We start from the raw sequence: 56,679 nt of genomic DNA on the forward strand, positions 1-56,679 counted from the left end.
AAACGGGTTCTTATGCCTTAGTTGTAAGTGTCTACCATGTCCCCGAACAAGTGTTCACTATGTCCCCGGACTGTACAAGGGAGAGGGCTGGGGGGAGGGGGAACAGACAACCGGGATAGACTTGAATTAACGTGGTTATCCGCACATGATCCCCCTCATGAAAATAGAAACCGCACTTCCCTCACACTTCGAACGTCTGGTCGCAATCTGGGGATCTTCCGTTCGTGCCACGCACCACTTTTTACAGGAAAGCGATATTGCGGCACTGCGTCCGTTATTGCTCAACGTGTATCTGCCAAACCTCAACGTCGTCATTGCCCGCGATGAAACCGGCGTTATTCATGGCTTTTTGGGCGTTGATGAAAACCGCATTGAAATGCTGTTTGTCGACGACGTAAGCCGGGGTAAGGGCGTCGGCAAATTACTGCTGAAATACGCCATCGCAGAGTTCAGTGCGAATGAAGTGGATGTGAACGAGCAAAACCCGCAGGGCGTGGCGTTTTATCGCCATATGGGGTTTGAGCAGGTTGGGCGATCGGCGCTGGACGGGCAGGGTAATCCGTTTCCGTTGCTGCATATGCGGTTGAGTGGAAATACCGAGGTTAGCGCTTAGCCTGCTTATCCCATTTTAATAAGCCGACGATATCTTTTTCTCCTTCGGCTTCTTTAAGCAGGCGCTGTTTTTTTTCAAACTGACTGTATTCCGAACACGCCTTTTCATCAGCCGCTTTCTTGCTGATTTTACCTGCCCCGTCTAAAACGTCCCGGTCGTTAAATTGCAGGAACTGATCGAGTCTGGTTTGCCAGTCTCGTAAAAATACCTGCTGGCGACGTCTGGCCTGATCTTCGGCAAAATCCAGCCACATATTAACGACGCGATTAAGCTCGTTCACTTCATCCTGGGACAGATAATTTTTGGCGGTGGTGACATCGCTTTTACGGACTTCTTCGCCTTTATAGTGGGTCAGCCCCATATGCGGTTGACTGGCGTCTGCGCGTTGGTGAATCAACTCCGCAGCGGTGTGGCCCGTGCAGGCAAAATGCAGTTTATTCTGGATGGTCTGGAAGAATTGCGTGGTTTCTTTAAGCGAGGGCTGATAGTCAGCCGCTAATGCAAAAATCTCCCTGACCCGTAGATAAACCCGGCGTTCGCTGGCCCGAATGTCGCGAATGCGTTCCAGCATGTCATCGAAATAATCGGGTACGGCGGAGGAACCAACGGGCGGATTCCTCAGCCGCTCATCGTCCATGACGAAGCCTTTTACCAGGTATTCCTGCAGCGTCTGGGTGGCCCACTGGCGGAACTGTGTGCCTCGCGTGGAGCGGACACGGTAGCCGATGGCGAGAATGACGGGCAGGCTAAGGTATTGAACATTGTAGGTTTTACCATCGCTGGCAGTTGTTCGGTAAAACCGAACAACTGAATTTTCGACCAGTTCTCCCTCATCAAAGATATTCTTGATATGCCCGCTGATCGTTGCTTTGGCCTTGCCGTATAAGTCGCAGATCATGGCCTGTGAAAGCCACAAAGTATCGCTTTCAAATCGGCATTCGATACGTACTTTTCCATCCCCGCTGGCAAACATGACAAATTCACCTGCTGGCGAATTTATTAATTCTTCATATGTCATGCTGCCTCCACGTTTTAAGGTGTATGTTTTTAAGTTCGTAGTATGCCAGAAATAGCCGCTAAGCCCGGGGAGTTGTTACTGATTTTGCGAGAAGCTTTCCAGGAAGTTGAGTTTGAATCGCTGCAAGCGCTTCTTCTATCTGAATGAGCTTTGCCTTCGTCCGTTTGTATTCGTCCAGCAACCTCTGCTCATTCTCGCTATACGCCACCAGAACGATGCACCCTTTCATCACCTTCACCGTCACCTGATGTCCGGTATCAAACCCCGCCGCGCGTAACCACTTACCGGAAAGAATAATATTCGGCGTGGATTTGTCGAAAACATTCGGGCGGTATCCCACAATTAACGAACGCTCGGTTCCGGATTGGTCGGTGTCTGGGGTAGAATGCGAATCAGCCATAATCAACTCCTTGATAGTTGGTGAGGTTAGACGCTCCGGTTGTGTTCCCACACATCGGGGCGTTGCAAGTAAAGGAGGTTTAGGTGGCCTCCTATGTGTGTCAGAGTAGATGGATAGGTGGCCTCATGTCAATCATATCGCGCGAAAAAAAACCAAAAGGCGGCGGACAATCTCCGCAGTTTAAGATGCGAATTGATCCGGCATTGAAGGAGCAGTTGGATGCAGTGGCGGCTGAGGAAGGGGTGAGTCTCGCCAGCTGGTTGAAGGAGCTGGCGAGGGAGGCGTTAAGGACCAAGGGAATTGAACCCAACGGCTAAATTTTTTATGAGATCAGTCATCATTGAGTCCAATAATATGAAATTCTGCACCAGAGGATTTGATCGCATTATCCGAACTAACTAATAATACATCTAGCTGCCTTTTAATATTATTATCTTGTGTTTTTGTATAATAATTTTTAGTCGTATGGGGCTGAATAACAATTACTCGTGTTTTTATCTTATTAGGATTGGTATTTAATAATGACAATTTATTTATAAATTCAGAAGGCTGTATTAGTTTGTTTTCATACCAACACATTTTATTTTTAGAATTTAATGTTCTTTCGGTAAGATCTTGAACGAGGTTTTTACGAATAGAATATCTCAGGTTTTTTACTGCCTGGCTCAAAACTATATCATGGGCCCCAACTGATACCCTCCTGTTGCTACTTTTGCTATTGGCTGCTTTAATATGAATTAAAGATATTATAGTTTTATCATTGTAATCATCAATATGAATAAAATCTGCTTTTTCTCCCGAACCATCGTCACAATATAACCATCCTGTGGGTTTTTCAGTTGTATTAAAATCTTCGACTGAATTCCACCGGCTATTCCAACGGTTTTTTACCCAACAAAAGAGAGAGTTTTGCATTCCAATTTTAGTTAAATCAAGTTTTCCAGATACTAATGGTTTCTCTTGACATATATTAAAATTTTCGAAATCCGCCCAAATGAATCCATTATAAGTTACATCTTTATAGTCAGTTTTAAAAATCCACGAATTGACTACGGCATGCCCAGATTCATACCAGCATTTAATTAGTTCAGGATGTTTAAATATTCTTGCATACTTATTAAGTATCTCCTTTTTTTGTGTAGTCAAGTGTTGGCTGTGAATTTCAAAGGATACTTCATATTCTTTAATAATTAGCCTTATGCTAATATCTCCGCAATGAATATTTTCATAAAAAACTTTTAGTGAGAAAGATGAGTTCATGGTAGATGAAACTTCTACTTTGTATTTATCCGAGATCGTTCTAAGTAAATCGGCTTTGGTAATACTCATTTCGTAAGGAACGAAATCAGGATCGATTACGGAAAAATCGTAGGCATCTTTCACGCTACTAAGATCGTTAATTGGACTGGCTAAAATACCAATAGGAGTTGGATTGTTTTGGTTATTAGAATTTAACATGTCCAATATTTCTATAACATTTTTTTCAAAGGTATCCCAATCTTTACATGGACCTTTCCAGATAGAAGATTTGAAGGGGTTTAAACCTATAGTTTTATTTCCATTCCCGATTTCGGTTCTTACCGCAGACATCATATATGATTGATCTTCAAGAGGATCTAAAGATTCTGCTACACTATTTCCCCCTAGGACTTTTGAATCAGCTTTGAAAGTGCTTTTGCCATGTATACCAAGAAGCCAAAGCATCTTAATATTATCTTCATTAATGAATAGGTGATTTAAATGTGATATTTCAACTGGATGTAAATTTGGTAATGATGGACTTTTGAAATATTCTCTTATTGAGTCTTTCATACCTTTTTCAGAAAAATAAAATGCCGCATACTTCCCTTGTGTCACTGTAAGTACAATATGATTCTCGATGTCATGGATATCATTTCTTTTAGTCCAGCTAGGGGTTTTATTAATTGAGTAAGGTGAAATTAACACTGAAGCTTCATTAATTATTTCAGTTGTGATTGGGTATTTTATTATTTCCCCTTCGTTATTAATTTCAGTATCTATAATTTTCATTACTGATTCATGAAGGATTTTAGCTGTGTAGTCTAATTTATTAAATCCGACTAATATAGAAAAAAAAGGCGAGAGATGCTCTTTTTGAATATCGTGCATAACGATCTCATTTATTAATATACATTAAAATGAGATGATTATATTAATTTTAGAACAGATAAAGTGATAGTGATCACAAAGGTGGTATATGAATGATTAAAAAGGAAAAATAAAATAACATTTTTGGCGGAAGATCACAGGAGTCGAACCTGCCCGGGAACGCTGGCGTCCCCAACTGGATTTGAAGTCCAGCCACCTCACCGGAGATGACGATCTTCCGCGCCTGCATTGCTACATGGAGGCGGGGCGCATTATAGCTACTTTCAGGCATTTACCACATACCAAAACACACTTTTTTCACCTCTCTTTTGACCTGCACACGGTCATTTCAGTTAATTCCTAAGAAAATCCTCAAGTTAGACCTTCGTGCTGAGTGACTTTTACCGCGATCACAAAAAACAAGAAACGTAATCGGCTAACCAGAAAACGCAATACCCGCTCCTGAAACAATGGTTTAAAAACGAGAAACCGGTTTCAGCGCCTCCTACAGCGTGAGGGATAAAAAAGATGAGCGACGTATTGTCCGTAAAAGAGAAGATTGGCTACGGTATGGGTGATGCCGCCAGCCACATCATTTTTGATAACGTCATGTTGTACATGATGTTTTTCTATACTGATATCTTCGGCATTCCCGCCGGATTTGTCGGTACCATGTTCCTGCTGGCGCGTGCGCTGGATGCCATTTCCGACCCGTGCATGGGTCTGATTGCCGACCGCACCCGCAGCCGCTGGGGCAAGTTCCGCCCGTGGATTTTGTTCGGGGCCATCCCGTTCGGCATCGTCTGCGTGCTGGCGTACACCACGCCAGACCTCAGCCACAACGGCAAACTGATTTACGCCGCGGTGACCTACACGCTGCTGACCCTGCTTTATACCGTGGTCAACATCCCTTACTGCGCGCTGGGTGGCGTCATTACCAACGACCCGACGCAGCGTATCTCCCTGCAGTCCTGGCGCTTTGTGCTGGCAACGGCAGGCGGCATGCTCTCCACGGTGCTGATGATGCCGCTGGTGAACCTGATTGGCGGCGAAGATAAAGCCTTTGGCTTCCAGGGCGGGATTGCCGTGCTGTCGGTGGTGGCGTTCCTGATGCTGGCCTTCTGCTTCTTTACCACTAAAGAGCGTATCCAGGTGCCGCCGAGCACCACCTCCATGCGGGAAGATCTGCGCGACATCTGGTGCAACGACCAGTGGCGCATCGTGGGTGTGCTCACCATCCTCAATATCCTCGCCGTCTGCGTGCGCGGTGGGGCGATGATGTACTACTGCACCTGGATCATGGGCTCGCCGGAAATCTTCGTCGCGTTCCTTACCACCTACTGTGTCGGCAACCTGATCGGCTCCGCGCTGGCAAAACCGCTTACCGACTGGAAATGCAAAGTCAGCATCTTCTGGTGGACTAATGCCGCTCTGGCAGTGGTCAGCGTGGCGATGTTCTTCGTGCCAATGCATGCCAGCGTGGTGATGTTCGCCTTTATCTTCGTCATTGGCGTGCTGCACCAGCTGGTGACGCCAATCCAGTGGGTGATGATGTCCGACACCGTCGATTACGGCGAATGGACCAACGGCAAACGCCTGACCGGCATCAGCTTTGCAGGCACCTTGTTCGTGCTGAAGCTGGGCCTGGCACTGGGCGGCGCGTTGATTGGCTGGATGCTGGCAGGTGGCGGTTATGACGCCGCAGCCAAAACCCAGAACAGTGCCACCATCAGCATCATTATCGGTCTGTTCACGCTGGTTCCGGCGGCCTGCTACGTGCTGAGCGCCATCATCGCCAAACGTTATTACACGCTGAAAACCCCCTTCCTGACCAGAGTCATGGGCGAGCTGGCGCAGGGCGCGCACCGCAATCAGCAGGAATTTGAAAACCTGTCGATCAGCAAAGAATTACAGAACTAAGAGGATGAGAGCATGAAAATCAGTGATGGAAACTGGCTTATTCAACCGGGTCTGGAGGTAACCTGCCCGGTGCAGGTGTTCGACGTGGAGCAACAGGGTAATGACCTGGTGGTCTGGGTTGCACCGCGAGACGTGCGCGAACGGACCTGGCAGCTCGATACATTGATGTTCACGGTTCGTCTGTTTGCCCCGCAGGAAGGGATTGTTGGAGTGCGCATTGAGCACTTCCAGGGCGCACTGAATAACGGCCCACACTATCCACTGAATGTCCTGAAAGACGTGAAGGTTGAGATTGAAAATAACGCGGAATTTGCCGAGCTGAAAAGTGGCAATATCAGCGTGCGCGTCACCAAAGGTGAGTTCTGGGCGCTGGATTTCCTGCGCGACGGCCAGCGTATTACCGGCAGCCAGCTGAAAAACAACGGCTACGTGCAGGACGGCAACACCGATCGTAACTATATGTTTGAGCGTCTGGATCTGGGCGTGGGCGAAACGGTCTACGGCCTGGGCGAACGCTTTACCGCGCTGGTGCGCAACGGTCAGACGGTCGAAACCTGGAACCGCGATGGTGGTACCAGTACCGAACAGTCGTACAAAAACATCCCGTTCTACCTCACCAACCGTGGCTACGGCGTGCTGGTCAACCACCCGGAAAACGTGTCGTTTGAAATCGGCTCCGAGAAAGTCTCCAAAGTGCAGTTCAGCGTGGAAGGCGAGTATCTCGAATATTTCGTGATCGACGGCCCGACGCCGAAAGCGGTGCTGAACCGCTATACGCAGTTCACCGGGCGTCCGGCGCTGCCGCCTGCGTGGTCGTTCGGCCTGTGGCTGACCACCTCGTTCACCACCAACTACGACGAAGCCACGGTGAACAGCTTTATCGACGGCATGGCCGGGCGCAACCTGCCGCTGCACGTCTTCCACTTCGACTGCTTCTGGATGAAGGCGTTCCAGTGGTGCGATTTTGAATGGGACCCGGTGACCTTCCCGGATCCGGAAGGCATGATCCGTCGCCTGAAAGCGAAAGGGCTGAAGATCTGCGTGTGGATCAACCCGTACATCGGCCAGAAATCGCCAATATTTAAGGCGCTGAAAGAGAAGGGCTACCTGCTCAAGCGCCCGGACGGCTCCCTGTGGCAGTGGGATAAGTGGCAGCCGGGGCTGGCGATCTATGACTTCACCAACCCGGAAGCGTGCCAGTGGTATGCCAGCAAGCTGAAAGGCCTGGTGGATATCGGTGTCGACTGCTTCAAGACCGATTTCGGTGAGCGCATCCCGACGGATGTCCGGTGGTTTGACGGCGCTGACCCGCAGAAGATGCACAACCACTACGCCTACATCTATAACGCGCTGGTGTGGAACGTGCTGAAAGAGACGGTGGGCGAAGATGAAGCGGTGCTGTTTGCCCGCTCGGCGTCCGTCGGGGCGCAACAGTTCCCGGTTCACTGGGGCGGCGACTGCTATGCCAACTACGAATCAATGGCTGAAAGCCTGCGCGGCGGGCTGTCGATTGGCCTGTCCGGCTTTGGTTTCTGGAGCCACGATATCGGCGGGTTCGAAAACACTGCCCCGGCGCACGTTTACAAACGCTGGTGTGCGTTCGGGCTGCTCTCCAGCCACAGCCGCCTGCACGGCAGCAAATCCTACCGTGTGCCGTGGGCGTATGATGACGAGTCATGCGACGTCGTACGTCACTTCACCCAGCTGAAATGCCAGATGATGCCGTACCTGTACCGTCAGGCGGCGCTGGCGCGCGAGTGCGGCACGCCGATGCTGCGTGCGATGATACTGGAGTTCCCGGACGATCCAGCGTGCGATTACCTCGACCGCCAGTACATGCTGGGGGATTCAGTGCTGGTTGCGCCGGTATTCTCCGAAGCGGGTGACGTGCAGTTCTACCTGCCGGAAGGACGCTGGACGCACCTGTGGCACAACGATGAAATCCAGGGCAGCCGCTGGCATAAACAGCAGCATGGTTTCCAGAGCCTGCCGGTCTACGTGCGTGACAACACCCTGCTGGCGCTGGGCAATAATAACCAGAAACCGGACTATGCGTGGAACGAGGGCACAACCTTCCAGCTGTTTAACCTGAGCGATGGCGCAACGGCAATCAGCGAAGTGCCTGCGGCGGACGGTTCGGTGGTATTTACGCTGAAAGCGACACGCCAGGGCGACACGGTGATCCTCCAGGGCGAAGGCGAGGCGCAAAACTGGTCGGTCTGTTTGCGTAACGTGCAGCAGGTCAGCGAAGTGAAAGGTGGTTCCCATGCCGGTAGCGAGTGGGGCGTGGTGGTGAAAGCGCAGGGGAATGAGATTGTGATCCATCTCTGAGCCCCCTCATCTTCTCCCCAAAGGGGCGAGGGAATGGTTTACTCCCTCTCCCTGTTAGGGAGAGGGCTGGGGTGAGGGCGGAGCCGCCGGAACGGTTGTCACCACGCCACCGGTCATCACCTGCTGCACCTGCTGTTTATCCATATTCGCCGCGTTCAGCTTGCCGTTCACCGTTGGCTTCAGTGGTGCGTTTGCCTGCACGCTGCCAGTCGCGGTCAGCTGAATATTGCCATCTCCCGTAACAGGCAATGCTGGCCAGCCCCACTGGTTAATGATATTCAGCGGCACACCGCGCCCGTTCAGGCTCACGGTGGTTTGTCGTTGTGGCAGTTGCGAAACCGTCGCGGTAGCTTCCAGGATCCCTTTCTCGGTAAAAGCGCTGAGCTCGGTAATATTGACCGTCGACGCGTTGGCATTCAACGACAGCGACGGGCGACGCACGTCCACGCGGTTAAACGTCGCCGCCGCGCCGTTCAATGTGGCGTTGCCACCCCAAACGCCCCACTGCCGGTCTTTTACCACCTGCAGGTTCGCGCCGTAACCATCAAGAGAGGTAATTTGCCACGGGAAGGCCGGGTCGATATCAATCACCAGGTTACGACTCAGGCCGAATTTTTTCAGCGTCACGCTGTTTAGCCATTCGGGTAGCGGATCCATCCACAGCGTTTTCCAGTTCTGTGGCAGGGTGTATTCCAGACCCGCGATGGCGGCATCGTCCAGCTCCAGCGCTTTACCGTCGCGCAGCCAGTTGCCGGAGGTGCGCACCATACCGCCTTCCCAGCGTGAGGTGAACTGGCGCAGCGCCACGCCCTGCGGGGAGAATTCCGCATTCAGGATCGGGTCGAAAAGATGCACTGAGCCATAGATAAATTCGCTGGCATTCATGGACAAACGTCCCTCCTGACTCTGCCAGTCGCCTTTGCTCAGCGTCATGTTACGCAGGCTTAAATCGAGGTCGGTAACCGCCCAGTCCGGCCCCTGGAGGCTGGCATCGGTGACTTCCAGCCGCCCAATCTGCAGGGAGGGCAGTGTGGTAATGGGAGTGAAGAAATCCATCAGCGACTTATCGCTCTGCAGGCGGGTCTCATTCAGGCGCAGGGTGTCGATGATCCAGCTACCATCCGCATTGCGCAGGGCAGAGCCCGTGAGCGAGCCGCGCGCCATATCGGCCCCGATGGTATTCAGCACCACCTCTTTGCCGTTGATCTGGCCCTGAATCAGCACATTACTGGCCGGAACACCGTTGAGGGTGAGTGAGCCTGCGCTCATCTGGATTTGTGCGTTTTGACCCAGCACGTTACCTGCTTCAGGCTGCCACGGGCTGACGCCACCCGTGACTTTTTGGGCGCTTAAATCCCACTCTGTATTGGGGCTGTTAAAGGCCATGTTGTCCAGTTGCAGACGGTCTGCCTGGAAGGGCAGCGGTGCGGTTTGCGGAGAGAGGTTCAGCGTGCCATCAGACAGGGTGATGGTGTCCATATGCAGCGGGTCGGTAAACTGGCGGCTGCTTAAACCAATATCGACCTTTTTCGCAACCAGCGTGGCGGGTTTGCCATCACGGCCAAAGGTGACGTTTTCCAGAATGATGTGGGAAGGCGATGAAAAGCGGTGATCCATCAGGTCAAAATTGAGTTCGTAATCGGTATTCACCGTTACCCAACTGCTGACCTGTGACGCGCCCCAGCGGGTCTGGAGCAGGATATAGAGCGCCAGCACCACAATGAGCAGGGCTACCAGAAGATAGACGAGTAGCTTTCCAATAAATTTCATGGTCTTCCATCCCGCAAAACGCACATAAAGGAGTTATGCACGATTTATGCGCAATCCTCAAGGCGGGAATGGCGTAATAAGATGTCACGGCAGGCATTGACAGCCTGCCGTGATGACGATCAATTTTTTTCAGGCGGGAAAACGAGGTTCAGTACGATAGCGGTGATACCCCCTGCCGCGATGCCGGAAGAGAGCAGGTTTTTCACCCAGTCCGGAGCAAACTGCAGGATCAGCGGTTGCTGGGAAACGCCCAGACCAACGGCCAGTGACAGCGCAATAATCATAATTGCGCGACGGTTCAGCGGCTCGCGGGAGACGATACGCACGCCTGAGGCCGCAATCGTCCCGAACATCACCAGCGTCGCGCCGCCCAGTACCGGTTCAGGGATGTGCTGGACAAAGCCGCTCACCGCCGGGAACAGGCCGAGGACGATCAGCATCAGCGCAACCACAAAACCGACGTAACGGCTGGCAACGCCGGTCAACTGGATCACCCCGTTGTTCTGGCCGAAGCAGGAGTTCGGGAAGGTGTTGAAGACCGCAGAGACAAACGAGTTTAGCCCGTTCGCCAGCACGCCGCCCTTCAGGCGCTTCATGTATAGCGGGCCGGAAACCGGCTGCTCAGAAACGTCAGAGGTGGCCGTGATATCCCCGATGGTTTCAAGCGAGGTGATCATAAAGACCAGCATCAGTGGCAGCAGCAGACCCCAGTCAATGCCCAGGCCGTAGTAGAGCGGAGTGGGGACGGTGATCAGTGCCGTGTTTGTGGATGCCGTGTGTTCCGGCAGCATACCCAGTGCCCATGCCAGCAGATAACCGGCCGCCATTGCGATCACCAGCGAGGCCACGCGCAGGTAAGGGTTACGCTGACGGTTAAGCAGAATAATGATAGCCAGCACCACACCCGCCAGCAGCAGATTTTTCGGTGCGCCGAACGTGTGGTCGCTCATGGCCGCATAACCCCCGCCGATGGAGGTCAGGCCGACCTGAATCAGCGACAGGCCGATAATCATCACCACCACGCCGGATACCAGCGGGGTGATCACGCGGCGTGCCAGGTGAAGAACGCGGGAGATAACCATTTCCGTGCAGCTTGCCAGCATCAGCGTGCCAAAGAGCGCAGCCATCATGGTCGGGACATCCGCACCACCGGTTTTCAGTGCCGTACCGCCCATGATCAGCGGTGCCACAAAGTTAAAACTGGTGCCCTGAATTGATAACAATCCAGATCCCACCGGGCCCCACGCTTTAATTTGAATAATCGAGGCCACGCCGGAGGCAAAGAGAGACATGCTGATGATGTGCTGTGTGTCCTGAGCCGGTAAACCGAGTGCCTGGCAAATCAGCAGCGCGGGGGTGATTACCGCAACGAACATAGCCAGAAGGTGCTGGCAGGCGGCGAATAGCGTCTGCGGCAGCGGTGGTCGATCTTCAAGGCGGTAAATCAGTTCGCTATTTTGCTTCTGCGCAATCGGTTGCGCATCAGGAGACTCTATGGTGTTAACGGACATCGACGACAATCCCACGGTGGAAAAGCGGGCATTTTATCTGACCATCTGGTAAAAGCAAACGATTGCCAACAAAAAATGACAAGAAAATCTGCTACTGCGGACAGCTTTTCTACAACCCATGAGGAAAAAAAATTACACTTTTTCCGCCGGTGGCTCATGACGAGCGCAAACCGGCCAGGATAACGCCGCGTGTGTAAGGAACACGCGCACAAAAGGAGCCTTTTATGATTCATCTTGATACGTTGTCGACCCTTGTTGCCGCAACGCTGGTTTTACTGCTTGGTCGCAAGCTGGTACACAGCGTTTCCCTTCTCAAGAAGTACACTATTCCTGAACCCGTCGCCGGTGGATTGCTGGTGGCACTGGCTCTGCTGGTGCTGAAAAAAAGCATGGGCTGGGAAATCGATTTTGATATGTCCCTGAAAGACCCGCTGATGCTGGCCTTCTTTGCCACCATCGGCCTGAATGCCAACCTGGCGAGCCTGCGTGCGGGCGGTAAAGTGCTCGGCGTGTTTTTGATTGTGGTGGTCGGGTTGCTGCTGATGCAAAACGCCATTGGTATCGGCATGGCGACGCTGCTGGGGCTGGATCCGCTGATGGGCCTGCTGGCTGGGTCAATTACTCTGTCCGGTGGACACGGTACCGGAGCGGCGTGGAGTAAGCTGTTTATCGAGCGTTATGGTTTTGAAAACGCAACGGAAGTGGCGATGGCCTGCGCAACCTTCGGCCTGGTGCTGGGCGGGTTGATTGGCGGCCCGGTGGCGCGTTATCTGGTGAAGCATTCTGCTACGCCAGACGGCAGACCAGACGATGAGCTGGTCCCCACAGCGTTTGAAAAGCCGGATGTCGGGCGCAATATCACGTCGCTGGTGTTGATTGAAACCATCGCCATGATTGCCATCTGCCTGACCGTGGGCAAAGTGGTTGCGCAATGGCTGGCGGGCTCCATGTTTGAACTGCCAACGTTTGTTTGTGTGCTGTTTATCGGGGTGATCCTCAGTAACGGTCTGGCGGTGATGGGCTTCTACCGCGTGTTTGAACGCGCCGTGTCGGTGCTTGGCAACGTTTGCCTGTCGCTGTTCCTGGCGATGGCGCTGATGAGCCTCAAACTCTGGGAGCTGGCGTCCCTGGCGCTGCCAATGGTGGCGATTCTGGCGGTTCAGGCTCTGTTTATGGCGTTGTATGCCATATTCGTGACCTGGCGCATGATGGGTAAAAACTATGATGCGGCGGTACTGGCGGCAGGGCACTGCGGGTTTGGCCTGGGGGCAACGCCAACGGCTATCGCGAACATGCAGGCGATCACCGAGCGGTTTGGGCCATCTCATATGGCGTTTCTGGTGGTACCGATGGTCGGTGCGTTCTTCATTGATATCGTCAACGCACTGGTGATCAAACTTTACCTGATGCTACCGATGTTTGCCTGATATCAGGCGTTGGAATAGCGCTCGGTTTCCGGCATCCAGCGCTCAATTAACGCTGCCGCCTGTTCGGGGTAGCGTTCATGAATATGGCGTGCGAGGCGCTGAACTTCGGGGATCATGGCCTGATCGCGCAGTAAGTCTGCCACTTTGAATTCGGCGTTACCCGTCTGGCGTGTGCCCAGCAGTTCACCCGGGCCACGGATCTCCAGGTCTTTTTGCGCAATCACGAAGCCGTCGTTGCTGTCGCGTAACACCTGCAGGCGCATTTGCGCGGTTTTAGAGAGTGGGGCTTTGTAGAGCAGCACACAGTGCGATGCCACCGCGCCACGTCCCACGCGGCCACGGAGCTGGTGGAGTTGTGCAAGCCCCAGACGCTCCGGGTTTTCAATGATCATCAGGCTGGCGTTCGGCACGTCCACGCCCACTTCGATAACCGTTGTGGCAACCAGCAGATGAAGCTCACCCTGTTTGAATGACTGCATCACCGCCTGTTTTTCGGCGGGCTTCATGCGTCCGTGAACCAGCCCAACGTTCAGCTCTGGCAGCGCCAGCTTTAACTCTTCCCACGTTGCTTCTGCAGCCTGTGCTTCCAGCAGTTCAGACTCTTCAATCAGCGTACAAACCCAGTACGCCTGACGCCCTTCGTGTGTGCAGGCATTGCGCACGCGGTCAATGATATCGCTGCGCCGCGTGTCCGGAATGGCGACGGTCGTGACTGGCGTACGGCCTGGCGGCAGTTCGTCGATGGTGGAGGTATCCAGATCGGCATAGGCGGTCATCGCCAGGGTGCGTGGAATTGGCGTGGCGGTCATGATCAGCTGATGCGGATGAAAGCCCTGCTGCAGACCTTTTTCCCACAACGCCAGACGCTGGTGCACACCGAAACGGTGCTGTTCGTCGATAATCACCAGCGCAAGGCCGTTAAACTGCACCTGTTCCTGGAAAATAGCATGCGTGCCGACAATCATCTGCACATCACCGCGGGCGATGGCATCCTGTTGCGCAAGGCGCGCTTTGCCCTTTTGCTTACCGGCGAGCCAGCCCACTTCCACGCCAAGCGGGGCGAACCAGTTGCGGAAATTGTTTGCGTGCTGTTCGGCCAGCAGTTCGGTCGGTGCCATCAGTGCCACCTGCTTACCGTGAGCAATCGCGCGCAGGGCGGCCAGGGCGGCAACCAGTGTTTTACCGGAGCCTACATCACCCTGTACCAGGCGCATCATCGGCACATCAAGCGCCATATCACGTTCAATCTCAGCGGTCACACGTGCCTGTGCGCCGGTCGGCTTAAACGGCAGCGAGGCCAGCAGCTTATCTTTGAGCTCATCACGCTGGCTGAGCGGCTGGGCATGAAAACGCTGCGCGCCCGCGCGAAGTGCCAGCATGCTCAGGTTATGAGCCAGTAATTCCTCAAGGATAAGACGCCGTTGGGCGGGGTGTTTACCGCTTTCTAAATCGCTAAGCTGCAGTGACGGTGGTGGGCGGTGCAGGGTGCGCATCGCTTCCGGCAGGCTCATCATCCCCTGTGCCAGCTCAGGCGGTAACAGTTCGGTAATGGCGCAGGTATCGAGCAGCTCCAGTGCCTGGTCAGTGAGCTTACGCAGTGTCGCCTGCTTGATCCCTTCGGTCGTCGGGTAGACCGGGGTGAGCGTCTCCTGCAACTCTGGCGTGCTGAGATCGCCCTGCACGCGGTACTCCGGGTGGATCATCTCTGCGCCATATTTGCCGCGTTTGGCTTCGCCATAAGCCAGTACCCTGCGGCCCGTGGCGAGGCTGTTTTTCATCGCCGCGCTGAAGTTGAAAAAGCGCATGGTGAGAATGCCGGTGCCGTCGCTGATCTGGCAGGTCATCATCCGGCGTCCGCCGAAGGTGATGTTGCAGTTCAGCACTTCGCCTTCAACGGTGGCGTAGAGTGCAGGAAGGAGATCGCCAATCTTATACAGCTGGGTGCGGTCTTCGTAACGCAGGGGGAGGTGAAGCAGGAGATCCTGTAGGGTGTGCAGGCCAATTTTGGCCAGTTTACTGCTTTGCGCCGCACCCACGCCCGTCAGCGTATTGAGCGGTATGGCATCCAGCAGGCGGCCTTTCATGTTTTATCCTGCGTACTGCATGGTAGACCACCACTCTGCATCGGCTTCGATTTCGCCCTGCGCATTGACGTGGGGGTAAGGTAATTTTTTCTGCTTCGCGACGCGAGCCAGTACGGGATAACCGCCTTCAAACAGCAGGCGCTGTTGTTCGTCTTCCGGCAGCATACTGTTGCTGCGCTCGTACATCCCGGCGTTCTGACGCTGGCGCTGCGCTTCATACAAGATGAGCGCAGAGGCGACGGATACGTTCAGGGATTGCACCATACCGATCATCGGGATGATGATGTCCTGATCTGCCAGCTCCAGCGCTTCCTGAGTGATCCCGGTTTTTTCCTGACCCATCAAAATGCAGGTCGGGCGGGTATAGTCGATCTCACGGAAATCCACGGCTTTGTCGGAAAGGTGGGTTGCAAGAACCTGCATACCGCGATCTTTCAGATGTGATACCGCTTCACCGATGGTTTGATGGCTTTTGACAGAAACCCAGCTGTTACTGCCCGCAGCGGCGGACACCATCGTACGCATGCGAGTGCCCGTCCAGACGGCGTGGACTTCATGCACGCCGACGGCGTCTGCGGTACGGACAATAGCAGAGACGTTATGAGGTTTATGGACCTGCTCCATGCAGACTGTCAGGTCAGGCTGACGCCTGGCGAGCATTTCGCAGATCCGCTCGTAACGTTTTGAATTCATTAATCTAGTTTCGGTTTCGGGTGACTTTGATAACATCCGGCATGACGCGGATCTTGCGCATAATGTTCGCCAGATGCACGCGGTCACGGGCGGTCAGACGAATAAAGGCGCTGTACACGCGGCCATCTTTTTCTTCCGTGTTCAGGCTCTGAATATTGGAAGACGCCGTATTGATTGCCGCCGTCAGGTTCGCCAGCGCACCCTGGTGGTTGAACATATCCACCTTAATTTCGGCGATAAATTCCTGCGCTGTCTCTTTATCCCACTCGACCGCCATAAACTTCTCAGGCTCTTTCTGGTAGCCACGGATGTTACGACAGGACTCGTGGTGAATAACCAGACCTTTGCCTGGGCTGACGTGCGCAATAATTGGGTCACCAGGAATTGGACGGCAACATTTTGCGAAGGTGATAAGCACCCCGTCCGCGCCTTTTATCGGCAGGTGGCCGTGGCCTGGTGTTGTTGTCGGAACCGCAGAGGTATCGCCCTGTTGCAGGTTCTTCGCCACCACCACGCTCATGGCGTTGCCGAGGCCAATCTCTGCCAGCAGATCATCAAGCGAAGCGAGCTTCATACGCTCCAGCTCACGCTGGATGTTTTCTTTCGGGATTTCAGCCAGCTTACGGCTACCACCCAACGCGTGGTTGAGCAGGCGGCGTCCCAGACTGACGGAGTCATCACGCTTGAGGTTTTTCAGCAACTGACGGATTTTAGCGCGCGCTTTGGAGCTCACGACAAAGTTCAGCCAGGCCGCGTTCGGACGTGCGCCCGGTGCGGTAATAATTTCCACCGTCTGACCGCTGGAGAGCGGCTGAGACAACGGATAAGGCTGTCTGTCGACGCGCGCACCCACGCAGGCATGGCCGATATCGGTATGCACGGCGTAAGCGAAGTCGACCGGTGTAGCACCCGCAGGCAGTTCGACAATGCGCCCTTCTGGGGTGAAAACGTAAATCTCATCCGGGAAGAGATCGGATTTAACGCTCTCGATAAATTCAAACGAGCTACCCGCACTCTGCTGCAGCTCCAGCAGGCTTTGCATCCAGCGCTGGGCGCGGATTTGTGCAGTAGTGCTGCTTTCGCTACCGTGCTCTTTATAAGCCCAGTGCGCTGCGACACCCATCTCTGCCATCTGGTCCATGTCTTCGGTGCGGATTTGCACCTCAACAGGCACGCCGTGTGGCCCGATCATCGAGGTATGCAAAGATTGATAGCCGTTCGCTTTTGGAATGGCGATGTAATCTTTAACGCGCCCCGGACGCGGTTTATACAGGCTGTGCATCTGGCCCAACACGCGATAACAGGTATCGGCGTCATGAACAACCACGCGGAATGCGTAGATATCCATAATCGAATGGAAACGCTGCTCTTTGAGCACCATTTTGCAGTAGATGGAGTACAGATGTTTTTCGCGACCGCTGACGCGGCACGGAATTCCCGCTTCCTGTAAACGCCCTTCGATTTCAGAGAGGATCTTTTGAATCATCTCTTTGCGGTTACCACGTGCGGCTTTCACCACCTCTTTAATCACGCGATAGCGGTTCGGGTACAACGCTTCAAAACCCAGCTCTTCCAGCTCGGTTTTAATGTGATGGATACCTAAACGGTGCGCCAGCGGACTGTAGATTTCGAGGGTTTCACGGGCAATGCGGCGACGTTTATCCGGGCGAAGTGAGCCCAGCGTGCGCATGTTGTGGGTACGGTCAGCGAGTTTGATGAGAATGACGCGGATATCCTGCACCATCGCCATAATCATCTTGCGGAAGTTTTCGGCTTGCGCCTCTTTCTTGTCGCGGAAATTCAGCTTATCAAGCTTAGAGACCCCTTCCACCAGTTCGGCAACGCTTTTGCCAAACAGCTGTTCCATGTCCTGATAGGTGGCGGGGGTATCTTCAATCACGTCATGCAGCAGGGCAGCCATCAGCGTTTCGTAGTCGAGTTTCATCTCGGCCAGAATACAGGCCACCGCTACCGGGTGCGTGATATAGGGTTCACCGCTTGAACGTGTCTGGCCCTCGTGAGCGTCACGTGCAACGAGATACGCCTGCTGGAGACGCTTAATCTGGTCTTCCGGCAGGTAGTGTTGAATCAGTTGATTCAGGCTTTCAAACAGATACAAGGGCGACCCGCAGGTTTAATTAACGACGACCTTCAGCAATGGCGGTTACGGCCTGCAGTTCTGCGGCTTCCTGCTCTTGCTGCTCCTGGCGCTCACGCACGTCGAGGATCTGGTTGTTGATCAGACCTTCTTCGATTTCGCGAAGTGCAATAACGGTGGTTTTATCGTTTTCTTCCGGTACCAGCGGATCTTTACCGCCTACCTGCATCTGACGAGCGCGACGCGCGGCGACCAGCACCAGGTCAAAACGGTTACCAATTTTCTCTACAGCGTCCTGAACAGTTACGCGTGCCATACTTAAAATGCTCCACAGGTGAAGAAATGACTGGGCATGATACTGAAAGTGGGTTCAGTCTGCCAACAGTTTGGTGATTAATGCGTCATGTCGCTGCTTCTGGCGGCTCATACGCAGGCGTTCTGCGCGAAGAATGGTTTTGAGATCGCTCAGCGCGGCATCAAAATCATCATTCACAATAAGGTAATCATATTCCGCGTAATGGCTCATTTCTGCAACTGCCTGTTCCATACGCTTCGCGATCACTTCTTCGCTGTCCTGGCCACGGCCACGCAGACGGCGATCCAGCTCGTCTTTCGATGGCGGTAAAATAAAGATACTGCGCGAATCAGGCATTTTCTTGCGAATCTGCTGTGCGCCCTGCCAGTCGATATCCAGGAACACATTCACGCCTGTTGCCAGAACCTGCTCAATGGTTTCACGCGAGGTACCGTAGTAGTTACCGAAAACTTCCGCGTGTTCAAGAAACGCATCTCTGCTAATCATCGCCCTGAATTCGTCGTGATTCACAAAGAAATAGTGTTCACCGTGCACTTCACCCGGACGCGGCTGACGCGTGGTGTGAGAAACAGAAACCTGTGTGTCGTACAACGGTTGGGTTTTTAACAGTGCCTGAATAAGGCTGGATTTACCCGCGCCACTAGGGGCAGAAACAATATAAAGCGTGCCTTGAGCCATGAGAGTCTTTTGTATGTGTTAGCGAAGAAGTCCTACATACGGGCTTATTATACACGTCGCCGCTGTGTGACGTAGCCTTTGTCACACTTTTTCCCCTGGATTATTGAATTTTGCGTACCGTTTTCAGGTTTTACCTGCGCTTTGCAGCAACAAAAATAAACCCTGGATAGCGTCTCGCAGAGTGAAATGTTGCCGTTAGCGTTGTTTCGGGCGTCGGGGTATACCTCCTGCAACGTAAAGGAGGGGTAGCAATGTGGCGATGGATAAGCGGGTTACTGCTGTTGTGGTGTGGCTATGGTGTGGCGGTGTGCCCGGTGTGGTCACAGGCAAAAGCAGAGAAAGAAATTTCGGCGTTAAGCGCGCAAATCAAACGCTGGGATGATGTCTACTGGAAACAGGGCGTGAGCGAGGTTAATGACGAGGTTTATGATCAGCTTAACGCACGGTTAAAACAATGGCAGCACTGTTTTGGCAGTGAGCTTTCCGGGGAAACACTTCCCGCACTGGCGGGAAGCGTAAAACATCCTGTCGCCCATACGGGGGTGCATAAAGTGGCGAGTAAAGATGAGCTTCGCCAGTGGATGCATACCCGGCGCAACCTCTGGATGCAGCCCAAAGTGGATGGCGTGGCAGTGACGCTGGTGTACCGCAACGGAAAGCTCATCCAGGCCATCAGTCGTGGTGATGGGCTAAAAGGTGAAGACTGGACGGCGCAGGTTCATTTAATACCTTCAATACCACAAACCCTGGCCGGAACGCTGGCGAATAGCGTGCTTCAGGGCGAGCTTTTTTGGTTGCGCGACAACCACATCCAGCGCCAGATGGGCGGGATGAATGCACGCGCAAAAGTGGCGGGTGCGATGATGCGGCAAACGGATAATTCGCTTCTGAGCCAGATCGGCGTGTTTATCTGGGCCTGGCCGGATGGGCCGGAAGAGATGCAGAACGCGCTGGCTGAGTTAGCAAAAGCAGGATTTACCCTGACGGCACGTTATACCCAACCTGTAGTGTCTGTTGATGCTGTGGAGATGCAGCGTTTAGCGTGGCAAACCACCGCGTTACCCTTTGCCACGGATGGCATTGTGGTGCGTTCTACTGATGAACCACCGGGTGAAGGCTGGTTACCCGGGGAGGGAGGCTGGGTCGTTGCGTGGAAATATTCACCTGTCGCACAGGTGGCTGAGGTGAAAGGGATCCAGTTTACTGTGGGGCGAACGGGAAAGGTGTCCGTTGTGGCAACGCTGGAACCGGTGCAACTGGATGATAAGCATGTGCAGCGGGTGAGTCTGGGGTCGGTGGGGCGTTGGCAACAGCTGGATATTGCTCCTGGCGATCAGGTGCTGGTGAGCCTGGCCGGACAGGGGATTCCCCGGTTTGACAAGGTGGTCTGGCGTGGGTCGGACAGACAAAAACCGCAGCCTCCGGCCTCTGATTATCATTCGCTGACCTGCTTTTATGCCTCGCCGGACTGTATGGCGCAGTTCTTTGCCCGGCTGACGTGGCTCAGTTCAAAACAAGGGCTGGATATTGAAGGGTTGGGGGAGTCAGGCTGGCGAACACTTCACCAGGTACACCATTTTGAGCATATCTTTTCATGGTTGTTATTAACGCAGGCGCAGCTTCAGGCCACGCCGGGTTTTTCTGCCGCACGCGGGTTAGCGCTCTGGCATCGTTTTAATCTGGTGCGTGAGCAGCCCTTTATCCGCTGGATCACGGCGATGGGGGTTCCGCTAACCAAAGCGACGCTGAATGCTGCAGGAGGGCTGTCGTGGCAAGCGATGAGTCAGCGTAATGCCGCTGACTGGCGTGCTTTACCGGGAACGGGAGAGGAGAAGGCGCGGCAAATCGTGAACTGGATCCACGCGCCCCAGGTTGATGTGCTGGCTAAGTGGCTGGCTGAGCAGCACATCAACGGGTTCTGACATCAGTGCGCGCTGTGTTTGTAGTGAAAAACGGGCAGCCCGAGCTTCAGGCGCAGCGCCAGCATACGGGCCGTAAAGCCGAACAGCAGCGTGGAGATGACCACCACATCGTGGTTAGAAACATAATGCTGCAGGGCGATATAGAGCACGGCAGCGGCAAAGGAGATACCAGCATACAGTTCCTTCTGGAAAACCAGTGGAATACGTTTGCAGAACATATCGCGCAGCACGCCGCCAAACACCCCCGTTACTACCGCTGCAATAGTGGCGATAACCGGGCCTTCACCCATATCGAGCGCGATTTGTGCGCCAATAATAGAAAAGACAATAAGACCAAGTGCATCAAGCACCAGGAACAGACGACGCAGGTGCGGCATAACGGGAGCAACAATGGTGGTTAATACAGCGGCAGTTGCCACGATAATGACGTATTCAGGGTTTTTAACCCAACCGAGCGGGTAATGACCAAGCAGGATATCGCGCACGGAACCGCCGCCCAGTGCGGTCGCTGTGGCAATAATAATCACGCCGAAGGTGTCCATACGGCGACGTCCGGCTGCGAGTGCGCCGGTCATGGCTTCTGCGGTGATACCAATGAGATAAAGAATGTGAAGCAGCATATAACCTCCGGTGTGAAGGCGTGGAGGTTAGCGATTTGTGCGCACGATCACGATTGAGTTTTTCTAAGGTAAACGATTAAGGATTAATATTTATAATGTGTTTGTTTTATTTTTATTTGTCTTATTTCTATGTTTTATAAAGATTAAATGACATTAAATAATGTCATTTCGACAAGTGTTTGTTTTGAGTTTTACTTATAAAAACTAATCTTTTAATGCAATGCGTTGTGGGAGTTGCTCACGTAAGCGATCGACAGCCATGCGAACCTTCAGCGGCAGCCAGCGCGTTTTTGGCCAGACGGCATGAATAGGAAGCCGGACACCGGCGGTGTCAGGAAGGATCTGAACTAAGCGTCCACTGTGCAGGCGTTCGTTAATGAGCCAGTAAGGAAGCCAGGCAATGCCGTCCCCGGCTTCTGCGGCGTCGGCAATGGCGTCCAGATCGTCCATGTAGAACCGCCCTTCAGGTTTGAAACGTTCGATTTGACCATTGATGGTGAGCTGCCATTCCAGCGGTCTGGTTTTGTTCAGGTAAAAAATAGCCTGATGCTGCATAAGTTCATCTGGTGAAGCCGGGGTGCCATATCGGGCGAGATATGACGGTGCTGCACACAGGCGCATGTCGTGCCAGGAAAGTGGGCGGGCAATGAGGTCGGTGCTGTCTTCCAGCTGGCCGTTACGCACCGCGAAATCAAACCCTTCATCCACCAGATTAATCACGCGATCGCTGAAAGAAAGCTCCAGTACCAGCTTGGGGTGCTCTCGTGCCAGTTCCAGTAAAACCGGGGCGACGCAGCGACGTCCGAACAGTACGGGCAAGGAGACGCGTAATTTACCGCGCAGGATCTGTTTGCCGCTTTCCAGAAGTGCTTGTGCTGCCTCCATTTCGCTGTGCGCGCGGTGGGCATGTTCAAGCAATAGCGAGCCTTCAGCCGTTAGCGTCTGGCTGCGTGTGGTGCGCAGGAATAACCTGACACCCAGCCTGCTTTCAAGCCGCGCGATGCTCTTACCTACGGCAGAACGCGACAGGTGCAACCGCTCCGCTGCCCGGGCAAAACTACCGCTTTCAACAACTTGCAGGAAAAGGTCAATACCATCAAACCGGTTAAGCATTGTCGCTCCTGAGACACCAATATGAGGAAAAAGTATCAGCACTGGTGAGTAAATTGCAACGCTATCCTTGTGTCATCTGTCAGACGACACAGGAAGAAAAAGATGAAGTACTGGACAATGCAGTCAGCCGGGCGCGACAACCTTATTCTGGATACACAAGCTCAGCCAGAACCGGGGCCGTTTGACGTCCGGGTTCGTGTTAACGCGGTTGCACTGAACTACCGTGATAAGTTGATTGTTGAGGGGGCAATGCCTGCCGTTTTTCCGCTAACGCCTGCGTCAGATATGGCAGGTGTTGTTGAGGCTGTTGGTGAACAGGTGAGCCGCTTTCAGCCTGGCGACAGGGTCATTTCCTCTTTTTCGCCCGACTGGATAGACGGTAAACGTCCCGGCAGCGCAGTCGAACCCCACGGGGCTGCGCTCGGTGGTGCCTATCCTGGTATGCTGGCTCAGCAAATTGTGGTGAACGAAAACTGGCTGGTGGCTTCCCCGGAGAGTCTCAGCGATATCGAGGCCAGTACGCTGCCCTGCGCAGGATTAACCGCCTGGTTTGCCCTGGTTGAACAGGGGCAGTTAAAAGCCGGAGATTCCGTTCTGGTTCAGGGGACAGGCGGTGTGGCTCTGTTCGCCCTGCAAATTGCCAAAGCGCAGGGGGCAACGGTTTATGTCACCTCTTCCAGTGACGCTAAACTGGACCGCGCGAAAGCGCTGGGGGCTGATTTCGTCATAAATCGTCATCAGGGTGACTGGGTGGAACAGGCGTTATCGCTGAGCCGTGGTCGGGGCATCGACCATGTTGTGGATACGGTTGGTGGCGGTAACGTTGCACACTCTGTCGCCGCCGTTGCTCCCGGAGGAAGGGTTTCATTGATTGGAGTGTTAGAAGGAACAGAGATTGGTGTTCCTGCCGTAGCGATGTTAATGAAATCTGCCGTGATTCAGGGCATTGGTGTTGGGCATCGCCGGGCATTAACCGATCTCGTCCGGGCGGTAGATGCGACACATCTGAAGCCTGTTATCGACAGTACCTGGACGCTGGAACAGCTACCCGAAGCGCTGGCTCACCTGGAGAGTGGCCCATTCGGTAAGATTGTGATTACGCTATAAAAAAGCCCCGTCAGGGGCTTTCAGAGATTTACTCGATATTCTGGATCTGCTCGCGCATCTGCTCAATAAGCACCTTCAGCTCAATGGCGGAATTGGTGACGTCGGCATTGATCGATTTCGAGGCCAGGGTGTTCGACTCCCGGTTGAACTCCTGCATCATAAAGTCGAGGCGACGGCCTACCGCTTCTTTCTTCTTCAGAATGTTGTAGGTCTCTTTAACGTGCGCTTCCAGACGATCCAGCTCTTCGGCCACGTCCACACGCTGCGCCATCAGTACCAGTTCTTGTTCCAGACGGTTGTTTTCCAGCTGAACTTCAGCTTCTTCCAGTTTCGCGACCAGGCGTTCGCGCTGCCATTGCAGCACTTCTGGCATATGGGTGCGAACTTTAGCCACTTCGGTGCTAACGCCTTCAAGACGCTGCTCAATCAGCGCTTTCAGCGCCTGACCTTCGGTTTCGCGGGCAACAATAAAGTCATCCAGCGTGCCGTCGAGAGCTGCAAGAATTTCCGCAGTAATTGCATCCAGATCCTGCTCGCCAGCGGCCATCACGCCAGGCCAGCGCAGAATATCAACCGGGTTGATTTCACCTTCATCGCTCTGCATTTTGACCCAGTTCGCGGCATTGACGAGCTGCTTCGCCAGTTTTTCGTTGAGGATCAGCTCACCCTGTGCGCTGGCATCCGGCTCAAAGCGCAGGTTACATTCCACTTTACCGCGTGTCAGACGAGTACGGATTCGCTCACGCACCACAGGCTCAAGACTGCGGAACTGCTCCGGCATACGGAAATACGTTTCCAGATAGCGCTGGTTTACCGAGCGCATTTCCCAGGTAGCGCTACCCCAGCTACCCTTGATTTCACGCCGGGCGTAGGCGGTCATACTGCGGATCATAGACATTCCCGTTTTTAAAGGAGAGATGGGGGGATTATAGCTTTCAGGGGCTTCTCAGGATAGGAATAAGCGTCCTTTATCCGTATAATGCGCAGCCACATTCGTTTCAAGCCGGAGAATTCATCATGCGTCCAGCAGGTCGTAGCGCCAATCAGGTGCGTCCCGTCACCCTGACCCGTAACTATACAAAACACGCTGAAGGCTCCGTGCTGGTTGAGTTTGGTGACACCAGGGTACTGTGTACTGCCTCTATCGAAGAAGGCGTTCCTCGCTTCCTGAAAGGCCAGGGCCAGGGCTGGATCACTGCGGAATATGGCATGCTGCCACGTGCAACCCATACCCGTAACGCCCGCGAAGCGGCAAAGGGTAAACAGGGTGGCCGTACTATGGAGATCCAGCGTCTGATCGCGCGTGCACTGCGTGCAGCCGTTGATCTGAAAACCCTGGGTGAATTCACCATTACTCTGGACTGTGATGTGATCCAGGCTGATGGCGGCACGCGTACGGCGTCGATTACCGGCGCATGTGTGGCGCTGGCCGATGCACTGAACAAACTGGTTGCTGCCGGTAAGCTGAAAACGAACCCAATGAAAGGGATGGTTGCGGCGGTTTCCGTCGGTATCGTTAACGGTGAAGCGCTGTGCGATCTGGAATATGTTGAAGATTCCGCAGCCGAGACCGACATGAACGTGGTAATGACCGAAGACGGTCGCATTATCGAAGTGCAGGGCACAGCGGAAGGCGAGCCGTTTACCCACGAAGAGCTTCTCACCTTGCTGGCGCTGGCCCGAGGGGGAATCGAATCCATTGTAACGACGCAGAAAGCGGCGTTAGAAAATTGATTTTAAAGGCGACCAGTGAGTCGCCTTTTTTTTGCCTGTAAGACAGAAAAAACCAAAGGAGCGAATCCATGAAATCGTATCAGCGCCAGTTTATTGAGTTTGCGCTTAACAAGCAGGTACTTAAGTTTGGCGAATTTACGCTGAAATCCGGGCGTAAAAGTCCCTATTTCTTCAACGCCGGGCTGTTTAATACCGGGCGCGATCTGGCATTGTTAGGCCGTTTCTATGCCGAAGCGCTGGTGGATTCCGGGATCGATTTCGACCTGCTGTTTGGCCCGGCTTATAAAGGCATTCCGATTGCGACCACTACGGCGGTGGCGCTGGCGGAGCACCACGATCGCGATGTGCCATACTGCTTTAACCGTAAAGAAGCCAAAACCCACGGCGAAGGCGGCAATCTGGTGGGCAGTGCGCTGCAGGGCCGCGTTATGCTGGTGGACGATGTGATCACCGCAGGCACTGCTATTCGTGAATCGATGGAGATTATCCAGGCTAACGGCGCTACGCTTGCAGGTGTACTGATTTCTCTGGATCGCCAGGAGCGTGGTCGCGGCGAAATTTCTGCAATTCAGGAAGTGGAACGTGATTACGGCTGCAAAGTGACGTCGATTATCACACTGAAAGATTTGATCGCGTACCTGGAAGAGAAGCCAGAGATGGCAGACCATCTGGCAGCAGTGCGTAAATATCGGGAAGAGTTTGGCGTGTAATGTACTGCCCGGTGGCGCTGCGCTTACCGGGCCTACATAACCGTAGGCCGGATAAGGCGAAGACGCCATCCGGCAACAGTGTTACTGCAACTGGGCAGCCACTAACGGCCAGCGGGCGTCAAAATCGTCCGTTGGTCGGTATTTGAATTCACTGCGCACAAAGCGGGAGAGCATCCCTTCGCAAAACGCCAGCAGCTGGCCCGCCAGCAGCGTTTCATCGGTGTTGTAACCTTCACCTTCACGCATTTTCTTCTCGCGCAGTACCTGTCGCAGCTGGGCTTCAATACGCTCAAAAAGCTGGTTAATGCGACCCTGCAGCCTGTCTTGTTCGAACATCAGCGCGTGGCCGGTCAGGATACGGGTTAAACCGGGATTACGTTCGCCAAAGCCCAGAATCAACAGCACAATCAGACGCAGACGCGCGCTGGTGTCTTTTTCATCTTTCAGAATCAGGTTGATGCGTGTGATCAGGCTGTCTTCGATAAACTCGATCAGGCTGTCGAACATCCGGGTTTTGCTCGGAAAATGGCGATACAGTGCCGCTTCCGACACGCCTACAGAGGCCGCCAGTTTTGCGGTGGTGATGCGTTGACTGCCATCGCTGGATTCAAGCATCAGAGCCAGAGACTGAAGTATTTCTTCGCGACGGTTCCTTTTCGCGGTTTGTTTTTCTGCCATGTTACAAAATACCCCTGAAAATAAGCACTGCCAGGCTGGCATCCACACAGCGACCGCAAACTACGGTTTGCGGTTTGTTATTGCATTATGGCGCTGTGAGATGCGTAACAGTCGGGCGATTATTTGCGCCCGGAATGGCCGAAGCCGCCTTCGCCACGGTCGGTAGCGTCAAAATCTGCCACCAGATTAAATTCGGCCTGCACCACCGGTACGAATACCATCTGTGCGATGCGCTCACCGGGTTCGACGGTGAAGCTGTCCTGACCGCGGTTCCAGACGGAAACCATCAGTTGACCCTGATAGTCAGAGTCGATCAGGCCGACCAGGTTACCCAGCACGACGCCATGTTTATGACCCAGGCCAGAACGTGGCAGGATCACCGCTGCGAGTGATGGGTCAGCAATGTGAATCGCCAGACCGGTCGGGATCAGGGTGGTTGCACCCGGAGCCAGTTCTACGGCGTCATCGAGACAGGCGCGCAGGTCAAGACCGGCGGAGCCGGAGGTGGCATAGGTTGGCAGCGGGAATTGCTCGCCAACACGCGGGTCCAGAATCTTAACGTCGATTTTTTTCATCATAACGGGTAACGATCTCGTCCAGTAATTGTTGGCCCAGGAGTTCCTTGCGCTCAAGCGGTAAGACTTTATCTCCATCCTGCCAGAAAAGGTGCAGTGCGTTGCTGTCGCTGTTAAATCCTTGTGTGGCCAGCGATACGTCGTTCGCGCAAATCAAATCGAGGTTTTTGCGGGTACGTTTTTGCCGGGCATATTCTTCCACATTATTCGTTTCTGCGGCAAACCCAACAACGTAAGGACGATGGCTTTTCAGTGCGGCAACACCGGCAACGATATCCGGGTTTTTCACCATTTTTAGTGTTAATTCATCGCCTTGCTTTTTAATTTTGGCATCAGAAATTGTCTCGGCGCGGTAATCGGCGACGGCGGCACAGCCGATAAAAATCTGCTGATTTTGCGCATGTGCCTGTACAGCGGCTTCCATTTCCAGTGCGGTAGTGACATCAATGCGCTGCACAAATGGAGGGGTAGGCAACAAGACCGGGCCGCTCACCAGCGTGACGTTCGCACCGCGTTTTGCCGCTGCGGCAGCAATGGCAAAGCCCATCTTACCGGAGCTATGGTTAGTAATGTAACGCACCGGGTCCAGCGGCTCACGCGTTGGGCCCGCGGTAATCATGATGTTGAGATGTTGCAGATCGTTGACAGGCGAAAAATGAGCGGCGGCCATATCGACGATAGCCAGTGGGTCAAGCATGCGCCCTGGGCCAATATCGCCACAGGCCTGGCTGCCGCTGTCCGGCCCCCAGATCAACAAGCCGCGAGAGGACAGCGTCTCCAGATTGTGCTGGGTGGCGGCATTGCGGTACATCTGCTGGTTCATGGCGGGCACGACGGCGACAGGGGCAGGCGTCGCCAGGCAAATAGTCGAGACCAGATCGTTCGCCATACCCGCGGCTACACGGGCGATTAAATCTGCCGTGGCGGGGGCAAGGATAACCAGGTCTGCCCATTTCCCCAGCTCGATATGACCCATCGCGGCTTCTGCGGCTGGATCAAGCAGGCTGTCAGATACCGGGTACCCTGAAACGGCCTGCAGGCTCAGAGGAGTGATAAAGGCTTTGCCGCCTTCAGTTATCGCGACCCGCACGTCGGCCCCGCGTTCGCGCAGACGACGCACCAGATCCGGCGCTTTATAGGCAGCAATACCGCCGCTCACGCCAAGAACGATTTTTTTACCAGCCAGGCTCATCATGATTCTTTCCTGTTGGGTTTCACCAGAGAGCGGGCATTTTATCACAATCCAAAAATCGGGGTGCTTTTGTCCTTCAGTCACTTTGCGAGGCGTTACGCAAGAACGAAACATGGCCGTCGAGCACCGGATGTACCTGTGGCAGCATAATGGCAAACATAAGGAGACAGCACATGGAAGAGACTGAACTGCTGCTACCGCGTGAAAAACTGCTGCGCTATGGCGTCACGTTGTTAAAAGATGACGAACTGCTGGCACTCTTTTTGCGCACCGGGACGCAGGGGAAGACGGTGTTTACGCTGGCCAACGATTTGATAGACCACTTTGGCTCACTGTACGGTTTGCTGACGGCTGAACTGGAGGCGTTCCGACACGTTGAGGGGATTGGGGTCGCGAAGTACGCTCAGTTAAGAGGCATTGCCGAACTGGCACGGCGTTTTTACAATGTCCGTCTGGAAGAAGAAGATCCGGTTCTGACGCCAGAAGGCGCGCGTGAATTCCTGCAGAGCCAACTGGCGGATGCGGAGCGCGAGATCTTTATGGTGATCTTTCTCGATAACAGGAACCGGATACTGAAACATAGTCACCTGTTTTCGGGAACATTGAGCCATGTTGAGGTTCATCCGCGTGAAATTGTGCGGGAAGCGATAAAAGTGAATGCAGCCGGCGTGATCCTCGCGCATAATCACCCCTCTGGCTGTGCACAACCGAGCAGAGCTGACAAAGAAATCACCGAACGCATTATCAAATGCTGTCAATTCATGGACATTCGTGTACTGGACCATCTGATAATTGGCCGCGGAGAGTACATTTCTTTTGCAGAACATGGTTGGATTTAGACCATTTCACGCGATCCATCGGGATCTTTGTCTGTTCGGGACTTGAGCACACCGCCGAGTCAGCGTATACTACGCCACCTTTGAGAATCTCGGGTTTGGCATTTGGGCCTGGCAATCGAGAGTTCACTTAGAACTATGCGATGACCGGGCTGTAAAGCCTGACGAGGCGCCGATACCCCATACGAAGCTCGAGCTAATTTGATTTTTGGAGAATAGACATGTCCCGAGTCTGCCAAGTTACTGGCAAGCGTCCGGTGACCGGTAACAACCGTTCCCACGCACTGAACGCGACTAAACGCCGTTTCCTGCCGAACCTGCACTCTCACCGTTTCTGGGTTGAGAGCGAGAAGCGTTTTGTCACCCTGCGCGTATCTGCTAAAGGTATGCGTGTAATTGATAAGAAAGGCATCGATACAGTTCTGTCCGAACTGCGTGCCCGTGGCGAAAAGTACTAAGTACTTAAAGAGGAAATAAATCATGGCTAAAGGTATTCGCGAGAAAATCAAGCTGGTTTCTTCTGCTGGTACAGGTCACTTCTACACCACCACGAAGAACAAACGTACTAAGCCGGAAAAACTGGAACTGAAAAAATTCGATCCAGTTGTACGCCAGCACGTACTGTACAAAGAAGCTAAAATTAAATAATTTTAGTCTCCTTGTATTGAAAAACCCCGCAACTGCGGGGTTTTTTGCATTCTGCATCTCTCAACGGAGGAACCATGCCTGAATTACCTGAGGTAGAGACCAGCCGTCGCGGTATTGAGCCCCATCTGGTCGGCGCGACCATTCTTCATGCTGTTATCCGAAATGGTCGTCTCCGCTGGCCGGTTTCCGATGAGATCCATGCCCTGAGCGACAAACCCGTTCTCAGCGTCCAGCGCCGTGCCAAGTATCTGCTGCTGGAGCTGCCAGATGGCTGGATCATCATCCATCTGGGGATGTCCGGGAGCCTGCGCATCCTTACTGAAGAACTGCCTGCGGAAAAGCACGACCACGTCGATCTGGTGATGAGTAACGGTAAAGTGCTGCGTTATACCGACCCACGACGCTTTGGCGCGTGGCTATGGACCAAAGAGCTTGAAGGACATAGCGTGCTGGCACACCTGGGGCCAGAGCCGCTCTCAGAGGCCTTTAACGCGGAATACCTGAAAGCGAAGTGTGCGAAGAAGAAAACCCCGATCAAACCCTGGCTGATGGATAACAAGCTGGTGGTCGGCGTGGGGAATATTTATGCCAGTGAATCGCTGTTTGCTGCCGGGATCCATCCCGATCGGCTGGCCTCTTCGCTGTCGGCACAGGAGTGCGAACTGCTGGTCAGGGTGATTAAAGCGGTGCTGCTGCGTTCAATTGAGCAGGGAGGGACGACGCTGAAGGACTTCCTGCAGAGCGACGGTAAGCCGGGTTATTTTGCGCAGGAGTTGCAGGTGTATGGCCGTAAAGGCGAGCCGTGCAGAGTCTGCGGCACGCCAATTATTGCAACGAAACACGCCCAGCGTGCCACGTTCTACTGCCGTCAGTGCCAGAAGTAAGCGTAGGCCCGGCAAGCACAGCGACACCGGGCAAAAGATTTACTTCAGTTTCTCCATCAACGCCTGATGGACATTCACTGGCAGGAAATGGGTCACATCGCCGTGATGACGAGCCACCTCTTTCACCAGCGTGGAGGAGATAAACGACCACTCTTTGGATGGCATCAGAAACACACTTTCCAGCTCCGGCATCAGGTGGCGGTTCATGTGCGCCAGCTGCATCTCATACTCGAAGTCAGCCACCGCGCGTAAACCACGGATCAGGATATTGGCCTGTTGGGTGCGGGCGAAATTGGCCATCAGGTCGCTGAACCCTACCACTTCAACGTTCGGCAGGTGCGAGATCGCCGCGGTAGCCAGCGCAACGCGCTCGTTGAGGTTGAACATCGGCTTTTTGCTGGGGCTGGCGGCAATCGCCAGAATCACCTTGTCGAACATGCTCGTCGCACGGGTGATGATATCAAGATGACCGTTGGTGATCGGATCGAAGGTACCCGGATAAATCGCTTTTGTGCTCATGGCTCACGTTTTCTCTGAGTAGCCGCGGCAGAGCGCCCACAGCTCGGTGTATTTGTTAAAAGTATACTGGGCATTCACCACCGCCAGTAGCCAGCCCTGTTTTCCGTCCAGCACCCCACCGCGCAGCAGCAGCGTTTTCAGAAACGCGCCCAGCGTGTGGGTAAAAATACCGGTCAGCGTGGCCTTCTTGCCGCGCTGGTGGCGTTCCTGTGCCCATGCGGTGGCGTAGTTGAGCTGTTTACGCTGGAAACTGGCGAAATCCCGGCAGGTCAGGTGGAGCAGATCGCCCGTCAGGGGGATCACCTGAGCGTTGTCACAGGCCAGGGATTCGTGCACCAGATTATTGTTGTACTGATACTGCTCGCGCTCATACAGGCGCATCACGCGGTCAGGATACCAGCCGCTGTGGCGCATAAAACGACCGAGGAAGTAGTTACGACGCGCAATGCTGTATACCGCGCCAGGATGAGGTGCGGCGAGCACGGTCTGAATGGCTTGCTGCAATTCCGGCGTGATGCGCTCGTCGGTGTCGAGCATCAGCACGTAATCACCGGTGGCGTACTCCTGCGCGCGCTGGCGCTGGATGCCATAACCCTGCCAGTCGGTGTTGGTATACACTTTTGCACCCGCTGCGCGGGCGACCTCCACCGTGTTGTCCGTGCTACCGGAATCGAGCAGGACAATTTCGTCAGCCCAGGCGACAGAAGCCAGGCAGTCCGGAAGCAGGTCGGCGGCGTTTTTGGCGATCATCACGACCGACAGACGCGTTGACATTAGTGGCTCCGCTGAGGCAGATAAGGTTGCAGAAGTTGCAGCAGACGGGTCAGTGCGCCCTGGTTCTGATGCAGCACTTCGACGGCATGACGACCATACCACAGGCGGTAATCTTCGTCGGTCAGAAGGGTCGAAACCTCCTTCACCACCGAATCCGCGTCGGTTACGGTAATTAAACCATCGGCTTGCTGCAATTTAGCGCAGATATCTTTGAAGTTAAACGTGTGTGGCCCCATCAGCACCGGAATGGCATGCGCGGCAGGCTCCAGCGGGTTATGACCACCGCGCTCGACCAGACTGCCACCGACAAAAGCGAGGTCAGCAATGCCGTACAGCAGCATCAGTTCGCCCATCGTATCGCCAATCACCACCTGGGTGCTGCCGGACGGGATCTCACCGCTGCTGCGCAGGGTGAAGCTGAAACCGCCTTTTTGCACCATTTCACGGGCATCTTTAAAACGCTCCGGATGGCGAGGAACCAGGATCAGCAATAAATCAGGGAATTTTTCCAGCAGCGTACGGTGAGCCTGCAGGATGACCGCTTCTTCACCGTCGTGGGTACTGGTGGCAATCCAGACCTGACGACGCGGTGCCCACTGGCGGCGCAGCGTCACCGCACGGGCGGCGAGTTCAGGCGTGACGGAAATATCGAACTTCAGGCTGCCCGTCACCGCAAGCTGGTTGCGTTTCAGGCCCAGAGAGAGAAAGCGCGCTGCGTCTTCTTCGTTCTGCGCAGCAATCAGCGTGATCTTACTGAGCAGGCGACGCATAAATTTACCCAGCTTGCCGTAGCCTTTCGCCGACCGCTCTGAGAGACGGGCGTTGGCAATCACCAGCGGGATTTTACGGGCATGCAGGGCGGAAATCATATTTGGCCACAGTTCAGTTTCCATCACGATCACAAGCTTCGGGCGAACGGTGTCCAGGAAACGGCTCATGGCGCAGGGCAGATCGTAAGGCAGATAGACGTGATGAACGTCTTTACCGAATGCGGACATCACGCGCTCAGAGCCGGTCGGCGTCATGGTGGTGACGGTGATCGGCAGTGACGGATAGCGGTGGCGCAGGGCGCGAACCAGCGGGATCGCCGCCAGCGTTTCGCCAACAGAAACGGAATGCAGCAAAATACCGTCCGGGGCGACTTTATTGCGGCAGTAACCATAGCGTTCAGCCCAGCGTTTACGATACGCAGGCGCTTTACGGCTACGAAGCAACAGTCGCAGCCACACCAGTGGCTGAATGATGTAGAGCAGGGCGGTATACAACAATTCCAAGCGATTATCCGTTTTTTTTAGTTTCGGCGGGCAAATTCTAAGCATTTAAGCCAGGTAAAGCTATCTCTTATGCCAGATACCGTTTTAAACGGAAATAACGGCGGCCCAGTCGCCAGTGCTGGCGCAGCCCACGGGCGTTTTTCCAGATCAGTGCCCAGATCCCCCGGTCGAACAGTTCGCGGATGATTTCGCGTTTTTTGCTGAGATCGCCAATGTTGTTAATGGCGTGGAGAATGCCCAGCCCCTCTTTCGCGATTTGCCACTGGCAAGCCGGAACCCGGCGCACGGTATCCGGGTAGCGCTGGTTGATAACATCCAGCATCTCAAGGATTTTCATGTAGTGGCGTGCGTTACGCATGCGCGAGTCATCCGTACCCGGCGTGTGTGACACCGAGGCGGAGTGAATAAGGTAGTCGTAGAAGGTTTCGTCGGTGTACTGCACGCGTCTGGCGGTCAGCAGCACTTCGGTCGTCCACGGAATATCCTGATGACGCAGGCCATGTTCAAAGGTGAAGCCCTGCTCTTTAATGAACGCGTGGCGATAAATATTCAGCCAGGTGACGTGCAGGAATTTACGTGATGCCAGCGCGCGCTGTAGCCACGTTGGGCCGTCCAGCACGTCGGTAGATTGCAGTTTGTCTGACGGGAAGATTTTCTTTGACGGTCTTCCGTCATCGTAAATATAGGTGCCGTTGCAGGTCGCGACATCGAGATCGTTCTTTTTAGCCATCTCAAGCAGGCGCGGATACATGCCCGGATAGATCACATCGTCGATGTCCGGGAATGCAACATACTCGCCCGTCGCTTCTGCCAGGCCGGTATTGCGGGCTGCGGATACGCCCTGGTTGGCCTGGTCAATCACCTTGTAGAACGGGAATTCACTGGCGTATTGCGCAATGATGGCCGCAGAGTTGTCATTTGACCCGTCGTTCACAACGACCAGCTCCAGACTGTCCAGATGTTGAGCTTTGATGCTGTCGAAAAATGCACTCAGGAATTTTTCACCGTTATAGACGGCGACCACAAGGCTCAATAAAGGTTTGTCGGACATGCTTTCTCCGTTGTGTTCAGGGCAGGCCACCCATATTGGTGATACCATTCGTGCTGTATTATATCTGGTGGATACTAAAAACATATGCCTGGCGGGACAAAGATCCCGTCAGGCGGCAAATTAGCGTCACGCTGGCGAGATTCTTAACAGGAAATGTATGCATATTGTTCACACTGAAGCAGACGGCGGCAAAGGCGGACAGCCTCTGCGCATTATTAACGAATCGCTAGGGATGATTCAGCGTGGCCATCAGGTGACCATTCTTTGTCCGGAAACCGCGCCGCTGCATGCGCTGGCGCGTGATGCCGGGTTAACGGTTGTCACTATGCCGTTAAAGCGTAAGAACCTTAAAAACCTGCAGTTGCTGCGCCGCTGGCTGAAGGCTAACCGTCAGTCCATTGATGTCATCAATAGCCATAACTCTGCCGATACCTGGCTGGTGGCACTGGCGAACCTGACGCTCGCAAACCCGGTGCCGCTGGTGCGTACCCGCCATGCCTCAGGCGTGCCGCGTAATAACTGGACCACCCGCTGGCTGTTTCGCACCGCCTGCGCGCATATCGTAACGACTGGCGAAGCGCTGCGTCACCAGGTGGCGAATATTGGCGTACCGATGTCCCAGAGCACGTCGGTGCCAAGCGGCGTGGATACGCAGCGTTTCCGTCCGGGGGATAAGCACGAGGCGCGTGCGCACTGTGGGCTATCGCAGGATGACTTCTGGCTTGGCGTGGTATCGCACCTGCGTCCGAACAAAGGACACAGCGTTTTGCTGCGCGCGCTGGCGAAGATCGACAACCCGCACCTCAAACTGGCGATTGTCGGTGAAGGGCCGCATAAAGCGACGCTGGAGCAGGAGATTGTGGGTCTGGGGTTGCAGCAGCGCGTGGTGATGGCGGGGCATCGCAGCGACCCTGAACGCTGGTTCCCGGCCTTTGATATTGCGCTCAGCCCGTCTCACGATATGGAAGGTGTGCCGCAGGGCGTGCTGCAATCATTAGCCTCCCGCATTGCCACTATTGCCACTGACGCAGGTGGTACGGGAGATGCGGTGATTAATGGTCAGACGGGGATTTTGATCGCACAGCGCGATGAAAACGCGCTGTGCGATGCAATTGTGAAGCTCTGTGACGATGCCACCCTCCGCGAGACGCTGGCGCAGCAGGGGTATGATTACCTGAGCACCCACTTTACCCGCGAATGTATGCTGGACGCGATGGAGAAGGTTTTCTCCGATGCGGCTCAGCGCAGTAAATCGCGATAAAGCGCCTGCAGCTCTTTGGCCATTCTGTCCAGGGTATACGGTTCCGCTGTTGCGCGTGCGGCAGCGGAATAATCGACACCCTGATTGCGGCCTTTTAGCCATTGAGTGATGGCCTGCTGGTAACCTTCGCTATCCAGCGCGTCGCATACCCAGCCGTTTTTGCCCTCTTCAATCCACTCTGCAGCACCACAGCCGTGGCTGGTAAGCAGCGGCAGACCGCAGGCCAGCGCTTCCACGCAGACATTCGGGAACGGGTCGTAGAGCGTCGGCAGGATCAGGGCATCAGCCGTGCCGTAGACCTCACGGACATCTGCCACCGGGCCGAGGAAACGCACCCGTGACGCCACGCCCAGCGTTCGGGCGAGCTTTTCAAACTTACGCGCATGCTTATCGCGTCCGGCAACCAGCAGCCAGACGTCAGGATGAGGCACGATGGCGCGTAGCGCAGTGGCCACACCTTTACGGCTAAAGCCGGAGCCGACATACGCCAGAACCGGCGCATGCTGCGGGATACCGAGCGTATCGCGCTGCGACAGCGCGCGGACATCCGGGCTGAAATGCGCAGTATCCACGCCGTTGTATATCACCGTCAGCTTGTCATCCGACAGGGCAAAACGACGGGCGATATCATCGCGCACCATTTTCGAATTACAGATCACCTTGCGCAGCTGCGGATGGGTAAACATCTGTGCTTCCGCCTGCAAAATATAGCGGTGATAGCGGCTCAGCGACTGCGCCCAGCGCGCCAGTGGCGACAGAATGCGGCCATACTGCTCAAGCCAGGTGGCGTGAACGCCATCGCCTGCGCGGAAGATGGTTGCTCCCGGGATGCGCTCGTGGCTTTGCACAATATCGAACTGTGCGAAATGCGCGGCGGCTTCGGCGGCAAAACCAGATTCCCGCGCGATGCGGTTACGAAACGGTGGGTTCACCGTCAGCGTTTTCCAGCCGGAAGCATCTTCCCACTGGCGGGCGATCAGCGTGACGTCGAGCGACGTGTCCTGTGCCAGTACGTTCAGCGCACGGGAGACAAAACGCTCCGCACCACCGTTGGGGTTGTAAGTCTGTCGGACTATCGCCAGCTTCATGCAGGATTTTCCAGGAGCATTGTGTCGATGGCGCTCAGCACCTGCTGCGGCGTGATGGCCGTGATGCAGTCAGAGACACCGCCGTCGCCGCAACCCGCTTTACCGCACGGCTGGCAGGTAAACCCGGCAACGATCACGCGATAATTAACGCCCCACGGTGCCCATTTAATGGCTCCGGTTGGGCCGAAGATGGCAACGGTCGGCGTACCGACGGCACTCGCGAGGTGCATTGGCATGGAGTCCACGCCGAAGTAAACCCGCGCGTGTTTCATCAGTGCGCCCAGCTCTTTGAGATTCAGCTGACCGCTTAAATCAAACACCGGCTGGGTGAGTGCGGCACGCAACTCATCCATGTAGGCCTTCTCGTCTTTTGACGGTGCAGCGGAGAGGATAATCGGCAGGCCGCGAGCCGCCAGGTTATCGATGGTGGCCGCCAGCTTTTTGATATCCCAGGCCTTAAACATCCAGCGCGACGTTGGATGCACCAGAATATAGGATTTACTCTGGAGCCCGAATCCGGCCAGTTTTTCGGCGACAGACGCTTCCGCCGCGTCGCCCGGTACAAACAGGGTGTGCTTATCTTCATCGGACTGGGGGTGAATGCCGATCCGGCGCAGGGCATCCAGGTTCACCTCGACCATATGGCGGCTGTTGTCCTGAATCGCCGGGTAGAGCGTGGTGAAGGATTTCACCCAGCGACGGCGTGCCAGGCCACCGCGTTTATCAGGCCGAAAGCCCACGGAGACGCGCGGTTTCAGGCGACGCGCCAGACGTGCGCCGTGCCAGTGTTCGGTCAGGTTAATCAGTACATCGTACTGACGGCCTTTCAGGGTACTCAGCAGCGCACGGTAGAGACGGAATTGTTCAAACCAGCCCTTTTTACGCCAGTTGCGCCCAATGGTATGCACCTGGTCGATATGCGGGTGGCTGGTCAGCATCGCCTGCGTGTCGTCATAGACCAGCGCGTCAACTTCCACGTCCGGCCAGTTCTTTTTCAGCACGGTAAACACCGGCGAGGTAAGCAGAACGTCACCGTGGTGACGCAATTTAATGATCAGCACGCGCTTTGGTGGGCGCTCCGCTGAGAAAAAATCAGACATAGGCTCTCTCTGCTGCCAGCAAAGGCTCTAATTGCGCAAATACCGCAGCGGCACTGAGGTCGCTCAGCTGCGATGAATGTTCCGGGCGGCAGACATATTGATTTTTTCCGTAGCCGCCGATAAGACCCGGGTCCGTTGGGCCGTAAAGCGTAATATTAGGTCTGTCCAGCGCGGCCGTCAGGTGGCTTAAGCCCGTATCGACGGAAACCACTGCCGCGGCACCTGCCAGCTCTTGTGCCACGCCATCCAGCTTCATGCGCGGCAGAACGTCCACGTAATCAAACCCGTCTGCCAGGCGTCTGGCTCGTGCCTCTTCGTGCGGTGCACCCCACGGCAGTTTGATGCGCAGTCCCGCGTTGCCAAGCAGGCCAATCAGTTCGCGCCAGTGTGCTTCCGGCCAGTGTTTATCGTCCCGGGTGGTCGCGTGGAGAAAAATCAGATACGGCGCGTTGTCAGGCAGCGAACCGTGAAGAAAATGCTGAGAAATGGCGTAATCGCCCTGCATGTGTGGTTTCGCATAGCCGAGGCTTTTGGCAAACAGCTCGCGGGTGCGTTCCACGGCGTGCTGCTGTTTAGCAATATGGTGCCGACGGTTATAGAACAGGCTCGCCAGCGGCTCGCGGGCGGTTTGCCAGTCCATGCCGTGCTTTACGCCGCGCGCCAGACGCGTCACCAGCGCGGCGCTTTTGACCAGCCCCTGCGCGTCAATGATGGCATCGTAATGCTGAGCCTGTACCGCATCGCGGAAGGCTTTACGTTCAGCTTTAATCGGTGCGGAGAACCATGCTTTGCGCCAGCGGCGGATAGCCACCGGGATCACTCGGTCGACCGCTTCATGCCAGGTGGGGATCTGCGCGAAGCCTTCTTCCACCACCCAGTCAAAACGAATGCCGGGAATGGCCTGCATGGCATCCGTCAGCGAGGGCAGCGTATGCAGCACATCACCCATCGAAGAGGTTTTAACGATCAATACCCGCATTCGTTATCCTTCTTCGCTCAACAGCAGGTCGTTGAGTTCTTCCAGAACGCGTTGCGGCGTAATGTCGATCAGACTCTGGTGATAACCTTCAGCTGCATCGCCTTTACGCACTTTATGGTAGCCAGTGATCAGGCGAATGACGCGCGCTTTATTCGACAGCGGCGGCGTAAAGTCCGGGCTACTTGGGCCGTACAGCGCAACCAGCGGGCGGTTTAGCGCGGCGGCAACGTGCATCAGGCCGGAGTCGTTGGTGACCACGGCTTTACAGGCGGCAATCAGGATCACCGCTTGCTCCAGCTGGGTTTCCCCCGCCAGATTGCGGCACCAGGCTTGTTGTTCGGTACTGAGTGCGGCAAGGATTTCGTTGCCCGCCTCGTGGTCTTTCGCCGAACCGAACAGCACAATCTGGTAGCCTTCGTCGATCAGCTGCTTCGCCAGTTCGGCGTAGTGATAGTGCGGCCAGCGTTTTGCCGGGCCGAACTCTGCGCCAGGGCAGAAACCGATCATTGGGCGTTCAGACGAAATGCCAAATGCATTACAGGTCTGGGATTTCTCACCCTCGTGAACCTGTAGCTGCGGCCACAGAAGCGGCTGCGGCAGGTCTTTCGCGCTGCGCATCACGCCTTTGTCGTAGGCCAGCGCCACGTAGCGTTCCACCATCAGCGGCCAGGCGGCTTTATCCAGCACGCGCGCGTCGTTCAGCAGGCCGTAACGCATTTCACCGCGCCAGCCAGTGCGATGCGGTACGCCGGCAAAGAAGGGCACTAAGGCCGATTTGAAGGAGTTAGGCAGCACGTAAGCGCGGTCGTAGCGCTTGTCACGCAGGCTATGGCCGAGCTTGCGGCGTTCGCCGATTTCCAGCGCCCCGTGGCCGAGCGGCATCGGGATCGCCTCATTCACTTCCGGCATCCGCGATAAAAGCGGACGGCACCACGCGGGTGCCATCACGTCGATTATCGCCTGGGGATAGCGCGCCTTGAGCGTGCGATAGAGACTTTGCGACATCATCATGTCGCCCACCCAGGACGGGCCAACCACCAGTATTCTCATCGGTTGCTTGCCTTACACGTTGCGGTTCAGCCAGGCCATATATTCCGTTACGCCTTCGGCAACGGTCTTGAACGGCTTGTCGTAGCCCGCAGCACGCAGGTTGGTCAGATCGGCCTGCGTGAATGCCTGGTAGCGGCCTTTCAGTTTATCCGGGAATGGAATGTACTCAATGCTGCCTTTCTTGTGGTATGCCAGCGTTGCGTCAGCCACCGCCTGGAAGGATTCCGCGCGGCCTGTGCCCAGGTTGAAGATGCCGGAGACGCCGTTTTCCCAGAACCACAGGTTCACGGCGGCAACGTCACCGACGTAGACGAAGTCACGCTTAAAGCTGTCGCTGCCTTCGAACAGTTTCGGACTTTCGCCATTATTCAGCTGGGTGTTCAGGTGGAATGCCACGCTTGCCATGCTGCCTTTGTGACCTTCACGCGGCCCGTAAACGTTGAAGTAACGGAAGCCGACAATCTGGGAGTTCGCTTCTGGCAGCACCTGACGCACGTACTCGTCGAACAGGAATTTAGAGTAACCGTAGACGTTCAGCGGTTGTTCATATTCGCGGGATTCGATGAAGTCAGAGGTACGACCGCCATAAGTTGCCGCAGAAGAGGCGTACAGGAACGGAATTTCACGCTCCAGGCAGTAGTGCAGGATCTCTTTGGAGTACTGATAGTTGTTGTCCATCATGTACTTGCCATCCCACTCGGTGGTGGAAGAGCATGCACCTTCATGGAAGATAGCTTCGATCTCGCCGAACTCTTCACCTGCCATAATCTGGATAAGGAAGTCTTCTTTATCCATGTAGTCAGCAATGTTCAGATCCACCAGGTTTACAAATTTGGTGCCGTCTTTCAGGTTGTCCACCACCAGGATGTCGGTGATGCCTTTGTCATTGAGAGCCTTAACAATATTGCTGCCGATAAAGCCCGCGCCGCCGGTAACGATAATCATAACTGTAACCTTTGAAGTGTGGAGTCCGGGGACAATCCCGGACGCTAATGTTTCTATCATATCATTAGTATGGCGACCCTACAGCCATTCACCGACATACACTTCATCCTTCACGCCGCCTCGGCGTTGGCTGCGTTCAGAAACCCCGGTCACATAGTTATCTATGCTCCCGGGGATTTCTTCTCTTGCCGCCTTGATGCAACGTGAATGATTTTGTGTATGTGTAAAAAGACTACACGTGATTTATGCTGCAAAAACGAGAAGAGATAATGTGTCATCTCGTCATGAACTATAGGTTTGGGTAATATGTGCCGAAATTTGCCGAGTCTGGAGAATTGCAATGCGTGGTGATTTTTACAAACAGTTAAACAACGACCTGGACACCGCACGTGCGGAAGGGTTGTTCAAGGAAGAGCGGATTATCACGTCTGCTCAGCAGGCGGACATCACTGTTGCCGATGGCAGCCATGTGATCAACTTTTGTGCGAACAACTACTTAGGTCTTGCGAATCACCCTGAGCTGATTGCCGCTGCCAAAAACGGTATGGACACCCACGGTTTTGGTATGGCCTCCGTGCGCTTTATTTGCGGTACGCAGGACAGCCACAAGCAGCTTGAGAAAAAGCTGGCGAATTTCTTAGGTATGGAAGATGCCATTCTGTACTCCTCCTGCTTCGACGCCAACGGCGGTCTGTTTGAGACCCTGCTCGGCGCAGAAGATGCGATTATCTCCGACGCCCTGAACCACGCCTCCATCATCGACGGCGTGCGTCTGTGTAAAGCGAAGCGCTTCCGCTATGCCAACAACGATATGGCTGAGCTGGAAGCACGTCTGAAAGAAGCGCGTGAAGCCGGTGCTCGTCATGTTCTGATTGCCACCGACGGCGTGTTCTCGATGGACGGCGTGATTGCCAACCTGAAAGGCGTATGCGATCTGGCCGATAAATACGATGCGCTGGTGATGGTCGATGATTCTCACGCTGTGGGCTTTGTTGGCGAAAATGGCCGTGGTTCCCACGAATACTGTGACGTGATGGGCCGTGTGGACATCATCACCGGTACGTTGGGCAAAGCGCTCGGCGGCGCGTCTGGTGGCTATACCGCCGCGCGCAAAGAGGTAGTTGAGTGGCTGCGCCAGCGCTCCCGTCCGTACCTGTTCTCCAACTCCCTGGCTCCGGCCATCGTTTCCGCCTCCATCAAAGTGCTGGAGATGGTGGAGTCAGGCGCTGAGCTGCGCGACCGTCTGTGGTCAAACGCGCGTCTGTTCCGTGAAAAAATGAGCGCCGCAGGTTTTACCCTGGCCGGTGCTGACCACGCGATCATTCCGGTGATGCTGGGCGATGCAGTGGTAGCGCAGAACTTTGCCCGCGAGCTGCAGAAAGAAGGGATTTACGTTACCGGGTTCTTCTTCCCGGTGGTACCAAAAGGTCAGGCGCGTATCCGCACCCAGATGTCTGCGGCGCATTCGCCTGAACAAATTGAACGTGCGGTGGAAGCCTTTACCCGCATCGGCAAACAGCTGGGCGTAATTGCCTGAGGACGTGTGATGAAAGCGTTATCCAAACTGAAAGCGGAAGAAGGGATTTGGATGACCGACGTGCCGGAGCCGGAAGTCGGTCATAACGATCTGCTGATCAAAATTCGTAAAACCGCCATTTGCGGCACTGACGTTCATATCTACAACTGGGATCAGTGGTCACAGAAAACCATTCCGGTACCCATGGTGGTTGGTCACGAATATGTCGGCGAAGTGGTCGGTATTGGCCAGGAAGTGAAAGGTTTTAAAATTGGCGACCGCGTCTCCGGTGAAGGCCATATTACCTGCGGCCACTGCCGTAACTGCCGTGGCGGACGCACGCACCTGTGCCGTAACACCATCGGCGTGGGCGTCAACCGTCCTGGCTGCTTCGCGGAATATCTGGTGATCCCGGCATTCAACGCGTTCAAAATCCCGGACAACATTTCTGACGATCTGGCGTCCATCTTTGACCCGTTTGGTAACGCGGTACACACGGCTCTCTCCTTCGATCTGGTCGGCGAAGACGTGCTGGTTTCCGGCGCAGGCCCAATTGGTATTATGGCAGCAGCGGTCGCGAAGCACGTGGGCGCGCGTAATGTTGTGATTACTGATGTGAATGAATACCGTCTGTCCCTGGCGCGCAAAATGGGCGTAACCCGCGCGGTCGATGTCTCTAGAGAAAGCCTGAGTGATGTAATGGAAGAGTTGGGCATGACCGAAGGTTTTGACGTTGGTCTGGAGATGTCCGGCGCGCCACCGGCGTTCCGCACCATGCTCGATACCATGAACCACGGTGGCCGTATTGCGATGCTGGGTATCCCACCGTCAGATATGTCCATCGACTGGAATAAAGTCATCTTTAAGGGGCTGTTCATCAAAGGTATCTATGGCCGTGAGATGTTCGAAACCTGGTACAAGATGGCCGCGCTGATCCAGTCCGGCCTGGATCTGTCGCCGATTATTACTCATCGTTTCTCCATCGATGAGTTCCAGAAAGGCTTTGACGCGATGCGTTCCGGTCAGTCCGGGAAAGTTATCCTGAACTGGGATTAAACCTGCCTCCAGGCACCCGCGCCGACGGGTGCCTTTACGCTTTTTAGCGGTTTGACTTTCCAGGGGTTACTTGTTAACTTCTGGCGAATTTTTCTCCATTTTGTCTTCTCCGCACGTTCATTCTTGCAGTCATAATGATTACGTCAGGAAAGATTTTTGTCAGTCTAATCAGGTCATTATGTCCACACTGTTTTCGCAAAAGTTGGTTGATACCCCTTCAAGGCTTGCCGCTTTTTTTACTGTGGTAATTTCCCTGCTAATAATCATTGGTGTTAATATTATTAACGCCAAATATAATGCGGTGATTAACCGAACGCTGGTATTTCTGCTGATATTACTGACGCTCAAATGTCTTAATAACAAATTAATCAGAAATATACTGGCGGCTGTTTTACTCATTCCGATCGCAGCGGATATTACGCTGCAGTTATATGCATGGAATAATTTCGACTCAGCGTTTAGTTATGGATTTGCGTTAAGTGTGCTCAATACCACGCCGGGTGAAGCCAGTTCGATGCTCGGGTTGTACTGGCGTGACTGCCTGACGTTTGTCGCGCTGTCCGCGCTGTTTATTTATACCGCGAATACAGGAATGTGGCCTGTTGCACCCCGTTTTCGTCGCTGGCCTGCTATTGCGCTGGCCGTGACGTTGCTTGCTTTTTATGGCCAGGCGCTGCAGCACCAACTCAGGAAAAGCAGCGTTGAGAGCCTGGCGCAGCGTGTGGTTCAGGCGACGCCTGTCAGCACGGCAAAAGTCTTTATGCAGGCGATTGAAGATAACGCGGTGGTGGCCAATATCGGCAACAATATTCCTGATTACAAACTCACCCTGTCGGATACCGGTATCGACAACTATGTGCTGATCATCGGTGAGTCCGAGCGTACGGCAAATATGGGTATCTATGGTTATCAACGCGATACCACACCTGAGTTGGTGAAATACCAGTCGCAGCTTTTACTGTTCCGCAATGCCGTAACGCCTGCCCCTGTCACGATCATGGCGGTGCCATTAGCCATGACGGCGGATACGGTAGGTGCGCGCGATCCCCGTAATTATGGCGATAACGTCATTAATATCGCCAATAAAGCAGGGTATGACACCTACTGGTTTAGCCGTCAGGGCAAAGGCGGTGCGCATAATAACGTTATCACCGGTATTGCCATGAATACCAAACAGCATGAGTGGGTGGAAGGGGGATACGATGAAGACCTGCTGCCCTTGCTGGGCGATGCACTGAAGAAACCGGGCAAAAAAATCATCGTATTGCATTTAAATGGTAGCCATGAACCGGCCTGCCGACGTTTCCCGGCTAATCAGGCGGTGTTAACCGGAGGGAGCGAGGCTGATGATTGCTATGACAACTCCGTGCGGTACACAGATACGGTGATGGGCAAAGTGTTTAACATGCTGGAAAGCTCACGTTCATCGGTAATGTATTTCTCCGATCATGGCCTGATTCGCGACCCGCAGCGTGCAGTGGTTTACTCCCACGGGAATGTCAATCCGCCGAGAGAGGCTCTGCATATTCCCGTGTTTATCTGGTATGGGCATCAGGTTGATTCTGCTCATAAATATACCGGAGACTACAATACCGTCTGGTCGGCTGATGATGTTAATACCCTCGCGGAACTGTGGCTTGGGATCCATCGCCAGGGAGAGCCTGTTCACACTGTACAGTCCTGGCTTGCCGGTTATGATAAAAATGTGTCCGTGCTGGACACGACAGGTAAGTCCTATGAGTGGCGCAATATTCGTTAACACAGACGCGATAAACTTGTTTTTAGCGGTGTGTTAGCCTGCGATGTCTTCTGGTAAATGGAATCATGATGATTAGTGTAAAACGAGATAAGGTCCAGTTTGCGTTATTGCAATTACTCTTTGGACTGTGCGTGATAGCTTTCGGCTGTGTTGTCGTTTCTCCCAATCTTTCTGCCAAAATTTTGGGTGTGGCAGGTATTACTGCGCTAGTGATTTTCCTGCTGGATCTCAGGAACTTCAAAAAGAATGATGCATTTTGGCTCTGTCTTGTGCTGCTGGTCATCGGCATCTGCGATCTGGTGTGGTATCGGATGTATAAGGTGGATAACAGCACGGCGATAAACTCATATCGGGCATACCTTGAAGTGGGGAAAATATTGCTGTTTGGTGCGTTCTCTATCTTCGTCTTTGTGAACAGACATCAGATAAAAATAGGCAACAATACAATTCATATGTTGCTGGCCATTGCCTTACAGATAATGATTGTTATCTATGCAGGTTATCAGTACCTCTTCCTTAAAGACGCAAGGGTGGCGCTGTCTCTGGCTGGAGGGGCTGATGCGACAGGGGCCGCCTATACAATTGCTTTCATCTCCTTCTATACCATACTGGTTCTGCAGCACAGCTCATCCAGATGGAAAGAGTTTTTCATCCTGGGCCATTTTTTCGTGACCTTCCTGGTGTTAGTCGCGACAGAAACACGGGCCGCTATTTTGACCTATCCCATTATTTTCTTTGGTCTGCTGGTGGTTAAACTCTATAAGGAAAAGCATATTCCCTGGAAAGGTGTCGCTGTTTTTCTGATCGCATTACTGGCGGGTGCGTTTATGATGAAAAATAGTTTGCAACAACGATATAACGACCTCAACAGCGATATCGTGGCCTATGATAAGAACAACAGCGTAACGTCTGTAGGGGCGCGTTTTGCCATGTGGAAAACAGGGCTTGCAGCTGCTAAAGATAACTACCTGTGGCAGTCAACTGATGAACGTAATGCAAAAATAGTGGCTGAAGTAAAACGTGATCCGAGTCTGAGTGGTGCGCTGGATCATATGCAAGGCCATCTACATAATGAAGTGGTAGAAACACTGTCCTTAAAAGGCCCGTCAGGATTAATTCTGTATATTCTGTTTGTGATATCACTTGGCTGGTATGCATTGCGGAAACAAAAAAGCATTATTCTTTTCGCGTTCCTGGTCTCGATAATTATGTTCGGGCTGAGCGGTGTGATGCTTTATTCAAAAACAACACCTGTTGCCTGGATGCTTACACTGATAATGTCGATTGTTTTCCTGGAACAGAACAAACACCGCACGGTCATTAAGTAACCATTTTGATTCTCCACCGGGAAAAAGGTATTCTCCTGGTGGAGAAATGTCATTTACCAGACGAGCACGCCATGAACGAACTGATTTCAGTAATCATCACCACTTACAACAGAGAGGACTTACTGGAACGTGCCATTCGTTCAGTTATTGCTCAGACGTACTCTGCGGTAGAATTGGTTATTGTTGATGATTGTTCTGACGAAAAAACTGCGCAGCTCATCGAGCAGATGAGAGCGGAGTGTGACGCGCGTTTTGTCCATTTCACCTATGAACGTAATGAAAAGAACAGCGGTTCTAACTTCAGCCGGAACCGGGGTTATGCGCTCTCGCACGGGGTGTTTGTAACGGGTCTGGATGATGATGACTATTTCCTGCCAGAACGCCTGACAAAGCTCGCCGAGCGCTACGATGACAACTATGCCTTCGTGACGGATACCCCTGCCAGACTGGACAAAACCCACCGTACCTACCCGGACACAGATGATAAAAGAATCATCGAGTTACAGGATATTCTGTGTGAAAACGTGGTGGGTAATCAGGTACTGACGACCAAAGAAAAGCTGTTAGGTGTGGGCGGGTTTTCCCCTGAGATCAAACAGCAACAGGATCGTGATGTCTGGATTAAATTGATCCTTAAATATGGCCCTGGTATTAAATACAGTTTCAGTACGGCAATGGTGGATGCTGAACACGGCAGTAACCGAATTACGTCGCAAATTAAAAAGTATAATGCGTACCGTAAGCTCTATTTTAAATATCGTCAGCATATGTCTGAAGTTACGCGCAGTAATAACCTTTTTCAGCTCATGTCGTTCCGGGGGTTTAAATCGACGCGCATGAACTGCTTATTACGCGGGCATAAAAAAGACGCCAAGTTAAAAATGAAACTGTTTCGCCGTACGTTAAAAGAGCTGTTCTGAGTTTGATAAGGTGAAATGATGAATCTCAATGTAACGAATAAGCTCATCAAGAAAACCCGTCGCTGGCACAAAAAAACGGGTTTTTCTCTTTTTCAGCGTGCGGCCAGCCATTTTGAGCAGAAGAAAAAAGAGACGATTTTTAGCGTTATTGACGATCTGAAGGTCCAGCCTGATGCTGCAGACGCAGCGGAACCGGCGCAATCGCGTATTATCTGGATCTGTTGGTTCCAGGGGCTTGATAGCGCACCCGGGCTGGTGAAGCGTTGCATTGCTTCCGTGCAGCGTAATGCGCCAGAAGCGCAGGTCATTATCCTGACGGATGAGAACATCCCTGACTATCTCACCCTCCCGGAACATATCAAAACCAAATACCAGGCCGGGCTTATCAGTAAGGCGCAATATTCCGATATTGTTCGTTGTTCATTACTGTATCAGTACGGGGGGATCTGGATGGATGCCACCGTATTTATGACGAAGCCGGTACCGGAGTCGTTCTATGAAAATGCCTTCTCATCACTGCGTTTTGATTCACCTGAAAATGCGCTGAGTCAGGGTTACTGGACGGCCTATTTTCTTGCTGCCCGGAAGGGGAATTCGCTGGTGAAGCTGGTTCGGGATATCCTGTATCGCTACTGGCAGCACCACAATTCTCTGATTGAATACTTCCTCATTGATTACAGCTTCTTGTATGCACGTGAGAGGTATCCGCAGCTTCGCCAGGTGATGGATCGACAGCCGGTCACCGGGAATAACCGCTTTTTGATCCGCCAGTACATCTCGGCTAAACCCGACAGGGCGGCAATGGTGGTGCTGAATAATGATCCTGTAGGCATTTATAAGCTTTCGCACAAAGAACAATACCGCACTTCGGACAACGGTCAGCCAACGGTTTATAGCCAGATCCTGGACGGTTCCTTCCATCCTGAGTGACAAAAAAGCCACCTTAACGGTGGCTTGTTGCTATCAGGGTTTTTTACCCCATCCCTGCCATTGATGCTGGACGTATTTCACCAGCGTGCTTTCACTGATGCTTTCGCCAATAACGGAGAAGAAACGGGTCGCGTAGACTGGTTCAGGCGGTTTTTTCGGCAAGCAGCTCTTCACACCACGGAACGGGTTACGTGGTGCTGTGGGGACGGGTTGCCCCAGATTCGGCGTCGACGTATCAACCTGCGGTTCATTCAGCAGATCGCCCGGACGCACCAGGGTGATATCGGACGGCAGGGTTGGCAACATTTGTTGCAGAACGCGAACGGTAGACGGATGCGGGTGGCCGATGGCAATTGCCGAGCCATTGCGCCGGGCCAGTTGCACGGCACGATTGAACTGCATGCGGATGTCCGCTTCGTTCTGGGTATCATCCAGGAACACCTTGCGCTTAATCACCTTCACGCCTGTCCCCTGCGCGGCACGCATGGCCTGGCTGTTGCCGATGGTCATACTGTCCAGGAAATAGAGGTTATAGCGCTCCAGCGCCTGCATCACTTTCAACATGCCAAACAGGCTGGATGTCATCGCGCTGCCCATGTGGTTGTTCAGGCCCACGGCATACGGAACTTTATTGTAAGCGTCGCGGATGATGCGATCGATTTCATCGCTGCTCATCTCCGGGCGCAGGGTGTCTTTTTCCAGCGGTTGTTTGCTGAGCGGAGCCATTGGCAGATGGATAAGCACCTGATGGCCGCTGTTGTGGGCTTTGGTCGCCATCTCACGCGCATGTGGTGCATTAGGGAGAACGGCGACAGAGATGGCTGACGGCATCGCCAGCACCTGGTTTTCTGTTTGCGGACGATAACCGAAGTCATCAATCACAATGGCGAGTTTACCCGCGTATACCGGTGCAGCCAGCGCCAGTGCGCTGGCGACGGAGAGCATAATTCGACGAAATTGAAGCAAAGCTTATCTTCCCAACCACGGTTGTGGATTGACCGCCTGACCCTGACGACGAATTTCGAAATAGAGTGACGGGCGGCCCTGACCGCCACTGCTGCCCACAAGGGCGATGGGTTGGCCGGCGCGTACCTGAGTGCCCACGCTGACCAGTGCACTCTGGTTGTAACCGTAAAGACTCATATCACCTTTACCGTGCTCAACCACCACCACAAGCCCGTAGCCCTGCAGCCAGTCGGCCAGGATCACGCGGCCATCGGCGATGGCTTTCACTTCGCTACCTTCAGACGCACCGATAACTATCCCTTTCCAACGTAGTTCACCCTGCAGCTGTTCGCCATAACGATGCAGAATAGAACCGCGAACGGGCCAGAAAGCCTGACCATTAGGTGAGCCCAGGCCGCCGGTACGCGACATCAGGGAACGTTCGCTTTCACTTGGTTTGTAGGTGGTCCCTTTGCGGGAGGCTTCCTGCTGTTTGTCGCGAACAGCCTGTGCATCACGGGCTTCTTTTTCGGCGCGCGCTTTGGCCGCCGCTTCCGCACGCGCAATGCTGTTGCGCAGCCTGGATTCGTTGGCGCGCATTTCGCTTAACTGGCTCTGGCCTTCCTGAATGGAGGACTCCAGGCCGGAAAGCGTTTTCTTACGCTCGTTACGTGCCTGCTCAAGCTTCGCCTGCTGCGCCTGTTGATCGTAGAGCAGCGTCTGCTGCTGGCTCTGCTTCTCTTCCAGCTCGGCTTTTTGGGTGGTGACTTCTTCGCGGGTCTGTTTCAGCTGCGCGATCGTCTCCTGACGCGCCTGGTTCAGATAACCAAAGTAAGCCTGCAAACGCTGGCCGCGCTGGCTCTCTTCGCCGCTCAGGATTAACTGCAGACCGGTGTGTTCACCCTGGCGGAAAGCGGCATCAAGCTGCGCGGCAAGATTGCGTTCCTGCGCATCACGCTGGCGTTCCAGTTTGGCAATCGACGCGTTCATATCGTCGATCTGTTTATTCAACTGGGCGAGCGTGTTCTGCGTTTCACGGAGCTTACGCGCGGCGGCGGAGATGGCCTCTTCCTGCTGCTTAAGCTGCGCAAGGAGTGAGGAGCGCTGCTGCTGCTGCTGGCGTACCGCCCGCTCTTTGGCGGCGATATCGGCCTGAATGGATTTTAGCTGGTCGCGATCGTCCGCGTGGGCGGATGCGGCGCACAGCAATACGCCAGCGCTGAGTGCGCTGGCGTAAAGCAAAGGCCTGACTGATAACCTAAGCGGCTTCACGGCCCATGTGATTGAAAAAATCGCCTTTCCCCTCATGGGGATCGATTATTTCACGATGAACAGCGGCTTGCCAGTCATCTCTTCAGGGATTTCCATACCCATCAGCGTCAACATAGTTGGCGCGATGTCGGAAAGCTTGCCGCCTTCCACCGCTTTCAGGGCTTTATCACCCACATAAATCAGCGGAACAGGCAGGTTGGTATGGGCAGTGTGTGCCTGACCGGTTGCCGGGTCGCGCATCTGTTCGGCGTTACCGTGGTCAGCGGTGATCAGCAGCTGGCCGCCAACGGATTCAACCGCTTTTGCTACCTGCTCAACACAGTGATCCAGCGCTTCAACGGCTTTAACTGCGGCTTCCATCACGCCGGTATGACCAACCATATCGCCATTCGGATAGTTACAGATGATGGTGTCATACTTGCCGCTTTCGATTGCCGCCACCAGTTTTTCGGTCAGCTCGGCAGAGCTCATTTCTGGCTGCAGATCGTAGGTCGCCACTTTTGGAGAGTTAATCAGAATGCGATCTTCGCCTTTGAACGGCTCTTCTACACCGCCGTTAAAGAAGAAGGTGACGTGCGCGTATTTCTCGGTTTCGGAAATACGCAGCTGCGTTTTATCGTTCTTCGCCATCCATTCGCCGAAGGTGTTTGCCAGCGACGCGGGTGGGTAAGCGCACGGAGCTTTAATGTCTGCTGCGTATTCAGTCAGCTGGATGAAGTCGAGTTTCACCACTTTTTTACGGGTGAAACCGTCGAAATCGCTATTTACGAATGCGCGGGTGATTTCACGCGCGCGGTCAGCACGGAAGTTCATGAAGATCAGCGCATCGCCATCTTCCATTGCGGCATCGGCCTGACCTTCAGCACGAATAACGGTCGCTTTCACGAATTCGTCGTTTTCATCACGTGCGTAAGCCGCTTCCAGACCTGCAACGGCAGTCGCAAACTGGAATTCACCTTTTGCCAGCGTCATCAGGTCATAGGCCTGTTCAACGCGATCCCAGCGGTTGTCGCGATCCATTGCGTAGTAGCGGCCAATGATGGACGCCACACGGCCTTTACCCAGTGCAGCAAACTTATCTTCGAAGGCTTTCAGTGAACCTTCTGCGCTACGTGGTGGCGTATCGCGGCCATCCAGGAATGCATGCAAATAGATTTTTTCAGCACCGCGTTCTGCTGCCAGCTCAACCATTGCCATGATGTGATCTTCGTGGCTGTGAACGCCGCCAGCGGAGAGCAAGCCCATGATGTGTACAGCTTTACCCGCAGTAACGGCTTTATCCACTGCACCAGACAGCACCGGGTTGGCGAAGAACGCTCGTTCTTTGATTTCAACGTCCAGACGGGTCAGATCCTGATAGACGATACGACCTGCGCCCAGGTTAACGTGACCGACTTCGGAGTTACCCATCTGGCGATCCGGCAGACCCACTTCCAGGCCCGACGCATCAATCAGGGTATGGGGACGTTTTGCCCACAGTGCATCCATGACCGGGGTTTTGGCGTTGAAAATGGCGTTATCCTGCTGATCTTCGCGGTAGCCATAGCCATCCAGAATCACCAGTACCATAGGTTTTTTAGAAACCGACATTGCGACAACCTCATGCTCAAGAGACAAAAAATTTGCGTAATTTTACTACAGCTGAATCGATAAAATAGCCGCAGAAGATCAAAGAATGCGTAGGGGCAAGGCAGTTCCCCGGTTATTTTGAGGCTTTTTTTTCGTGGCATGCCGCAGAAAATGGATTAGCTTATTGTCGCTGGCTGTATTTGCCACAACGCACAGGTATACTCCTGTCCTGGTTTTTTTAATCACTTAGTCGGGAGTTGTTACCCCCCATGCAAGAAATTATGCAATTTGTTAGCCGCCACCCGGTTCTGAGCATCGCGTGGATTGGCCTGCTGGCCGCTGTCCTGTTCACCACCTTTAAGGGGCTGACGTCTAAAATTAAGGTGATCACCCGTGGTGAAGCGACGCGTATGATCAACAAAGAAGAGGCGGTGATTGTCGATCTGCGTCAGCGTGACGATTTCCGCAAAGGTCACATTGCAGGTGCTATCAACCTGCTGCCTGCTGAAATCAAAGCGAACAACATCGGTGAGCTGGATAAGCATAAAGCCCAGCCAATTATCGTTGTGGACGGTACCGGTATGCAGGCGCAGGAATCTGCCAGCGCGCTCCATAAAGCAGGCTTCGAAAACGTCTCTGTACTGAAAGAAGGCATTTCCGGCTGGAGCGGGGAAAACCTTCCTCTGGTTCGCGGTAAATAAGGAGTTCAGTGATGGCCAATATTGAGATCTACACCAAAGCGACCTGCCCGTTCTGCCACCGTGCGAAAGCACTGCTGAACAGCAAAGGCGTAACGTTCCAGGAATTGCCGATCGATGGTGACGCAACAAAACGCGAAGAGATGATTCAACGTAGTGGTCGCACGACGGTTCCGCAGATTTTTATTGATGCGCAGCACATTGGCGGCTGTGATGACTTGTATGCGCTCGACGCGCGTGGTGGACTCGATCCCCTGCTGCGCTAAGAGACTTTAGGACAATTAAAAAGGGTTTTTCCATGTCAGAACAAAACAACACCGAAATGACTTTCCAGATCCAGCGCATCTACACCAAGGATGTCTCTTTCGAAGCGCCAAATGCGCCACACGTTTTCCAGAAAGATTGGCAGCCAGAGGTTAAACTTGATCTTGATACCGCATCCACTCAGCTGGCGGATGATGTGTACGAAGTCGTACTGCGTGTGACCGTTACTGCTTCTCTGGGCGAAGAAACTGCATTCCTGTGCGAAGTACAACAGGGTGGCATCTTCTCCATCGGTGGCATCGAAGGTAACCAGATGGCGCATTGCCTGGGTGCATACTGCCCGAACATCCTGTTCCCGTATGCGCGTGAATGCATCACCAGCCTGGTTTCTCGCGGTACTTTCCCGCAACTGAACCTGGCACCTGTAAACTTTGATGCGCTGTTCATGAACTATCTGCAGCAGCAGGCTGGCGAAGGTGCTGAACAACATCAGGATGCCTGATGAGCACTGTTAATGCGTCAATGACTGTGATCGGTGCCGGTTCATACGGCACCGCTCTTGCCATCACGCTGGCAAGAAATGGTCACGACGTGGTCCTGTGGGGCCACGACCCTAAACATGTCGCGACGTTGCAACACGACCGCTGCAACGTGGCGTTTCTCCCGGACGTTCCGTTCCCTGACTCTCTGCACCTGGAAAGCGACCTTGCGACCGCGCTGGCGGCCAGTCGCAATATTCTGATTGTGGTGCCGAGCCATGTGTTTGGCGAAGTCCTGCGTCAGATTAAGCCGCTGATGCGCCCGGATGCGCGCATTGTGTGGGCGACGAAAGGGCTGGAAGCCGAAACGGGACGCCTGTTGCAGGACGTTGCTCGTGAAGCGCTGGGCGATGCCATTCCGCTGGCCGTTATTTCCGGACCGACGTTTGCTAAAGAGCTGGCTGCCGGCCTGCCGACGGCAATCTCGCTGGCATCAACCGACCCGACTTTCTCTGACGATCTTCAGCATCTGCTGCACTGCGGCAAGAGCTTCCGTGTCTACAGCAACCCCGATTTTATCGGTGTGCAGTTGGGCGGTGCGGTGAAGAACGTGATTGCTATTGGTGCCGGGATGTCAGACGGTATTGGTTTTGGCGCGAATGCACGTACGGCGCTGATCACCCGTGGGTTGACCGAGATGTCCCGTCTTGGTGCGGCGCTGGGCGCTGACCCGGCCACCTTTATGGGGATGGCTGGTCTGGGCGATTTGGTGCTGACCTGTACCGACAACCAGTCGCGTAACCGCCGTTTTGGCATGATGCTCGGACAGGGCATGGATGTGAAAGGCGCGCAGGAGAAGATTGGTCAGGTGGTTGAAGGCTACCGCAATACCAAAGAAGTCCGCGAATTGGCACACCGTTTTGGTGTCGAAATGCCAATAACCGAGGAAATTTATCAGGTATTGTATTGCGGAAAAAATGCGCGCGAGGCAGCATTGACCTTATTAGGTCGTGCGCGCAAGGACGAGCGCAGCAGCAACTAGTCGCAGGGATCCTTGTTAGCTATATGACCCAGCCAGCGCAGAACTGGCTGGTCATTAACATATCGTCTGGAGTATGCAATGCCGTGTGAAGAACTGGATATCGTCTGGAACAATATTAAAGCCGAAGCCCGGGCTTTGGCCGACTGCGAGCCTATGCTGGCCAGCTTCTATCACGCGACGCTACTCAAGCACGAAAACCTCGGCAGCGCCCTGAGCTATATGCTCGCCAACAAACTGGCTTCCTCCATCATGCCTGCTATCGCTATTCGTGAAGTGGTGGAAGAGGCCTACGCCGCAGACCCTGAAATGATCGCCTCCGCTGCCTGCGATATTCAGGCCGTGCGCACGCGTGACCCGGCAGTGGATAAATACTCCACGCCGCTGCTGTATCTGAAAGGTTTCCACGCCTTACAGGCTTATCGCATCGGCCACTGGCTGTGGAACGAAGGCCGCCGCGCGCTGGCTATCTTCCTGCAAAACCAGGTTTCCGTCACCTTCCAGGTGGATATTCACCCTGCAGCGAAAATTGGCCGTGGGATCATGCTCGACCACGCCACCGGTATTGTGGTCGGTGAAACGGCGGTGATTGAAGATGACGTCTCAATTCTGCAGTCGGTCACGTTGGGCGGTACCGGTAAAACCAGCGGCGATCGTCATCCGAAAATTCGTGAAGGGGTGATGATTGGTGCGGGGGCGAAAATCCTCGGCAATATCGAAGTCGGACGCGGCGCGAAGATCGGCGCGGGTTCCGTGGTACTGCAGCCCGTTCCACCGCACACGACTGTCGCGGGTGTACCGGCGCGTATTGTCGGCAAGCCAGACAGCGATAAACCGTCGATGGATATGGATCAGCACTTCAATGGTATTCGCCATACCTTTGAATACGGCGACGGTATTTGAGAACACGCCTGAGGCGCTGCAATCGTATCGATTAACGCAGCGCCACCCGAGAAATTAGCTGCGTAGTACCGCGCCAGGGTAACCCAACTGACGCCATGCTTCATACACGACGACCGACACCGCATTTGACAGGTTCATACTGCGGCTGTCCGGCATCATCGGGATCCGGATTTTTTGTTCCGCGGGCAGGGCGTCCAGAATGGTTGCTGGCAGACCACGGGTTTCCGGGCCAAACATCAGATAATCACCGTCCTGATAGCTTACGGCGCTGTGTGCTGGCGTGCCTTTAGTGGTCAGGGCGAACATGCGCTGCGGTTTCTCTGCTTCCAGAAATGCGGCGTAATCGTGATGACGAACCACGGCAGTAAATTCATGATAATCCAGCCCCGCGCGGCGCAGACGTTTGTCGTCCCACGCAAACCCCATCGGCTCGATGATATGCAGGCGAAACCCGGTGTTGGCGCACAGGCGAATGATATTGCCGGTGTTCGGTGGAATTTCTGGTTCGAATAAAACGATGTTAAGCATGCTGCCCCCTTAATTGCGCGGGCAGCATAGCACTTTCATTACGCTGCGTCCCCCTGAGCAAGCGCTGCCAGCGATGCAGGTAATTTACTCAGCTCCTGTACCAGTGAATCCTGGCTGATTTCACCGATCGTTTTCGTGCCGGTCAGCGTCATCGCCACCTTCATCTCTTTCTCGATCAGGTTCAGCAGGTTTGCCACGCCCGCCTGGCCGTGGGTGGCCAGCGCATAGAGGTACGCGCGCCCCAGCAATACGCTGTCTGCACCGAGCGCTATCATGCGCACCACGTCCAGCCCGCTGCGGATACCGCTGTCGGCCAGAATGGCGATATCGCCTTTCACTGCGTCAGCAATGGCCGGCAGCGCGCGCGCAGAAGAGAGCACCCCATCAAGCTGACGTCCGCCATGGTTTGACACCACAATACCGTCCGCACCAAAGCGCACGGCGT

Annotated in this window: 55 protein-coding genes and 1 tRNA gene (1 of these 56 only partly in view); 25 read left to right on the forward strand and 31 right to left on the reverse strand. The window is 54.1% G+C overall.

The window, feature by feature from the left end:
* The first annotated feature begins 157 nt into the window (after positions 1-157).
* Positions 158-613, forward strand: coding sequence for a GNAT family N-acetyltransferase (locus ACJ9N4_RS13760; protein ID WP_182919181.1), 456 nt, complete (start codon positions 158-160; stop codon positions 611-613).
* Here the strand turns inward: ACJ9N4_RS13760 and ACJ9N4_RS13765 are convergent.
* Together ACJ9N4_RS13765 and ACJ9N4_RS13770 are read right to left on the reverse strand one after the other, a co-directional pair.
* Positions 603-1,631 (reverse strand): virulence RhuM family protein, encoded by a 1,029-nt coding sequence (locus ACJ9N4_RS13765; protein ID WP_182919182.1) that lies wholly within the window; start codon positions 1,629-1,631, stop codon positions 603-605. The genes ACJ9N4_RS13760 and ACJ9N4_RS13765 overlap by 11 nt on opposite strands.
* A 58-nt stretch (positions 1,632-1,689) precedes the next feature.
* On the reverse strand, positions 1,690-2,031 hold the full coding sequence (locus tag ACJ9N4_RS13770; protein ID WP_182273140.1) for a SymE family type I addiction module toxin: 342 nt from the start codon (positions 2,029-2,031) through the stop codon (positions 1,690-1,692).
* Between the two features lie 125 nt (positions 2,032-2,156).
* On the opposite strand from ACJ9N4_RS13770, the gene ACJ9N4_RS13775 reads away from it, so the two are divergent.
* Positions 2,157-2,348 carry a toxin-antitoxin system HicB family antitoxin gene (locus ACJ9N4_RS13775; protein ID WP_182919183.1) on the forward strand — a complete coding sequence of 64 codons (192 nt, stop codon included), beginning with the start codon at positions 2,157-2,159 and terminating at the stop codon, positions 2,346-2,348.
* A gap of 13 nt (positions 2,349-2,361) precedes the next feature.
* Here the strand turns inward: ACJ9N4_RS13775 and ACJ9N4_RS13780 are convergent, their stop codons facing one another.
* A complete protein-coding gene (locus ACJ9N4_RS13780) occupies positions 2,362-4,161 on the reverse strand; it encodes a hypothetical protein (protein WP_411500567.1) in 1,800 nt (599 codons plus the stop codon).
* Positions 4,162-4,285: 124 nt separating this feature from the next.
* Positions 4,286-4,380 (reverse strand) — tRNA-Sec (locus ACJ9N4_RS13785).
* Between the two features lie 288 nt (positions 4,381-4,668).
* Between ACJ9N4_RS13785 and ACJ9N4_RS13790 the strand changes: the two genes are divergently transcribed.
* Both ACJ9N4_RS13790 and yicI read left to right on the forward strand, forming a co-directional pair.
* A complete protein-coding gene (locus tag ACJ9N4_RS13790) occupies positions 4,669-6,060 on the forward strand; it encodes a glycoside-pentoside-hexuronide family transporter (protein ID WP_182919186.1) in 1,392 nt (463 codons plus the stop codon).
* Between the two features lie 12 nt (positions 6,061-6,072).
* Positions 6,073-8,391 (forward strand): alpha-xylosidase, encoded by a 2,319-nt coding sequence (yicI, locus tag ACJ9N4_RS13795; protein WP_182919187.1) that lies wholly within the window; start codon positions 6,073-6,075, stop codon positions 8,389-8,391.
* A gap of 54 nt (positions 8,392-8,445) precedes the next feature.
* On the opposite strand, the gene ACJ9N4_RS13800 is transcribed toward yicI, so the two are convergent.
* Positions 8,446-10,161, reverse strand: coding sequence for an AsmA family protein (locus tag ACJ9N4_RS13800; RefSeq protein WP_182273132.1), 1,716 nt, complete (start codon positions 10,159-10,161; stop codon positions 8,446-8,448).
* A gap of 119 nt (positions 10,162-10,280) precedes the next feature.
* Entirely contained in the window at positions 10,281-11,672 is a 1,392-nt protein-coding gene (gene xanP, locus ACJ9N4_RS13805; RefSeq protein ID WP_182273131.1) for a xanthine/proton symporter XanP, read from the reverse strand.
* A 224-nt stretch (positions 11,673-11,896) separates the two neighbouring features.
* On the opposite strand from xanP, the gene gltS reads away from it, so the two are divergent.
* Positions 11,897-13,099 (forward strand): sodium/glutamate symporter, encoded by a 1,203-nt coding sequence (gene gltS, locus ACJ9N4_RS13810; RefSeq protein ID WP_182919189.1) that lies wholly within the window; start codon positions 11,897-11,899, stop codon positions 13,097-13,099.
* A 2-nt stretch (positions 13,100-13,101) separates the two neighbouring features.
* Here the strand turns inward: gltS and recG are convergent, their stop codons facing one another.
* The 5 genes from recG to gmk are packed head-to-tail and all read right to left on the reverse strand — an operon-like array spanning position 13,102 to position 18,968.
* The gene (gene recG, locus ACJ9N4_RS13815; protein WP_182273130.1) at positions 13,102-15,183 is read right to left on the reverse strand and encodes an ATP-dependent DNA helicase RecG; all 2,082 of its coding nucleotides are present in this window, start codon (positions 15,181-15,183) and stop codon (positions 13,102-13,104) included.
* A gap of 3 nt (positions 15,184-15,186) precedes the next feature.
* Complete coding sequence (gene trmH / locus ACJ9N4_RS13820) at positions 15,187-15,876, reverse strand: tRNA (guanosine(18)-2'-O)-methyltransferase TrmH (protein ID WP_182273129.1); 690 nt, start codon at positions 15,874-15,876, stop codon at positions 15,187-15,189.
* Between the two features lie 4 nt (positions 15,877-15,880).
* Entirely contained in the window at positions 15,881-17,995 is a 2,115-nt protein-coding gene (gene spoT, locus ACJ9N4_RS13825) for a bifunctional GTP diphosphokinase/guanosine-3',5'-bis pyrophosphate 3'-pyrophosphohydrolase (RefSeq protein ID WP_182919190.1), read from the reverse strand.
* Positions 17,996-18,014: 19 nt separating this feature from the next.
* Entirely contained in the window at positions 18,015-18,290 is a 276-nt protein-coding gene (gene rpoZ, locus ACJ9N4_RS13830) for a DNA-directed RNA polymerase subunit omega (protein WP_000135058.1), read from the reverse strand.
* Between the two features lie 54 nt (positions 18,291-18,344).
* The gene (gmk, locus tag ACJ9N4_RS13835; RefSeq protein ID WP_182273127.1) at positions 18,345-18,968 is read right to left on the reverse strand and encodes a guanylate kinase; all 624 of its coding nucleotides are present in this window, start codon (positions 18,966-18,968) and stop codon (positions 18,345-18,347) included.
* 251 nt (positions 18,969-19,219) lie between these two features.
* On the opposite strand from gmk, the gene ligB reads away from it, so the two are divergent.
* A complete protein-coding gene (gene ligB, locus ACJ9N4_RS13840) occupies positions 19,220-20,890 on the forward strand; it encodes an NAD-dependent DNA ligase LigB (protein ID WP_182919191.1) in 1,671 nt (556 codons plus the stop codon).
* Between the two features lie 2 nt (positions 20,891-20,892).
* Here the strand turns inward: ligB and ACJ9N4_RS13845 are convergent, their stop codons facing one another.
* Positions 20,893-21,510, reverse strand: a complete 618-nt coding sequence (locus ACJ9N4_RS13845) for a trimeric intracellular cation channel family protein (protein WP_182273125.1) — start codon at positions 21,508-21,510, stop codon at positions 20,893-20,895.
* Between the two features lie 204 nt (positions 21,511-21,714).
* On the reverse strand, positions 21,715-22,623 hold the full coding sequence (locus ACJ9N4_RS13850) for a LysR family transcriptional regulator (RefSeq protein WP_182919192.1): 909 nt from the start codon (positions 22,621-22,623) through the stop codon (positions 21,715-21,717).
* A 102-nt stretch (positions 22,624-22,725) separates the two neighbouring features.
* On the opposite strand from ACJ9N4_RS13850, the gene ACJ9N4_RS13855 reads away from it, so the two are divergent.
* Positions 22,726-23,730 carry a zinc-dependent alcohol dehydrogenase family protein gene (locus tag ACJ9N4_RS13855; protein WP_232105437.1) on the forward strand — a complete coding sequence of 335 codons (1,005 nt, stop codon included), beginning with the start codon at positions 22,726-22,728 and terminating at the stop codon, positions 23,728-23,730.
* A gap of 28 nt (positions 23,731-23,758) precedes the next feature.
* Here the strand turns inward: ACJ9N4_RS13855 and ACJ9N4_RS13860 are convergent, their stop codons facing one another.
* Positions 23,759-24,622 (reverse strand): YicC/YloC family endoribonuclease, encoded by an 864-nt coding sequence (locus ACJ9N4_RS13860; protein ID WP_182273115.1) that lies wholly within the window; start codon positions 24,620-24,622, stop codon positions 23,759-23,761.
* A 125-nt stretch (positions 24,623-24,747) separates the two neighbouring features.
* Here ACJ9N4_RS13860 and rph point away from each other — a divergent pair, with 125 nt between their 5' ends.
* Both rph and pyrE read left to right on the forward strand, forming a co-directional pair.
* Entirely contained in the window at positions 24,748-25,464 is a 717-nt protein-coding gene (gene rph, locus ACJ9N4_RS13865; protein ID WP_182273114.1) for a ribonuclease PH, read from the forward strand.
* 68 nt (positions 25,465-25,532) lie between these two features.
* Complete coding sequence (gene pyrE, locus ACJ9N4_RS13870; protein ID WP_152082717.1) at positions 25,533-26,174, forward strand: orotate phosphoribosyltransferase; 642 nt, start codon at positions 25,533-25,535, stop codon at positions 26,172-26,174.
* Positions 26,175-26,255: 81 nt separating this feature from the next.
* On the opposite strand, the gene slmA is transcribed toward pyrE, so the two are convergent.
* The 3 genes from slmA to coaBC form a co-directional block, all read right to left on the reverse strand.
* Positions 26,256-26,852 (reverse strand): nucleoid occlusion factor SlmA, encoded by a 597-nt coding sequence (gene slmA / locus ACJ9N4_RS13875; RefSeq protein WP_182273113.1) that lies wholly within the window; start codon positions 26,850-26,852, stop codon positions 26,256-26,258.
* A 119-nt stretch (positions 26,853-26,971) separates the two neighbouring features.
* On the reverse strand, positions 26,972-27,430 hold the full coding sequence (gene dut / locus ACJ9N4_RS13880) for a dUTP diphosphatase (RefSeq protein ID WP_182273112.1): 459 nt from the start codon (positions 27,428-27,430) through the stop codon (positions 26,972-26,974).
* Positions 27,408-28,619 (reverse strand): bifunctional phosphopantothenoylcysteine decarboxylase/phosphopantothenate--cysteine ligase CoaBC, encoded by a 1,212-nt coding sequence (gene coaBC, locus ACJ9N4_RS13885; protein ID WP_182274596.1) that lies wholly within the window; start codon positions 28,617-28,619, stop codon positions 27,408-27,410. Before coaBC ends, dut begins: the two co-directional genes overlap by 23 nt.
* A gap of 173 nt (positions 28,620-28,792) precedes the next feature.
* On the opposite strand from coaBC, the gene radC reads away from it, so the two are divergent.
* The 4 genes from radC to mutM all read left to right on the forward strand — a co-directional run bounded on the left by radC (position 28,793) and on the right by mutM (position 30,987).
* Positions 28,793-29,458 (forward strand): RadC family protein, encoded by a 666-nt coding sequence (radC, locus tag ACJ9N4_RS13890; protein WP_182273111.1) that lies wholly within the window; start codon positions 28,793-28,795, stop codon positions 29,456-29,458.
* Between the two features lie 218 nt (positions 29,459-29,676).
* On the forward strand, positions 29,677-29,913 hold the full coding sequence (gene rpmB / locus ACJ9N4_RS13895) for a 50S ribosomal protein L28 (protein ID WP_002436699.1): 237 nt from the start codon (positions 29,677-29,679) through the stop codon (positions 29,911-29,913).
* Positions 29,914-29,935: 22 nt separating this feature from the next.
* Positions 29,936-30,103 carry a 50S ribosomal protein L33 gene (rpmG, locus tag ACJ9N4_RS13900; protein ID WP_003024094.1) on the forward strand — a complete coding sequence of 56 codons (168 nt, stop codon included), beginning with the start codon at positions 29,936-29,938 and terminating at the stop codon, positions 30,101-30,103.
* 74 nt (positions 30,104-30,177) lie between these two features.
* Positions 30,178-30,987, forward strand: a complete 810-nt coding sequence (gene mutM, locus ACJ9N4_RS13905; RefSeq protein ID WP_182919204.1) for a bifunctional DNA-formamidopyrimidine glycosylase/DNA-(apurinic or apyrimidinic site) lyase — start codon at positions 30,178-30,180, stop codon at positions 30,985-30,987.
* 39 nt (positions 30,988-31,026) lie between these two features.
* Here mutM and coaD read toward each other — a convergent pair whose 3' ends face one another.
* The 4 genes from coaD to ACJ9N4_RS13925 all read right to left on the reverse strand — a co-directional run bounded on the left by coaD (position 31,027) and on the right by ACJ9N4_RS13925 (position 34,605).
* Positions 31,027-31,506 (reverse strand): pantetheine-phosphate adenylyltransferase, encoded by a 480-nt coding sequence (gene coaD, locus ACJ9N4_RS13910; protein ID WP_182273109.1) that lies wholly within the window; start codon positions 31,504-31,506, stop codon positions 31,027-31,029.
* Between the two features lie 3 nt (positions 31,507-31,509).
* A complete protein-coding gene (locus ACJ9N4_RS13915) occupies positions 31,510-32,280 on the reverse strand; it encodes a glycosyltransferase family 2 protein (RefSeq protein WP_395122749.1) in 771 nt (256 codons plus the stop codon).
* Positions 32,280-33,554 (reverse strand): lipid IV(A) 3-deoxy-D-manno-octulosonic acid transferase, encoded by a 1,275-nt coding sequence (waaA, locus tag ACJ9N4_RS13920; protein WP_182273107.1) that lies wholly within the window; start codon positions 33,552-33,554, stop codon positions 32,280-32,282. Before waaA ends, ACJ9N4_RS13915 begins: the two co-directional genes overlap by 1 nt.
* A 67-nt stretch (positions 33,555-33,621) precedes the next feature.
* Positions 33,622-34,605 (reverse strand): glycosyltransferase, encoded by a 984-nt coding sequence (locus ACJ9N4_RS13925; RefSeq protein WP_182919205.1) that lies wholly within the window; start codon positions 34,603-34,605, stop codon positions 33,622-33,624.
* A 157-nt stretch (positions 34,606-34,762) separates the two neighbouring features.
* Here ACJ9N4_RS13925 and ACJ9N4_RS13930 point away from each other — a divergent pair, with 157 nt between their 5' ends.
* A complete protein-coding gene (locus ACJ9N4_RS13930; RefSeq protein WP_182919206.1) occupies positions 34,763-35,866 on the forward strand; it encodes a glycosyltransferase family 4 protein in 1,104 nt (367 codons plus the stop codon).
* Here ACJ9N4_RS13930 and ACJ9N4_RS13935 read toward each other — a convergent pair.
* From ACJ9N4_RS13935 to rfaD, 5 genes are read right to left on the reverse strand one after another with little or no spacing between them, the layout of a single operon-like run.
* Entirely contained in the window at positions 35,845-36,954 is a 1,110-nt protein-coding gene (locus tag ACJ9N4_RS13935) for a glycosyltransferase family 4 protein (RefSeq protein WP_182273104.1), read from the reverse strand. The genes ACJ9N4_RS13930 and ACJ9N4_RS13935 overlap by 22 nt on opposite strands.
* On the reverse strand, positions 36,951-38,054 hold the full coding sequence (rfaQ, locus tag ACJ9N4_RS13940) for a putative lipopolysaccharide heptosyltransferase III (protein ID WP_182273103.1): 1,104 nt from the start codon (positions 38,052-38,054) through the stop codon (positions 36,951-36,953). The genes ACJ9N4_RS13935 and rfaQ overlap by 4 nt, the downstream gene beginning before the upstream one ends.
* Positions 38,047-39,033 (reverse strand): lipopolysaccharide heptosyltransferase RfaC, encoded by a 987-nt coding sequence (gene rfaC / locus ACJ9N4_RS13945; protein ID WP_411500568.1) that lies wholly within the window; start codon positions 39,031-39,033, stop codon positions 38,047-38,049. Before rfaC ends, rfaQ begins: the two co-directional genes overlap by 8 nt.
* A 3-nt stretch (positions 39,034-39,036) precedes the next feature.
* Entirely contained in the window at positions 39,037-40,083 is a 1,047-nt protein-coding gene (rfaF, locus tag ACJ9N4_RS13950) for an ADP-heptose--LPS heptosyltransferase RfaF (RefSeq protein WP_182919210.1), read from the reverse strand.
* A gap of 12 nt (positions 40,084-40,095) precedes the next feature.
* Positions 40,096-41,028, reverse strand: a complete 933-nt coding sequence (gene rfaD / locus ACJ9N4_RS13955) for an ADP-glyceromanno-heptose 6-epimerase (protein ID WP_411500569.1) — start codon at positions 41,026-41,028, stop codon at positions 40,096-40,098.
* Between the two features lie 340 nt (positions 41,029-41,368).
* Between rfaD and kbl the strand changes: the two genes are divergently transcribed.
* From kbl to ACJ9N4_RS13985, 6 genes are all read left to right on the forward strand, one after another.
* Positions 41,369-42,565: a glycine C-acetyltransferase gene (gene kbl / locus ACJ9N4_RS13960; protein ID WP_182273099.1), complete on the forward strand. Its 1,197-nt coding sequence runs from the start codon at positions 41,369-41,371 to the stop codon at positions 42,563-42,565.
* A 9-nt stretch (positions 42,566-42,574) separates the two neighbouring features.
* A complete protein-coding gene (tdh, locus tag ACJ9N4_RS13965; protein ID WP_182273098.1) occupies positions 42,575-43,600 on the forward strand; it encodes an L-threonine 3-dehydrogenase in 1,026 nt (341 codons plus the stop codon).
* Positions 43,601-43,778: 178 nt separating this feature from the next.
* Positions 43,779-45,359 (forward strand): phosphoethanolamine transferase, encoded by a 1,581-nt coding sequence (locus ACJ9N4_RS13970; protein ID WP_182919211.1) that lies wholly within the window; start codon positions 43,779-43,781, stop codon positions 45,357-45,359.
* 65 nt (positions 45,360-45,424) lie between these two features.
* Entirely contained in the window at positions 45,425-46,687 is a 1,263-nt protein-coding gene (locus tag ACJ9N4_RS13975) for an O-antigen ligase family protein (RefSeq protein ID WP_411500570.1), read from the forward strand.
* 71 nt (positions 46,688-46,758) lie between these two features.
* Positions 46,759-47,607 (forward strand): glycosyltransferase, encoded by an 849-nt coding sequence (locus ACJ9N4_RS13980; RefSeq protein WP_182919212.1) that lies wholly within the window; start codon positions 46,759-46,761, stop codon positions 47,605-47,607.
* Positions 47,608-47,622: 15 nt separating this feature from the next.
* Positions 47,623-48,537 carry a capsular polysaccharide synthesis protein gene (locus tag ACJ9N4_RS13985; protein ID WP_232105438.1) on the forward strand — a complete coding sequence of 305 codons (915 nt, stop codon included), beginning with the start codon at positions 47,623-47,625 and terminating at the stop codon, positions 48,535-48,537.
* A gap of 33 nt (positions 48,538-48,570) precedes the next feature.
* Here ACJ9N4_RS13985 and ACJ9N4_RS13990 read toward each other — a convergent pair whose 3' ends face one another.
* Genes ACJ9N4_RS13990 through gpmM form a run of 3 tightly spaced genes read right to left on the reverse strand, consistent with a single transcriptional unit; the run spans position 48,571 to position 52,344 of the window.
* Entirely contained in the window at positions 48,571-49,503 is a 933-nt protein-coding gene (locus tag ACJ9N4_RS13990) for a divergent polysaccharide deacetylase family protein (protein ID WP_182919213.1), read from the reverse strand.
* Between the two features lie 3 nt (positions 49,504-49,506).
* Positions 49,507-50,766, reverse strand: a complete 1,260-nt coding sequence (gene envC / locus ACJ9N4_RS13995; RefSeq protein ID WP_230857881.1) for a murein hydrolase activator EnvC — start codon at positions 50,764-50,766, stop codon at positions 49,507-49,509.
* A 33-nt stretch (positions 50,767-50,799) separates the two neighbouring features.
* Positions 50,800-52,344 (reverse strand): 2,3-bisphosphoglycerate-independent phosphoglycerate mutase, encoded by a 1,545-nt coding sequence (gpmM, locus tag ACJ9N4_RS14000; RefSeq protein ID WP_182273093.1) that lies wholly within the window; start codon positions 52,342-52,344, stop codon positions 50,800-50,802.
* Between the two features lie 248 nt (positions 52,345-52,592).
* Between gpmM and ACJ9N4_RS14005 the strand changes: the two genes are divergently transcribed.
* From ACJ9N4_RS14005 to cysE, 5 genes are all read left to right on the forward strand, one after another.
* A complete protein-coding gene (locus ACJ9N4_RS14005; protein WP_196390670.1) occupies positions 52,593-53,024 on the forward strand; it encodes a rhodanese-like domain-containing protein in 432 nt (143 codons plus the stop codon).
* Between the two features lie 11 nt (positions 53,025-53,035).
* Positions 53,036-53,287, forward strand: a complete 252-nt coding sequence (gene grxC, locus ACJ9N4_RS14010; protein ID WP_014068373.1) for a glutaredoxin 3 — start codon at positions 53,036-53,038, stop codon at positions 53,285-53,287.
* Positions 53,288-53,319: 32 nt separating this feature from the next.
* Complete coding sequence (gene secB / locus ACJ9N4_RS14015) at positions 53,320-53,787, forward strand: protein-export chaperone SecB (protein ID WP_003860835.1); 468 nt, start codon at positions 53,320-53,322, stop codon at positions 53,785-53,787.
* On the forward strand, positions 53,787-54,806 hold the full coding sequence (gpsA, locus tag ACJ9N4_RS14020) for an NAD(P)H-dependent glycerol-3-phosphate dehydrogenase (protein ID WP_182273091.1): 1,020 nt from the start codon (positions 53,787-53,789) through the stop codon (positions 54,804-54,806). The genes secB and gpsA overlap by 1 nt, the downstream gene beginning before the upstream one ends.
* Before the next feature lie 78 nt (positions 54,807-54,884).
* Entirely contained in the window at positions 54,885-55,706 is an 822-nt protein-coding gene (gene cysE, locus ACJ9N4_RS14025) for a serine O-acetyltransferase (protein WP_182273090.1), read from the forward strand.
* Positions 55,707-55,760: 54 nt separating this feature from the next.
* Here cysE and trmL read toward each other — a convergent pair whose 3' ends face one another.
* Together trmL and lldD are read right to left on the reverse strand one after the other, a co-directional pair.
* A complete protein-coding gene (trmL, locus tag ACJ9N4_RS14030) occupies positions 55,761-56,234 on the reverse strand; it encodes a tRNA (uridine(34)/cytosine(34)/5-carboxymethylaminomethyluridine(34)-2'-O)-methyltransferase TrmL (RefSeq protein WP_182273089.1) in 474 nt (157 codons plus the stop codon).
* Between the two features lie 38 nt (positions 56,235-56,272).
* Positions 56,273-56,679 carry the end of an FMN-dependent L-lactate dehydrogenase LldD gene (gene lldD, locus ACJ9N4_RS14035; RefSeq protein WP_182273088.1) on the reverse strand. 781 nt of this gene lie beyond the right edge of the window, so the window shows 407 of its 1,188 coding nt (coding positions 782-1,188); its start codon lies beyond the right edge, outside the window; it ends in the stop codon at positions 56,273-56,275.

The sequence above is a fragment of the Enterobacter sp. LM3 genome (assembly GCF_046622475.1).
GTDB classification, from domain to species: Bacteria; Pseudomonadota; Gammaproteobacteria; order Enterobacterales; family Enterobacteriaceae; genus Enterobacter; species Enterobacter cloacae_P.

Coding starts and splice junctions, on each gene's coding strand:
- ACJ9N4_RS13760 (WP_182919181.1), top strand. CDS start 158: ATGAAAATAGAAACCGCACTTCCCTCACACTTCGAACGTCTGGTCGCA.
- ACJ9N4_RS13765 (WP_182919182.1), bottom strand. CDS start 1,631: ATGACATATGAAGAATTAATAAATTCGCCAGCAGGTGAATTTGTCATG.
- ACJ9N4_RS13770 (WP_182273140.1), bottom strand. CDS start 2,031: ATGGCTGATTCGCATTCTACCCCAGACACCGACCAATCCGGAACCGAG.
- ACJ9N4_RS13775 (WP_182919183.1), top strand. CDS start 2,157: ATGTCAATCATATCGCGCGAAAAAAAACCAAAAGGCGGCGGACAATCT.
- ACJ9N4_RS13780 (WP_411500567.1), bottom strand. CDS start 4,161: ATGCACGATATTCAAAAAGAGCATCTCTCGCCTTTTTTTTCTATATTA.
- ACJ9N4_RS13790 (WP_182919186.1), top strand. CDS start 4,669: ATGAGCGACGTATTGTCCGTAAAAGAGAAGATTGGCTACGGTATGGGT.
- yicI (WP_182919187.1), top strand. CDS start 6,073: ATGAAAATCAGTGATGGAAACTGGCTTATTCAACCGGGTCTGGAGGTA.
- ACJ9N4_RS13800 (WP_182273132.1), bottom strand. CDS start 10,161: ATGAAATTTATTGGAAAGCTACTCGTCTATCTTCTGGTAGCCCTGCTC.
- xanP (WP_182273131.1), bottom strand. CDS start 11,672: ATGTCCGTTAACACCATAGAGTCTCCTGATGCGCAACCGATTGCGCAG.
- gltS (WP_182919189.1), top strand. CDS start 11,897: ATGATTCATCTTGATACGTTGTCGACCCTTGTTGCCGCAACGCTGGTT.
- recG (WP_182273130.1), bottom strand. CDS start 15,183: ATGAAAGGCCGCCTGCTGGATGCCATACCGCTCAATACGCTGACGGGC.
- trmH (WP_182273129.1), bottom strand. CDS start 15,876: ATGAATTCAAAACGTTACGAGCGGATCTGCGAAATGCTCGCCAGGCGT.
- rpoZ (WP_000135058.1), bottom strand. CDS start 18,290: ATGGCACGCGTAACTGTTCAGGACGCTGTAGAGAAAATTGGTAACCGT.
- gmk (WP_182273127.1), bottom strand. CDS start 18,968: ATGGCTCAAGGCACGCTTTATATTGTTTCTGCCCCTAGTGGCGCGGGT.
- ligB (WP_182919191.1), top strand. CDS start 19,220: ATGTGGCGATGGATAAGCGGGTTACTGCTGTTGTGGTGTGGCTATGGT.
- ACJ9N4_RS13845 (WP_182273125.1), bottom strand. CDS start 21,510: ATGCTGCTTCACATTCTTTATCTCATTGGTATCACCGCAGAAGCCATG.
- ACJ9N4_RS13850 (WP_182919192.1), bottom strand. CDS start 22,623: ATGCTTAACCGGTTTGATGGTATTGACCTTTTCCTGCAAGTTGTTGAA.
- ACJ9N4_RS13855 (WP_232105437.1), top strand. CDS start 22,726: ATGAAGTACTGGACAATGCAGTCAGCCGGGCGCGACAACCTTATTCTG.
- ACJ9N4_RS13860 (WP_182273115.1), bottom strand. CDS start 24,622: ATGATCCGCAGTATGACCGCCTACGCCCGGCGTGAAATCAAGGGTAGC.
- rph (WP_182273114.1), top strand. CDS start 24,748: ATGCGTCCAGCAGGTCGTAGCGCCAATCAGGTGCGTCCCGTCACCCTG.
- pyrE (WP_152082717.1), top strand. CDS start 25,533: ATGAAATCGTATCAGCGCCAGTTTATTGAGTTTGCGCTTAACAAGCAG.
- slmA (WP_182273113.1), bottom strand. CDS start 26,852: ATGGCAGAAAAACAAACCGCGAAAAGGAACCGTCGCGAAGAAATACTT.
- dut (WP_182273112.1), bottom strand. CDS start 27,430: ATGATGAAAAAAATCGACGTTAAGATTCTGGACCCGCGTGTTGGCGAG.
- coaBC (WP_182274596.1), bottom strand. CDS start 28,619: ATGAGCCTGGCTGGTAAAAAAATCGTTCTTGGCGTGAGCGGCGGTATT.
- radC (WP_182273111.1), top strand. CDS start 28,793: ATGGAAGAGACTGAACTGCTGCTACCGCGTGAAAAACTGCTGCGCTAT.
- rpmB (WP_002436699.1), top strand. CDS start 29,677: ATGTCCCGAGTCTGCCAAGTTACTGGCAAGCGTCCGGTGACCGGTAAC.
- rpmG (WP_003024094.1), top strand. CDS start 29,936: ATGGCTAAAGGTATTCGCGAGAAAATCAAGCTGGTTTCTTCTGCTGGT.
- mutM (WP_182919204.1), top strand. CDS start 30,178: ATGCCTGAATTACCTGAGGTAGAGACCAGCCGTCGCGGTATTGAGCCC.
- coaD (WP_182273109.1), bottom strand. CDS start 31,506: ATGAGCACAAAAGCGATTTATCCGGGTACCTTCGATCCGATCACCAAC.
- ACJ9N4_RS13915 (WP_395122749.1), bottom strand. CDS start 32,280: ATGTCAACGCGTCTGTCGGTCGTGATGATCGCCAAAAACGCCGCCGAC.
- ACJ9N4_RS13925 (WP_182919205.1), bottom strand. CDS start 34,605: ATGTCCGACAAACCTTTATTGAGCCTTGTGGTCGCCGTCTATAACGGT.
- ACJ9N4_RS13930 (WP_182919206.1), top strand. CDS start 34,763: ATGCATATTGTTCACACTGAAGCAGACGGCGGCAAAGGCGGACAGCCT.
- ACJ9N4_RS13935 (WP_182273104.1), bottom strand. CDS start 36,954: ATGAAGCTGGCGATAGTCCGACAGACTTACAACCCCAACGGTGGTGCG.
- rfaQ (WP_182273103.1), bottom strand. CDS start 38,054: ATGTCTGATTTTTTCTCAGCGGAGCGCCCACCAAAGCGCGTGCTGATC.
- rfaC (WP_411500568.1), bottom strand. CDS start 39,033: ATGCGGGTATTGATCGTTAAAACCTCTTCGATGGGTGATGTGCTGCAT.
- rfaF (WP_182919210.1), bottom strand. CDS start 40,083: ATGAGAATACTGGTGGTTGGCCCGTCCTGGGTGGGCGACATGATGATG.
- rfaD (WP_411500569.1), bottom strand. CDS start 41,028: ATGATTATCGTTACCGGCGGCGCGGGCTTTATCGGCAGCAATATTGTT.
- kbl (WP_182273099.1), top strand. CDS start 41,369: ATGCGTGGTGATTTTTACAAACAGTTAAACAACGACCTGGACACCGCA.
- tdh (WP_182273098.1), top strand. CDS start 42,575: ATGAAAGCGTTATCCAAACTGAAAGCGGAAGAAGGGATTTGGATGACC.
- ACJ9N4_RS13970 (WP_182919211.1), top strand. CDS start 43,779: ATGTCCACACTGTTTTCGCAAAAGTTGGTTGATACCCCTTCAAGGCTT.
- ACJ9N4_RS13975 (WP_411500570.1), top strand. CDS start 45,425: ATGATGATTAGTGTAAAACGAGATAAGGTCCAGTTTGCGTTATTGCAA.
- ACJ9N4_RS13980 (WP_182919212.1), top strand. CDS start 46,759: ATGAACGAACTGATTTCAGTAATCATCACCACTTACAACAGAGAGGAC.
- ACJ9N4_RS13985 (WP_232105438.1), top strand. CDS start 47,623: ATGATGAATCTCAATGTAACGAATAAGCTCATCAAGAAAACCCGTCGC.
- gpmM (WP_182273093.1), bottom strand. CDS start 52,344: ATGTCGGTTTCTAAAAAACCTATGGTACTGGTGATTCTGGATGGCTAT.
- ACJ9N4_RS14005 (WP_196390670.1), top strand. CDS start 52,593: ATGCAAGAAATTATGCAATTTGTTAGCCGCCACCCGGTTCTGAGCATC.
- grxC (WP_014068373.1), top strand. CDS start 53,036: ATGGCCAATATTGAGATCTACACCAAAGCGACCTGCCCGTTCTGCCAC.
- secB (WP_003860835.1), top strand. CDS start 53,320: ATGTCAGAACAAAACAACACCGAAATGACTTTCCAGATCCAGCGCATC.
- gpsA (WP_182273091.1), top strand. CDS start 53,787: ATGAGCACTGTTAATGCGTCAATGACTGTGATCGGTGCCGGTTCATAC.
- cysE (WP_182273090.1), top strand. CDS start 54,885: ATGCCGTGTGAAGAACTGGATATCGTCTGGAACAATATTAAAGCCGAA.
- trmL (WP_182273089.1), bottom strand. CDS start 56,234: ATGCTTAACATCGTTTTATTCGAACCAGAAATTCCACCGAACACCGGC.